Genomic DNA, 56,085 nt, shown 5'->3' on the forward strand with positions numbered 1-56,085 from the left:
GATGGCAATGACGTTGTCCAGGCTCATGACGAAGTCGGCGACGATGATGGTCTTGACCGCAGAAGCGATGGACGTGCCGCCGGAGATCTTGTCGTGGCCGTCGTCTTCGGGAATGAGCAGCTTGATGCCGATCCAGAGCAGCAGCAACGCGCCGACCACCTTGAGGAAGGGAATGGTGAGCAGGGTCAGGGCGAAGGCGATGAGGACGACGCGCAGGATGATGGCGCCTGCGGTGCCCCACAGAATGCCCTGCATGCGCTGTTTGGGCGCCAGGTTGCGGCAAGCCAGGGCGATGACCACTGCGTTATCGCCACCCAGCAGGATGTCGATCAGGATTATCTGGAACACGGCCGCCCAGCTCAGCGTCTGGAAAAATTCAAGCACTTTGACCCCCAGGGTATTTTGATAGAAAACGAACGCGCGCCGGCGGCTCACCGGTGCGGACGGAACCCAGGCCCCATCCAGTTTGCGAATCTATTATTGTAGTTCAGCTTTGCGCCCGCCCCTTTTGACGCGCAAGGAAAAATTCCTGATCGGCGGCAATTGGGGCGCCCATGAAAAAGCCCGCCGCAGGGACGGGCTTGCGCAGCAAGCGTGCGCGAATTACAGCACGGACTTCAGCAGCTTGCCCATTTCGGACGGGTTGCGAGTCGTGCGGATGCCGCAGGCTTCCATGACCTCGAGCTTGGCGTCGGCGGTGTCGGCCCCACCTGAGATGAGCGCGCCGGCGTGGCCCATGCGCTTGCCCGGAGGCGCCGTAACGCCGGCGATGAAGCCGACCACGGGTTTCTTCATGTTGTCTTTGGCCCACTGGGCGGCATTCACCTCGTCCGGGCCGCCGATTTCGCCGATCATGATGACCGCATCGGTATCGGGATCGTCGTTGAACAGCTTGAGCACGTCGACGTGCTTCAGGCCGTTGATGGGATCGCCGCCGATGCCCACGGCGCTGGACTGGCCCAGGCCGAGCTCGGTGACCTGCGCCACGGCTTCGTACGTGAGCGTGCCCGAGCGGCTGACGATGCCGATGCGGCCCTTGCGGTGGATGTGGCCGGGCATGATGCCGATCTTGATTTCGTCGGGGGTGATGAGGCCGGGGCAGTTCGGGCCCAGCAGCAGCGTCTTGCTGTTCTTGGCCTTCATGCGGTTCTTCACGTCGAGCATGTCGCGCACGGGAATGCCTTCGGTAATGCAGATGACCAGGTCGAGCTCGGCTTCGACGGCTTCCCAGATGGCGGCTGCGGCGCCCGCGGGCGGAACATAGATGACCGAAACGGTGGCGCCGGTTTCGTTCTTGGCGTCCTGGACGCTACCGTAGATGGGCACGCCTTCGAAATCTTCGCCGGCGCGCTTGGGGTTGACGCCAGCCACGAACGCGGCCTTGCCGTTGGCATATTCGCGGCACATGCGGGTATGGAACTGGCCCGTCTTGCCCGTGATGCCTTGGGTGATGACTTTGGTGTCCTTGTTGATCAGAATCGACATTTGTGAATCCTTGGCAATTTATTTGACGGCGGCTACGACGCGGGTGGCCGCTTCGGCCATGGTGTCGGCGCTGATGATGGGCAGCCCCGAGTCGGCCAGCATTTTCTTGCCCAGTTCTTCGTTGGTGCCCTTCATCCGGACCACCAGCGGCACGTTCAGGTTGACGGCCTTGCAAGCGGTGATGACGCCTTCGGCGATGACATCGCAACGCATGATGCCGCCGAAGATGTTGACCAGAATGGCCTTGACGCCCTTGTTCTTGAGCATGATCTTGAAGGCTTCGGTGACCTTCTCGGCCGTTGCACCGCCGCCCACGTCCAGGAAGTTGGCCGGCTCGCCGCCGAACAGCTTGATGGTGTCCATGGTGGCCATGGCCAGGCCGGCGCCGTTGACCAGGCAGCCGATGTTGCCGTCGAGCTGGATATAGGCCAGGTCGAACTTGCTGGCCTCGACTTCGGCCGGATCTTCTTCGTCAAGGTCGCGGTAGGCGACGACTTCGGGATGACGGAACAGAGCGTTGGAATCGAAGTTGAACTTCGCGTCCAGCGCGATGATGTTGCCCTTGCTGTCGCAGTTCAGGGGGTTGATTTCCACCAGCGACGCATCGGTGTCCATGTAGCACTTGTAGAGCTTCTGGAACACGTCGGCGGCCTGGTCGGCCGAGCCGCCCGTCAGGCCCACGGCCTGTGCGACTTGCTTGGCTTGTTCGGCCGACAGCCCGGTCAGCGGGTCGATGTATTCGGTGATGATTTTCTCGGGCGTCGAATGGGCGACTTCCTCGATATCCATGCCGCCTTCGCTGGAGGCGATGATGGCGACCTTCTGCGTGGCGCGGTCGGTGACCAGCGACACGTAGTATTCCTTGTTGATGTCGGCGCCTTCTTCGATGTACAGGCGACGCACCTTCTGCCCTTCAGGGCCGGTCTGATGAGTGACCAGCTGCATGCCCAGGATCTCGGAAGCCAGCTTGCGCACTTCGTCGATGGAGCGCGCCAGCTTCACGCCGCCGCCCTTGCCACGGCCGCCGGCGTGGATCTGCGCCTTCACGACCCATACCGGCCCGCCCAGCTTTTCAGCGGCTGCCACGGCCTCGTCGACGGAAAAAGCGGGAATCCCGCGCGGCACGGGCACGCCAAATTGCTTCAGCAGTTCCTTGCCTTGATACTCGTGGATTTTCATGTGTTACCTGTCAGGACGAATGAGAGTAAGAGGAGGAGTCGGAGATCGCGCCCGCCGCCGCTTCAGCGTTACCCCCTGTGTGCCACTTGGGATAATGCTGAAGTACCACCGGGCCGTCGGTGCGCAGGGCATGACAGCCGTCAAGCTGGAAAGGACGCTCGTCCGGATTGCTGTTCTGGCGTCGGCGGTTAGCCATGGTTTGCACTGCCGCGGTAGGTAGCACCTGCGACAGTTCGGTCATGTGGGTACAGCCGGCGGTATAACCGAAACGCTCTTTGACTTGGCGCCGGAATCCCTTGAGCAGGTTCATGCCGACGAGATCCTGGTACGAGGACTCGACGGCCGTGCACTGTTGTCCGTAGGGAGCCGCGTCGTACGCCGCCTGGGCCGCCACGATATTGAATGCGGCATCGATGGTGATGCGCAGATGCATGTGGTGGACCGGGCTGCCGGCCGGGAAGATTTCGCCATTGTGTCGTGGGAAATCGTACGCCTTGGTATCGATGAGCTCGGCCTCCAGATCCCAGAGACCGTCTTCGCGCCCGTAGGTCTGCACGCGTATCGTACGCGTGTGCAGCGGATGGCGAGAGACGGTGGGTGGTGGCAAAGGCATGAAAGTGGCCTGCGCTTCGGGGCGTTTGACGCAAAGCAGCAAATCCCGGGGAGTATAACGCAGCCCCCCGGCCCCCGTCGCGCATCAGTTTTGGCCCCGGGGCGGCGCCCGCCCTGCCATGGGTGCGCCGCCTGCCCGCAGGGTGGCCGGGCGGCCAGCCGGTCAGGCGGCGCGCAACAACCGGGCGGCTTCGACCATGCAGACCAGCGCCGCCTCGGTTTCCGGCCAGGCGCGGGTCTTGAGCCCGCAGTCGGGATTCACCCACAGCCGCTCCCTGGGCAGGCGCGCCGCTGCCTTGCGCATCAGCTCCACCATCCAGTCCACTTCGGGCACATTGGGGGTATGGATATCGTACACGCCCGGCCCGATGTCATTGGGGTACTCGAATTCCTCGAACGCCTTGAGCAATTCCATGTTGGAACGCGAGGTTTCGATCGTGATGACATCGGCGTCCATGGCCGCGATCGCCTCGATGATGTCGTTGAACTCCGAATAGCACATGTGGGTGTGGATCTGCGTATCCGGCGACGCGCTGGAGGTAGAAAGGCGAAAACAATCCACCGCCCAGTCCAGATAGGCTTGCCAGTCGTCGCGACGCAGCGGCAAGCCCTCGCGGATGGCCGGCTCGTCGATCTGGATGACCCGTATGCCTGCCTGTTCCAGATCGGCAACCTCATCGCGCAAGGCCAGTGCCAGCTGGCGGCAGGTTTGCTCGCGCGGCTGGTCGTCACGCACGAACGACCATTGCAAAATGGTGACCGGCCCCGTAAGCATGCCTTTGACCGGTTTGTCGGTCAGCGATTGGGCGTAGGAAGACCAGCCCACAGTCATTGGCGCCGGCCTCGCGACATCGCCGAAAATAACGGGGGGCTTGACGCAGCGGGACCCATAGCTCTGCACCCAGCCATTGCGAGTAAAGGCAAAACCCGCCAGCAGTTCGCCGAAATACTCGACCATATCGTTGCGTTCGGGCTCGCCATGCACCAACACGTCCAGCCCGATCTTTTCCTGGAACCGGATGACCGCCTCGATTTCCTTGCGGATCGCGGCCTCGTATGCCCCATCGCCAAGCGTGCCGGCCTTCCAGTCCCGGCGCAGCGCCCGGATCTCGGCGGTCTGGGGGAAGGAGCCAATCGTGGTGGTGGGAAATGCCGGCAACTTCAGCGTCTGTTGCTGGAGGGTGATGCGCTGGGCAAACGGCGGCCGCTCGCGCGATACCGTGGCCGCTTCTGCCATGCGACGCCCCACCACCGGATTATGGATGCGAGTCGAGTTGCGGCGCGCCTGCAGGGCGGCTCGCTGGCGCTGCAGGCCGTCCAGCACCGCCGGCGCCCCGGCGTCCGCCAGTGCGCGGCCCAGCAAGCCGAGCTCGTCGAGTTTTTGCACGGCGAAGGACAGCCAGCTCTGCAGCTCGGCGTCCAGTTCAGTCTCGCCGGCAAGATCCACAGGCACGTGCAGCAACGAGCACGACGGCGCCAGCCAGAGACGAGAACCCAACTGCGGATGGACAGTTGCCAACCGTGCCAGTATGGCGTCAAGGTCGCTGCGCCAGATATTGCGGCCGTCGATCACGCCGGCAGACAGCACCTGGCCGGGCCGCAGGCCGTCGGCCACGGCCTGCAGCTGGCCGGGGTCCCGCACCAGGTCCACATGCAGCCCCGCCACGGGCAACGCCAGCGCGGTGGGCAGATTGTCTCCAAGGCCGCCGAAGTAGGTGGCCACCAGCAACTTCAGCGGGGTATCGGCCAGCCGTTGGTACACCGTACGGAACGCCTCGCGCCACACTGGCGGCAGATCGAGCGCCAGAATGGGCTCGTCAATTTGTACCCATTGCACCCCCAGGCGAGCCAGGCGCGACAACACCTGTTCGTACACAGGCAACAGGCTTTGCAGCAACTGCAGCTTGGCCGGGTCGGACGGGCCGTCTCCAAAGGCGTCGCCCTTGCCCAGCCACAGCCAGGTCAGCGGCCCGGGGATGACCGGCTTGACCTGATAGCCCAGCGCTTGGGCCTCGCGCACCTGTTCGAAGAGCGTTTCGCGCGCTATGCGGAAATTTTGCCCGGGCGTCAGCTCGGGGACGATGTAGTGGTAGTTGGTGTCGAACCATTTTGTCATTTCGCATGCAGCCGCCGGCCGTCCCGACGGCGCCCGGCCCCTGGCCATGCGAAACAGTGTGTCCAGCGCAACCGGCTGGTCATCGGGCTGCCCGAAGCGCGGCGGCACCGCGCCCAACAGGGTGGTCCATTCCAGAATATGGTCGTACCAGGCGAAATCACCCACTGACACGAATTGCAGGCCGGCTGCCGCCTGGCGATGCCAGTGCGCGGCCCGCAGGTCCCGCCCGGCCTGTGCCAGCTCGTCCGCCGTCTGCCGGCCTGCCCAATACGCTTCCAGCGCCCGCTTCAGTTCACGTTGTGCGCCGATACGCGGGAAACCCAAGATATGAGTAATAATCATATAATCGCCCAGTACATTCTGTTTTATTCAAATAAAGACGTATTGTCCGCGTAAGTCTGCTTGCAGCAAAATCAATGTAGACATACATTTAATGAATATTTCTCATAAAACCCGCGGCTGCCATCTACCGATGTAGCGGCTGGCCTGTGTCTGTGTTCTGGTCATGCTCGAAATTCGCCACCTGGAAACCCTTTCTGCGATTCGCGACGGCGGAAGCCTGCAAGAGGCCGCCGAACGTCTGCACCTGACGCAGTCGGCCTTGTCCCATCAGTTGCGGGACCTGGAAACCCGCCTGGGCACGCCACTATTGAATCGCCGCACCCGGCCGGCCAGGTTGACGACCGCAGGGCTGCGGGTGCTGGCACTGGCTGACGAAGTGTTGCCCCGGCTGCGCAGTACCGAGCGTGAATTGCAAAAGCTGGCCGCCGGCCGCACAGGCCGGCTGCACTTGGCCATCGAATGCCATTCGTGTTTTCAGTGGCTGATGCCGGCGCTGGATGCGTTTCGAACGCAGTGGCCCGATGTGGCGCTGGATCTGTCGGCCGCCTTCTCGTTCGCGCCCTTGCCCGCGCTGGTGCGGGGCGACCTGGACTTGGTGATTACGTCCGATCCGCAACGGCTGGAAGCCGTGGAGTACTTGCCGCTATTCAAATATGAGCTGGTACTGGCCGTGGCCGAGTCGCACCCGCTGTCGATGTCGCGTCATATCGAACCCGAACAGCTCGCAGACCAGACGCTGATCACATACCCTGTGGACAGGCAGCGCCTGGACGTCTTCACGGCCTTTCTGGATCCCGCCGGCGTCGAGCCGGCGGCGATTCGCAAGGCCGAGCTGACCCCGATCATCTTGCAACTGGTGGCCAGCCGGCGGGGCGTGGCCGCGCTGCCCAATTGGGCACTGACCGAATATCTACCCCACGGTTGGCTGCGCCTGGTGCGCCTGGGCGCCGGTGGCGTTTGGCGCACCTTGTATGCGGCCGTGCGTGCGGAAGACACCGAAGCACCTTTCATCAGCGATTTTCTGGCGATTGCGCGCGAGGTGTGCTTCAGGAATCTGGATGGAATACGGTCGGCCAAGGCTTGACGACCGCCAGGGCCATCGCCGTCAAATCAAGGGTGATACGGCGCACGCCGCATCAATCATCGACATCGCCGCCAAGCAGGCGGCGTATCACATCGTGTGCGAACCCTCGCCCCGCCAGAAAGCGGGCTTGCCTGGCGTACTCGGCACGATCGACCGGGCGGGTGCCGAATCGCTTGCGCCATACTTCCTGGGCGCGCGTGAACTCGCTGGCGCGCAGGTTTTCGCGTAGCTGGGCAACCTGCTCTTCGGCCACCCCGTGCTGGCGCAACTCTTGCACGATACGTGCGGTGCCCTGGCGGGCAGCGCGCCGGTGCACCAGGCTTTGGGCAAAGCGTTCCGTGGACAGCCAGCCTTCTTTTTCGAGCGCGTCCAGCACCGCGCCGATATCGGCGCCGTCGTCGGCATAGGGTTGCAGCTTGCGGGCCAGTTCGTTGCGCGCGTATTCACGGCGAGACAAGTAGCCCACCGCGCGGGCCTTCAAGGAAGGCCCGCGCGGCTGCTTGGAGGGATCAGGTTTGGTGCTGACGGTTTCGAAACCACCGTCGTCGGGTTCATGCGTGCCCGGCCCGCGGCGCGCGCCCTGGGGCGAGCCGGTAGAACCGGGCTTGCGCATCATGGCTCTTCGCTGTCTTCAGCTTCGGCCTGGCTGGGCGGGAACGCGGCGGCACGACTGACAATGCCCTGGTTTTCGCGCACCTTGTTTTCGATCTCGAACGCCATTTGAGGGTGTTCTTTCAGGTATTCGCGAACATTGTCTTTGCCCTGCCCGATGCGCGTGCCGTTGTAGCTGTACCAGGCGCCTGACTTGTCTACCACGCCGGCCTGCACGCCCAGGTCGATGATTTCACCTTCGCGTGAAATGCCCGCGCCATACATGATGTCGAATTCGGCCTGCTTGAAGGGCGGCGAGACCTTGTTCTTGACAACCTTGACGCGCGTTTCGTTGCCGATGACTTCTTCGCCCTTCTTGATGGACCCGATACGGCGGATGTCCAGGCGCACCGACGAATAGAACTTCAGGGCATTGCCGCCCGTGGTGGTTTCGGGGTTGCCGAACATGACGCCGATCTTCATGCGGATCTGGTTGATGAAGATCACCATGCAGTTGGTGCGCTTGATGGTGGCCGTAAGCTTGCGCAGCGCCTGGCTCATCAGGCGGGCCTGCAGGCCCGGCAGGGAATCACCCATTTCGCCTTCGATTTCGGCCTTGGGCACCAGGGCGGCCACCGAGTCGATGACGATGAGGTCGACCGACCCCGACCGCACCAGGGCGTCGGTGATTTCGAGCGCCTGCTCGCCCGTGTCGGGCTGGGAAATGAGCAGGTCGGTAAGGTTGACGCCCAGCTTGGCTGCGTATTGGACGTCGAGCGCGTGTTCGGCATCGACGAATGCGCAGGTGCCGCCGATTTTCTGCATTTCGGCAATGACCTGCAGCGTGAGCGTGGTCTTGCCGGACGACTCGGGCCCGTAAATTTCGATCACGCGGCCGCGTGGCAGGCCGCCGACCCCCAGCGCGATGTCGAGCCCCAGCGAGCCGGTCGACACGACCTGGATGTCATGTTCGACCTCGTTGTCGCCATAGCGCATGATCGAACCCTTGCCGAACTGCTTTTCGATTTGCGACAGGGCTGCGGCCAGCGCCTTGGCCTTTTCCGATGCGGCTGCTTTGCTGGTTTTGTCGTTCATGTGGTGTCCCGTGGGTGAAATGTGTGCATCACGACGGCGCAAGGCGCCGGCAGCGGCGATTATGGCATCGGATTATACTGTACATATGCACAGTATGCCAGAATAATCCGGGAGACCCCCTGTGTGCAAGCTGCCGTTGCTATGCCAGAATGCTGGCACCCGGCCGCCCGGCGGCCCCAGCTCCGCTACTTGCCTCGCATGCGCATTCTCATCGCCGAAGACGACAGCATCCTGGCCGACGGCCTGTCCCGTTCGTTGCGTCACAACGGGTATGCGGTCGACGCGGTCAGCGACGGCATCGCGGCCGACTCGGCCCTGGCGGCGCAGGCGTTCGACCTGCTCATCCTGGACCTCGGGCTGCCGCACCTGGCCGGCCTGGAAGTCCTGCGGCGCCTGCGGGCGCGCAAGTCGCTGTTGCCGGTGCTCATTCTCACGGCGGCCGACAGCGTAGAGCAGCGGGTCCAGGGCCTGGACCTTGGCGCCGACGACTACATGGCCAAGCCTTTCGCGCTGTCCGAACTCGAAGCCCGCGTCCGGGCCCTGACCCGGCGCGGCGCAGGCGGCGGCGCCACGCTGCTGCGCCACGGACGCCTGGTGTTCGACCAGACCGGGCGCGTGGCCATGGTCGACGACCAGACGCTCGACCTGTCCGCCCGCGAAGTCAGCCTGCTCGAAATCCTTCTGACCCGCAGCGGCCGCATGGTCAGCAAGACCCAGTTGGTCGACCATTTATGCGAATGGGGCGAAGAAGTCAGCACCAACGCCATCGAGGTCTACGTGCATCGCCTGCGCAAGAAACTCGAACCGAGCGGCGTCAAGATCATTACCGTGCGCGGGCTGGGCTACTGCCTTGAACGGGACCAGGGTGCCGGCTTCCTCTCCCATTGAGCCGGCCGCACACGAAAAGCTGAACCAGGAGGCCCTGGATGCCATGCAAGGCGGGGCCAAAGGCCCCAGCTTCGCGCCGCCGCAGCGCTCGCTGCTGGGCGAAATCCTCGATTGGATGCTGGCGCCGCTCTTCCTGCTGTGGCCCATGAGCGTGGCCATCACTTACGTGGTGGCGCAGAACATCGCCAACGTTCCCTACGACAGGGCGCTTGCCAACAACCTGCATGTACTGGCCCGCCACGTGCAGGCGCAGGATGGCCGCGCCGTGCTGCAGATGAGCGAGCCGGTGCGCGACGTGCTGCGGCCGGACGAAACCGACAGCGTGTTCTGGCTGGCGCTGGGCAGCCGGGGCGAATACCTGGGCGGAGACCGCGCCCTGCCCCTGCCGCCCGATCTCGGCCAGCCGCAGCCAGGCGCCATTCTTTACATCGACGACACCCTGCGCGGTTTCGGCGTCAGGCTCGCCTACACATGGGTGGATCTGCACATCCCGGACGGCCAGCCCGTCCTGCTGGTAGTGGCCGAAACGATGGAACGACGCACCGAACTGGCCAACGACATCATCAAAGGCGTGATCATTCCTCAGTTCATCGTGCTGCCTGTGGCCGTGCTGCTGGTCTGGTTCGGGCTGTCGCGCGGCGTGGCGCCTCTGAATGCGCTGCAGCAGCGCCTGCGGGCGCGGCGCCCGGATGATCTGTCGCCTATCGACGAGCGGGCGGCGCCCTCAGAAATCGCGCCGCTCGTGGGCGCCATGAACGACCTTCTCGACCGCCTGTCGGCCAACGTCGAGGCACAGCGCCGATTTGTGGCCGACGCCGCGCATCAGCTCAAGACGCCGCTGGCAGGCCTGCGCACGCAGGCCGAACTGGCGCTGCGCGATGCAAGCCCGGACGAAATGCAATACAGCCTGCGCCAGCTGGTCATGGGCTCCGAACGGGCCACCCGCCTGGTCAACCAGTTGCTGTTGCTCGCGCGCGCCGAAAACCCCCATTCGGCCGACCTGGCCCGTATCGACCTGAACGCGGTGGGCTATGAGCAGACCATGCTGTGGGTGCCGCAGGCCCTGGCGTTGAACACCGACCTGGGTTTCGAGGCGGCAGACCAGCCCGCATATATCTCGGGCAATGCGATCCTGCTGGCCGAACTGCTGAACAACCTGGTGGACAACGCGCTGCGCTACACGCCGCCGGGCGGCCACATCACCGTACGGGTGCGCACCGCCGCGGAAGCGGCCGTCCTGGAAGTAGAAGATTCGGGCCCCGGCATCCCCCCCCAGGAACGCGAGCGGGTATTCGACCGCTTCTATCGGGTGCTGGGCACCCAGGCCGAAGGCAGCGGGCTGGGCCTGGCCATCGTGCGCGAAATCGCCCAGAAGCACGGCGCCAGGGTGCACATCCACGAAGGAACCGCGCACTCACAGCTACCCGGAACCTGCATTCAAGTGCAGTTTCCGTTGTACTCGCGCACCGTCAACGCCTCGGATGGCACCTAGGGCATACCCTGCCCGGCATTATTCTTCCCCGGAGAAGATACATATTGTTTCACAAATAAGGTTGGGGTAAGCATCGCGTCAGAACCTCGTCAGCCAGCTTTTTTACCTTGCTGGTAGCCCTGCCGGGTATGCCGGCAAGAGCCTGCACGGTGGATCACCACCGGCCCCAGAAACGAGGAGACACTATGAGCACAGCATCGCTGGCCGACGGCGGCCCATCGGCAGGCCCCCGCGCCATGACCAAAGAAGAACGGCGTGTCATATTCGCGTCGTCACTCGGGACGGTCTTCGAGTGGTACGACTTTTACTTGTATGGCTCGCTGGCAGGCGTCATCGCCATCCACTTTTTCTCTGGCGTCAATCCCACCGCAGCTTTCATTTTCGCGCTTCTGGCATTTGCCGCCGGCTTTGCCGTCCGGCCCTTCGGCGCATTGGTGTTCGGCCGCCTGGGTGACCTGGTCGGGCGCAAATACACATTCCTGGTCACCATTGTGATCATGGGCCTGTCCACCTTCCTGGTGGGCGTGCTTCCCAGTTACGCCAGTATCGGCATCGCGGCCCCCGCCATCCTGATCGGGCTGCGGCTGCTGCAGGGCCTGGCGCTCGGCGGCGAATACGGCGGCGCAGCCACCTACGTGGCAGAGCACGCGCCGCAAGGTCGGCGCGGCGCGTACACGGCCTGGATCCAGACCACGGCCACGTTGGGGCTGTTCCTGTCGCTGCTGGTCATCATGGGTGTGCGCGGCGTAATGTCCGAAGAAGCCTTCCGCGACTGGGGCTGGCGCATTCCGTTCCTGATCTCTGTGGTGTTGCTGGGCATCTCGGTCTGGATCCGCCTGCAGCTCAACGAATCGCCCACCTTCAAGCGCATGAAGGAAGAAGGCCGCGGTTCGAAGGCTCCGCTGACCGAATCGTTCGCCCAATGGAAGAACCTCAAGGTCGTCATCATCGCCCTGCTGGGGCTGACCGCCGGCCAGGCAGTGGTGTGGTACACGGGCCAGTTCTATGCGCTGTTCTTCCTGACCAAGACGCTGCAGGTCGACGCGAACACCGCGAACATCATGATCGCCATCGCGCTGCTCATCGGCACGCCGTTCTTCCTGATATTTGGCGCGCTGTCGGACCGCATCGGCCGCAAGCCCATCATCATGGGCGGCTGCCTCATCGCCGCGCTGACGTATTTCCCGCTGTTCCAGGGGCTGACTCACTTTGCCAACCCGGCGCTCGAAAGGGCACAGGCCACGGCGCCCGTTACCGTCGTCGCCGATCCCGCCACTTGCTCGTTCCAGTTCAACCCGGTGGGCACGGCCTCGTTCACCAGCTCGTGCGATGTGGTCAAGTCGTTCCTGGCCGCCAACTCGGTGAACTACTCCAACGAAGCAGCTCCGGCCGGATCGGTGGCCAAGGTACGCATCGGCAATGATGAGTTCACGTCGTTCGAAGGCACGGGCATGTCGGCCGACGAGTTCAAAGCCAAGTCGGCAGAGCTCAAGACCTCACTGACCACGGCGATCCGCGACCACGGCTATCCCGCGAAGGCGGACCCCGCGCAGATGAACAAGGTCATGGTGGTCGTGCTGCTGACAATCTTGGTGATCTTTGTCACGATGGTGTACGGCCCCATTGCCGCAATGCTGGTTGAAATGTTCCCCACGCGCATCCGCTACACCTCGATGAGCCTGCCCTATCACATCGGCAATGGCTGGTTCGGCGGGTTCCTGCCGCCGGTGGCCTTCGCGATCGTTGCGGCAACCGGAAACATCTACGACGGCCTGTGGTACCCGATTATCATCGCCGTCATGACCCTGGTAATCGGCACCCTGTTCGTACGAGAAACCAAGGACGTCGATATCAACGCCGAATAACGGTTCCCCCGCCAGGCAGGACTGCTGCAACTGTCTGGCTCTTCAAAGCTCCTTCGGGAGCTTTTTTTTTGCGTACTGGACGGCGCCGCGTCGGTGGGCAGCGACAAGCAGGCGCCAGCGTGGGGAAGCGGGGAAAAAGCCGCTGCGGAATTCAGGCCCCTGTCAGACCTTCGGGATTAGACTGCGGGCTCAGAATAAGGTCTTGCACCGCATTTGCGCACTGTGATCCCTGTCCGCAAATAGCAGGGCCTGTTTTCTGACGCCGATGCCGCGCACCCCGCGAGCCTTTTTTGGCGCGGCATCGGTTGACCTTCCCGGGCCCGGCTTTCTCAAGCCGGGCCTTTTTTTTTGCCGCCGCGTTGCGCGGCGGAATACGGATAGCGATGCCCCGGGGCGCGCGCCCCGGGCGTCAACGGCGGCGTCCCAGGCCGACCACCAGCACGCCCACGACAATGGCCGCAATGCCCGCCCAGGTCGGCACGGATACCGACTTCTCGGTTTCCGCCGTTGCCTTGACCGAGCCGATCTGCAGCACCGTTTCTTCGCTGGTGTAGTTGAACCCCTTGTACACCAGTGCCGCAGCGCCCAACGCGATGAGCACGATTCCTACGATAGTCGCCGGTTTCATTGTGGTGTCCTTCTTATGGTTGACGTCGGCCGGAAGATACCGGAACCCCCGGCCACTGTCAGTGACAGAACGTGTCGTGTCAACCCGGAACCACACCAAGGCGACGACGCCGTCACTCGTATAGAATCAACCCTTTTGCCCGACGCCATGTGGTTCAAGAATCTCAAGATCTACCGCCTCTCTTCGCCTTGGACACTAACCGGCGAACGGCTTGAAGAAAGCCTCGCCCGGCATGCATACCAGGCCGGCAACAACCTCGAAATGCAAAGCCTGGGCTGGATTTCGCCACGCGAAAATGCGGCACTGTCGCATACGGTGAACCAGCAAATCCTTTTGAGCATGCGGGCCGAAAAGAAGCTGCTGCCCAGCACGGTCATCAACCAGGTGGCGCGCGCCCGGGCCCAGGAAATCGAAGAACAACAAGGCTACAAGCCGGGTCGCAAGCAAATGAAGGAAATCAAGGAACGCGTCACAGACGAGCTCCTGCCCAAGGCCTTCAGCATCTACCGCGACACCCGCGTCTGGATCGACCCCGTCAATCATTGGCTGGTGATCGATGCGGCAGCGTCGGCCAAGGCCGATGAGATCATCGGCTTGCTGGCCAAGACCATCGATCCCCTGCCTCTCGAAAACCTGTACGTGGCGCAATCGCCGGCCGCGGCCATGACCGGCTGGCTGGCCGCCGACGAGGCGCCCGTGAACTTCAGCATCGACCAGGACACCGAACTGCGGGCGTCCGGAGAAAGCCGCGCAGCCATCCGCTACGTGAAGCACACCATCGATACCGACGACGTACGGCGCCATATCCAGGCTGGCAAGCAGTGCACCCGGCTGGCCATGACGTGGGCCGACCGCGTGTCGTTCGTGCTGACCGAATCGCTGGATATCAAGCGCGTGGCGCCGCTTGACGTACTCAAGGAAGGATCCGACACCGTCATGCAAAATGACGATGAGAAATTCGATTCCGACATGGCGCTCATGACAGGCGAGCTGGCCAAGCTGCTGGCCGACCTGACGCAAGCGCTGGGCGGCGAAAAACGCATCTGACACGCACTGGCGGCAGGCCGCAGCCTGCCGCTAGTGTGATGGGTTCATTCCAGGCCGTGAAAGGCCGAATCGTCGGGGCCGACGTGCGACGGATGCTTCCAGGTGACGTCGCGCATTGAATGCTGCACCAGCCCCTCTACCCCCAGCAGCACCGCAAAAATCGCCATACGGACGGGAATGCCATTGTCTGTCTGGCGGAAAATGGCCAGCCGCGAGTCCACATTCAGGTCCACACTCAAATCGTTGGCGCCGGGGCGGCTGTCGCGCGGCAACGGATGCATGACGATCGTATCGGGCCCGCAATACGTATCGATGGTGGCGCGGCTGATCTGGAAGTCCGGCGTATAGCCTTCGCTTTCTTCGTTGGCAAAGCGCTCTTTCTGCACCCGCGTGGCATAAATGACGTCGGCGCCGGGCAGGCCTTCAGCAAGGGAGCTCTTCTGCTCGATCACATTGCCATTGCGTGTGGCCTTCTCGATGATATAGGCGGGCATCTCCAGGCCCGGCGGGGAAATCAGCGTGATCTTCAGGCCTTTGTACAGTGACAGCAGCTTGATCAGCGAATGCACGGTGCGGCCGTATTTCAGGTCGCCGACCACCGCGATGTGTGCGCCATCCAGCAGCTTTCCGAGCCGTGAAAATTCGGTAAGGATCGTGTACAGGTCGAGCAGCGCCTGGCTGGGATGCTCGCCGGGGCCGTCGCCGCCATTGACCACTGGTATGTTCGTCGCGCGCGCGAACTCGGCAACCGACCCCTGGTCGGGGTGGCGCACCACCATGACGTCTACGTAGCCGCTCATCACGCGGCTCGTGTCGTAGATCGATTCGCCCTTGGCCATGGACGAGAAGGTAAAACCCGTCGTGTCGCACACGGAGCCACCCAGGCGGCAAAAGGCCGAGCCGAAGCTGACACGGGTACGGGTACTCGCTTCGAAGAACAGGTTGCCCAGCACTGCCCCTTCGAGCACCCGCGACACCTTCTGTCGGCGGGCAATAGGTTGCATCATGTCGGCCACACGGAACAGATCTTCGACTGATTCCCGCGAGAACTGGTCCACGGACAACAGCTGATGCTTGCCGTCTACGGCAATGCGCTCCCGCAGCGGCCCCCCTTGTACGCTTTGCGTATATTTTTGCAGCAGGGCATCATTTTGTACGATTTCGCTGACGAAGCGTTCCACCACGTCGGGCATCGCACGGTATTCCTGCGACCCTTCAGGCAGCAACCAGGTATCGAGCGCGCGGCGCTTGACGCCGATGCGCGTCGCGAACACGTCGCGCGTAAGGTTCAACCTGCGCATGGCGTCGCGCAGAAAAGCTTGCTGGGAGATGGACATTGCTGGCCCCGGGGCTGGTTAATATACGCAATGCGCATATTAATCCTGCTGTTTTACCGCCGGCAAGCAATTTTCATAGAACTGTGGCGCTTGCAGCAAAAACGGCGCCCATGGAGTCGCCGCCCATATCCAGGCCCAGCGCCGCAGACCACCAGCACCCTGCTGCGAAGGCCAAGAGCCCCATGACATAGAACAGGCCGCCGACGCCTGCGGCCATGCGTATGCCCCGCCGCGTGCGCCCGCCACAGCAGGCCAGCTGGGCGCCCGCCCAGCACAGCAAAGCCAGGCCGCAAGCCAGGACACCCGAAAGAAACATGGCGAGCGGCATGCTCAGGTCCGGAGGCGCCACGTCGGCCCCCAACACCCCCAGGCTGAATCCCACTTCGGCCAGTGCGCCGATGGCGTTCAGGCCGCCAAGCCAACGCGTCGCAGAGCTTAGCAGCGCATAAGCTGTACCGCAGGGCCTGACCGACGCCGACGCTAGTTCTCCAGCGGCCGGCATACAGGGGTGGCACTTTGAATTGACGCTTTGGCGGCCTCGACCTCTGCCGCGTCCCAGGGCGCGCCGCCCAACACCAGCACAGTCACCTGCGAAGTAGCCGGCCCGTCGGCCTGCGCACGGATGATTTCGAGAATTTTCGCGGGCTCAGTCTTTTTGTAGACCCGGATTTCGTTTGGCGCACCCTTCTGGCCCAGGCTGTGGTGCGATTGGTAGACCACGCCGTAGGGATGACGCCGCTGTTCGTGGCACACACGGACGAATTCGCCGGCACGGCGATATGCCGCCTCAAAGTCGGCGCGCACCGGGAACGTTGCGGTGGCCCCTGGCGGGTCGCCTGACAATAGCCCCTTGCTGGCGCAGCCGCTCAACACAACTGCGATAGTCAGTCCTGCCAGGGTCAAGATGCGCATGGGTGTTCCTGCCGTATTGGTGCAATGTCGGCATTATGCATCACACACGAAGCGCTGGCCGGAACCGGCATGCCCGCCGCTCCGCCGGGGCGACGGACATGCGCGGCACCCTACTCGGCGGCTTTCTGGATGTTCTCCCCGCCACGTTCGATGTCTTTGCCGGCGCCCGCAATCGTATTGCACCCCGCCGAAACGGCTGTAATGGCGAGCAGGACAGCAAGCAGAATTCTGTTCCTCATGGTTTTCTCCTTGGCAAAGTGGGCGATGTGACCAGGCACGCCGCGGCCGGACTGCAGTATGCCGGCCGCAGTAATCATGCACCGTTTCCGGGCAAACTGCCAATTGGGCTGGCAGCCGGCGCGCCGGGCGCGGGCCGGCCGCCCCACACCTGGACGCCGCGATGGTATAGGATGGGGCATGCACAAGAAATCACCGCCTGGGCCCGCCTCTGGCGCCAACCCGACCTGGGGCTGGCAGCAGCCTGACTGCCGCGGCCAGGCCGCACTGGCTTTGTTTATTGATGATCTGCACCGGGTGTTGCAGGCCCACGCAGCCCAGCAAATGGTGGCGACCACGCCGCTGGCGGCGGCACAGGAACAAGTGGACGCTTTGCTGGCCAACTATATCGCCTCGGGTAAAGCGCCCGACATTTTCAACGGCCAGACTGTCACGCTGAAAGAAGGTGTCGACCGCGACGGCGTATCGCATATTGTGCCGATTTTCTCTGCACACCTGAAAAAGGCGCTGCTGGCAATGCTGCATCGCCCCGGCAGCAGCGCGTCGTAGCTGCCTAGGGCATTTCAGATGTTTGCGCCATGCTGGGCCGCCGGCTGCATCGGGCCGTTCCAGGGCGCGGCTTCGAGCGACAGACGCGTTTCCTGGAAGCCGTCCAGGCCTTGCCGCAGCAAGCCGCTTTGCAACGCCTGCCCTACCGCACGCCGGCACAGGGTTTCGAAATCGTCGGCCAATGACTGAAACGCGCCGTCGGGTATGCGTAGCCGCAAATTGGCCACTGGCTGCGGCTCGCCGGCGTGACCGATATGCACGTGCGCCGGATAACCGTGCGGGCACCACACCGCCACGTAATACCTGCCTTGCGGTCCGATATCGGCGATATAGCCTGGGTGATCATATTTGGCAGTGCCCATGGCGCGTCTCCTGGAGATCCATCGATCGGCTCAGGCATGGTATCCGATGCGATCGGTCTGCGGAAGATGGGCGGCGAGCCGTCGGGATCCTGGACACAACGGTTGCGCACCAATGCGGGCGCACCATACAAAAACCCCGCTGCATGGCGGGGTTTTTGTATGAAAAACTGGTTGCGGGGGCAGGATTTGAACCTACGACCTTCGGGTTATGAGCCCGACGAGCTGCCAGACTGCTCCACCCCGCGTCTGATGAATGGAATCATACCATATTTCGCCAGGCGCCGCTTTACGCCGGCCCACCAGGCACGCATGCGCGATGCCGGAGACAGGCATAGCAACATGGCATCGGCGTCAGCGCTCAGCCGCAACAATCCGGCACGGTCAAACAGATAGATTTCTCCGGGGTGCATCGTGACGTCGACGATGCGCTGTGGAACCTGCTCGAGACCGGGCAGTTCCACCCTGCGGCGTACCCGGCCGCCGGCACAGACGATAATGGCGCCATCCTGCCCCCACACGGTCTGCGTGGCGCCGCGCGGCAGGTAAATCTGGCGACCGTTCTGAAAACACGGTGGGGCCATGAGGCGCTCCACATGAGTTGATGACATGCATTCAGCTTACGTATGGAATGCACGCCCAACCAGACACACGCCACGCCTTTCTGTATCGCAACAGACAGCGGAAACCCCATCTGTTATGGTGCCTTTTTGTGGAAACTGTGCCTTATACGGCCCCCAGCCCGGGCGCAAGATACGCGCATGGACGCCCAACCTTTATATCAGCGCCTGGCCGACCATTACCGGCGCGCCATCCAGAGCGGTGTGCTCGCCCCCGCCGAACGCATTCCTTCCGTGCGCAGTCTCGTGCGCACCCATCGGGTCAGCCTTTCCACGGCGTTGCAGGCGTGCCGGCAACTTGAAAGTGACGGCCTGATCGAGGCGCGTCCCCGGTCGGGATATTTCGTGCGGCCACGGCATCGCGCGGCCACCCTGCCCGCCAAAGAACCCGACCCCAATCGCCCGCTGGATCCCGCCAGTTTTGTGGGCATTCACGATCGTGTTTCCGACTTCATCGCCAAATGCGAGCGCCACGCCACGCCATTCGACTTCGCGCTGGCCGCCGCATCGCCCGCGCACTACCCCGCTGACGCACTGAAGCAGGCAATGATGCGGGCGCTGCGCCAACACCCCGAGATGCTGGTCAAGCGGGTGCCGCCGCTGGGGCATCCCGACTTGCGCGCCGTACTGGCCCGTCGCGCCCTGGAAGTCGGCATGAACCTGGACCCGGACGAAATCGTCATCACGCACGGCTGCATCGAAGCCCTGAACCTTGCTCTGCGGGCAGTAGCCCGGCCCGGCGACACCATCGCGGTGGAATCCCCGGTGTATTTTGGCTTGCTGCAAGTGCTCGAAAGCCTGGGCCTGCGGGCGCTTGAGATTCCTACCAGCCCGCAGCACGGCATCTCGGTCGACGCGCTTGAGCTGGCCTTGCAGACGCACCCCCGGTTGCGCGCCGTGGTGGTCGTTCCCAACTTCCAGAATCCGTTGGGCTGCGTCATGCCCGACAATGAGAAAGCGCGCCTGGCGGCGCTTTGCGAGCGGCAGCAGGTGGCCGTCATAGAAGACGACACGTACGGATCGCTGTGCGACGACGGCCAACTGCGGCCGGCCGTCAAGGCGTGGGACCGAACCGGCAACGTCATCTACTGCGCGTCCATGCACAAGACGCTCGCCCCCGGCATGCGCCTGGGGTGGATGAGCGGCGGCCGCTGGAGCTCCCGGGTCGCCATGCTGAAGTTCGCCCAAAGCCGCCCCAACGAACCGCTGGCGCAGGCGGCCGTGGCCGAATATATGGGCTCGAAGGCGTACGACCGCCACATGAACCGGCTACGCCTGCAGCTGAAGCGGCAACGCACCAGGGTTGCCGAAGCCATCGGAGATTATTTCCCGCCCGGCACGCGCATGAGCCTGCCGGTAGGCGGCATGCTGCTCTGGGTGGAACTGCCCGGCAGGCGCAGCAGCGACCAAATATTCGAGCTGGCGTTGGCACAGGGGATACGCACCGCGCCCGGGACGATGTTTTCGAACTCCGGCCGCTATGGGCATTTCCTGCGGCTGAGCTGCGGCTCGGACTATACGTCGCGCATGGACGCGGCCATGCGTACCCTGGGCGCCATCGTGGCGGCGGCGCGCTGATGGACGCGCCAGTCACGATTTGACCGGTTTAACCAAGGGCTTGTCACAAAAGGATAATTCTTGGCTTTGCCCAAGCTATCCCAAGACTTGTCCACAGAAGTTGTGAGTAAAGTATGCGGGTCGCCCTGGTAGCGGCTGCGCTACTTCAGGGCGCCCAGCACGGCTTCGCGCACGCTCTCGAAACCGGCCACATATTGCGGGTTCTCGGACCTGGCCAGCAAGCTGGAATATTGCTGCTCGAGCTGCCCCTCGATGGCTTCGCGCAGGCCGGGCGACGCCTTGGCCACTTGCAGCACCGAAGCCAACACGCCATTGAGCGCGTCGATCCGCCCGCCCTGGTGGGAAATCGTATGCACGATGACGGCAATTTGTTCCTGAATGTCCATATAGCACCTCGCAAATTTCACTATTGCGGCGCATGCTAGCATGCGCGAAAGCGCGACACTGCCCTGCCCTGATGATCGATAAACTGGACGCCACCGACCGAAAGTTGCTCAGCCTGCTGCAGGCCAACGCCCGCGAACCGGCAGCCATACTGGCGCGCAAGCTGAAACTTGCCCGCAGCACCGTCGTGGGCCGGCTGGCACGCCTGGAACGGGATGGCGTCATTGCCGGCTACGGCGTGCGGCTGGGCCGCCGGCTCGAAGACGCCGCCGTGCGAGCGTATTGCTTTATCAGCGTGCTGCCCAAAACGCCGGCGGCGGTCATCCGCGAGCTGGCTCGTATCCCGGAGGTCGAGGAAGTCTCATCGGTGAGCGGGCCGTTTGATTATCTGGTGTTCTTGCGCTGCGAGACACACGAGCAGCTTGACGATCTATTGGATCACATCGGCCTGATCGAGGGCGTCAAGCAGACGCAGACGTCTATCGTGCTCAGCCGCAAACTCGACCGCCGCAACGCCATCGCGCCGGATTGAAACCACAAAGGGCGCCAGGCTTGCGCAACGGACCCTGGCTGCTTTGTAATAGCGCTGAACACACATCCGGAATTCGCATGCTGCTACGTTATTTACCTGGTGCATTCGCGCTGAGCCTGCTTGGCGCCTGCGCCAGCATGAGCCAGACGGTTGCCACGGGCAACGATACTTACCGCGTCACCTATAACGCCGGCGCCAAGTGGCAAACGTGGGTTGAAGTCAAGAATATCGCGCGGCAGCAGGCCGAAGCGCATTGCGAGTCGATGGGCAGGCGTCTGTCGCAGCCTCGTGTCACGTCCAACCACGCTACTGGCCTGTTGCCCAAAGAAGCCACGATAGACTTCACCTGTATAGACAAGGCGGCTCCCCAGGGCAATACGAGCGGGTCTTAGGGCGATTGCGCCGCCGCCGGCGCGGCGCATTCCCGCATCCGGCAGGCTGGCCGGATGCGGACTGAACAACAGCACGCGATTGCGTGCCGGCGGGCGTCAGAGATCCAGCTTGGCGATCTTCGTGCCATCAATGGACACGCCGGCCATGAGGCCCGCGTTGTTCATGACGAAGCCGACAATAGGCTGGCGCACCGTATTGCTGTCGATATTGCCGTTGGCGCCGATGTTGGCGACGGCCACCGTGGCGTCCGCCCCTACCGTCCAGCCATTGCTGTTGCGGAATTTCTGCAGCGCGTCGTCGGTCATGAACAACAGGACGATCGCCTTGGATTGCGCGCCGGCCTGAAAGCCGATGGATCCACCGGTGGTGCTGAAGTAGCCGGCATTCGAACCGCCCACCCGCAACACACCCTTGCCGTGTTCTGCCCCCACGACGAAGCTGGCGCTCAACACCGACGGGAAAATCAGCACACCCTTGGCACGCGCAACCAGATCCTTGGCCTGCGGCGAGGTTTCATACAAACGGGTCAGCGTCGCGTCGGCGCCGCTGTTGATTTCGTCGCGCTGCTCTGCCGCACTGGCGGCAGTGTGGGGCGAGGTCACCGTGCAGCCAGTAAAAGCCACCCCCGCAAAGGCGAGGGTCATTGCCGCCAGGGCGGTGCGGCGCAGTTTGCGTTGTGTAGAAACCATGGGACGCTCCTATTGTTATTCACGGTGAGTCCACTGTACCTGCCCCCTTCGCTACAAACCGTGCACACAAGCAATACAAATCTGCCAATTGCAACCAGGCAATGCGCGGGCGCCTGGTAGCGCCACCCACGTTGCCTGTCGTTACGTTGAGGCGTCCGGGTGGACGAGCGACGGCGTATGGGTGCGGCCGTTCCCATATCAATGCCGTGTGATCGAACATCGATAAAATTCATTGAATTACGATTATCATGTATCGCAACTGCATAGTGATCGAACGGCGAACGCCTCTTTCGTAGTGCTAACATCGCGCCACGTTTCGGGCACCTTCCGCCTTGCCCGCGCATACTGGACCCACGCTTATGGCCGAATCCTCCCTCTTCATCCAATCCCTGGAAAAGGGCCTGGACGTTTTGCAGGCTTTCCGCAGCAGCGAGACGCTGAACCTGCGCGAGATCGCCCAGGCGTGCGGCATTACCAGCGGGTCGGCGCAGCGGGTGGCATATACCCTGGAACAATGCGGCTATTTGAAGAAAGACCCGCACAGCAAGCGCTACCGCGTCACAGTGAAGGCGGTGGACCTGAGCTACAGCTATCTGGCGCGTGAACCGTTGTTCCAGAATGCCCACGCCGTGCTCCACCAACTGAACCAGGAATGTGGCGAAATCGTCAACCTTTCGGTGCCTGGCGATGACGGCCATATGGTGTTCGTCATGCGCGTGCCCACCTCGAAACACATCCCGGTGTATATGCCGGTAGGCAGCCGCATTCCCATGCACGCATCCGCCTCGGGGCGCGCGATACTGGCGCACTTGCCACCGGATGAGCTCGATCGCACCTTGGCCGGCGCGACCATGCAAAAACACACACCACACACGACCACCGACCTGACCGCCGTGCGGCAACTTATCGACGAAGCGCGCGAGAACCGGTACGCATACGCAGACGAGGAATTTTTCCAGGGCGACGTCAATGTGGCGGCCGCGGTGCTGGACCAGGACGGCAGGCCCATGGCCGCCATCAACATTTCGGTGCCCAAGCCACGATGGACGGTCGAACGCGCACGTCAGGACCTGGGACCGCTGGTGGCGCGCGCGGCGCGGGCGATCAGCAAAAACGCTAATTGATCTGCCGCAATGAAAGCCGACGAATCTGGCGGCCCAACGAACACAGCGCCAACGGTTCGTTTATCTTAGCTCCTGTGTGAAGCACCTTCTCTCTCCAGGTACTACGCACACATCTTGGTAATGCTTTTCGCCCCGCCCGGCTTGCCGCGCGGGGCGTTTTTTACGCCAGGACAACCACATGTCTAGCGCTTGGACGACACGCTGCGCGCCGCACGATCGATGGTGTCAGCCACCGCCAGCGGTTGCGTCAGGAATGGCACATGGCTGGCGTCGACCTCGGTGATTTCCGCACCAATGCGCAGGGCGGTCTGTCGCAGAAGTTTTGGATCGATGGCCTTGTCCTGCGTGGCCACCACGGCCCAGCTGGGCTTGTGCCTCCAGGCGGCCTGGGTTACAGGCGTGTCAAAGATTTCCATATTGATGGGCACCTGCGAATCGCGCAGAAATGCCGCATCGGCATCGGTGGTGTCGTTGGCGAACCCCAGCTTGAACTTCTCGAGATTGACAAAGCCATACCCGTCTTTCCCCGTCTCGATGACGAACTCGGGGGGCGCGGGAATATCCTTGAACTGCGCGCCAGTGGATTCGCCCACATCGGGGGCCAGGGCCGACACGTATACCAGGCCGGCCACCTTGGGGCTGTTGCCCGCTTCGGTGATCACGGTGCCGCCATAAGAATGACCCACCAGGATGGCAGGGCCTGACTGGCGATCCAGTATGCGCGTCGTGGCGGCTACGTCATCGGCCAGCGAAGTCAGGGGGTTTTGCACAATGCTTACGCGGTAGCCACGCGCCGTCAGAATGGCGTGCACGCTGCGCCAGCCGGAGCCATCGGCAAAGGCTCCGTGCACCAGCACAACATGGCGGACGGCCTGGGTGTCGGGAATAACTTCGCCGGCTTGCGTCGCGCCCACGGCCGAGAGGCTGGCGACTGCCGCGCTGGCGGCGATAACAGATTTGATCTTCATGGGATAGGTTCCTTGTGAATTCGCGATAACTGTTATCGCGATATGCAAATACTACCGCTGGCGCTCACACATGTAAAGCATAAATTTTGCCGCGATAAATATTCTGCCGTCGTGCTATGCTGATTTGATCTCGGAGTTACGCAATGACACACGCTAAAGTACAGGCGCCGCCACCGCTGGACGACCAGCTTTGCTACGCCGTCTATTCCGCCGGCATTGCCATCCAGCGCATCTATAAGCCCCTGCTCGACCAGATGGGGCTGACCTATCCGCAATATCTGGTGCTGAATGTGCTGTGGCGACAAGACGAGCAGACGGTGGGCGACATCGCCCAGGGTCTGGCGTTGGAATCCAGCACAATCACGCCCCTGCTCAAGCGCCTGGAAGCCGCCGGCCTGCTCAGGCGCCAGCGCAATCCGGCCAACGAACGCCAGGTAGTCGTGGCGCTGACAGAGCAAGGCAGGCAATTGCGCAACACGGCCGGCTGCCTGGGCGAATCGCTGTTGAGCGCCTCGGGGCAGTCGCCGGCGCAGCTGGCCGACCTGAATCAGCAGATCCGTCAACTGCGGGATGCGCTCTACGGCCATCTGGAAGCCTGGAAGCCGCCCGCCTGACGGGGCCGGTTGCACGGCATCGGCTGCGGCCTTAGTAAAACGTCGTCATCCGCACTAGTATCCTGGCGCCTTCCCAATGCGGCGGCGCAGAGGCATGCTCACGCCTGCGCAACTCGAGCCTGGTTAACCAGGCGTTATTCATGAATACCGAAATCTGGCAACTGGGTGCACAAGCGGCCCGCGCCGGCCTGGACTTGCTGGATTGCCCCTATTACCGGGCCGCCAACCTGCCCGGGCATACCGGTGAATCCATACGTGTGTGGCAAGCCAAGGTACAGGCCTGGGAAGCGGGCTGGCACGCCGTGGCCGATGGCAGGAACAATCCCGAACTCCCCGAACCTGCAGCGCCAGAAGATTTGCCGGACCGCTCGCGCTAGGACGACGCGCGGGGTGTTCCGCGGCCCTCGGTTGACGCTTGCGTCGGCACCGACGCGCCGGCCGCCCCCGGCTCGCGCAGCGCCGGCACACCCCGCAACCGCAGGTTGGCCAGCCCGGTCAATCCCTGGTAGTACCGCAGAAACTCTGCCCGCTCCGATTCCGGCACGCCCATGTCGATCAATGAGCGCCACAGACGCCCCAGGTCAGACTGCGCCGCCCATCGCACCGACCCTGCATAACGGGAAACCTCCCAGTCCAGCAGGACCACATCCACCGATGGCGCGGTGCGCACGAAGATCTCTTTAGGATACAGATGCCCGTGCTTGCGTCCCGCCATGTGCAGGGGAGCAAGCATTGCGGCCAGCGCCAGCAACACGGTGCGACGCTGTGCGGCGGTCCACCCCGCATGACGCAGCTGATGCTCGAGACTGGCGTAGTTCTCGAGCGCGCGCGTTACCAGCACTGCTTCCCAACCTTCCTGGCCCCGGCGCATGTCAAAGAACACCGGGGCGGCCACGGGGATGCCCAGTGCAGCACAGCGCCTCAGATTCAACCATTCGCGCAACAAAGTCGGCCGCCCCGTCGGGTAGCGCAAGCTGCGATAAAGGTGATTTGTCTGGCGTTTGACGTAATAGGCCGTGCCGGTGCGCGCATCGGTTACGCGATGAACGCCGCTGAAGCCGTTGCGCCGTACGTTGGGCGGCTCGACCCATTCGCCTTCGGCGTCCCACCAAGTACACCCGGCAGGCGCGACTGCCATCGTTTCCCAGGTCAACACGCGCGTCCCCTCCCGCTCTGCGTTCGCCGATCCGCAGGACATCTCGAATCATGGCGAATATAAATGTTTCATTTCAATGACAATTATTAAACGGAGGGGCGTAGATGGCAACGCATTGCGCTTGGGGGATGAAGCGATGAGCGCAACGGCGCGCTGGCGTTGCATGGCTGCCACGCCAACGCTATAGAACGCACGGGCCCGCCGCGCCATTCGAATAGTTACAACCTTATCGACTCAGGCGCGTTCCGCCGGCCTACACTGGCGCCGGTTTTACTGTTGAAGGGTCGTAGATGAAGAAAATCTGTACGTTATTGGTATTGTTGGGCGCGCTGGCCGGGTGCGCGGTGTACACGCCCGATGGCGCGGTCATTGTGGATCCGCATGGCGGCGGCGGCGGAGGCTTCTGTCCGCCCGGGCAGGCCAAGAAAGGCAACTGCTAGTAAAGAACCGCCGTCTGCGAGCAGGCTTGCGCCAACGCGGACGGCGGGCGCGCTATAGACGGTGAGTTACCGAATGGCTTTTTCCACCGGAAAGCCCAGCGACCCGGCATGGTCTAGCAGCTGTTGCACTTTTGCTGGGTCGGCCTGCTTGTCGCGTGACAGCACCCACAGGTAATTGCGATCCGGCGTGCCTACCAACGAATACTGGTAGTTATCGTCGAGCTTGATGATCCAGTAGTCCCCCCACACCCAGGGTATCCAGGACGTCCATTCCGGTGCGAAACGCACCTCGAGCCGGGCCGGATCCCGTGGCTCTATCGACGGGTTCAACCGCCCTTCGGCATGCGCCACCTTAGTGCCGTTGCTGGCCGTTTTGCACTGATTGGTGACGCTAAGCGTGCCGTCCGGCTGCACGGCGTAGTCGGCCTGCACGTCCGACACACAGTCGTCCTGGAAACGATTCGGCAGGCGGGATTGCTCGTACCAAGTGCCGGCGTACTTGTTGAGATCGACGCCGGATTGTGTGGGCAGGCTATCGGGCGTGGTGCTGCACCCTGCCAATACCGAGACCAGCGAAAGCGCGAAGATCCTTCTCATGGCGATATTCCAAGTGGAGTCAGTTTCAGAATACCGGGGAATCTTCGCGCATAGTATGCGCTGGGCCACCGAATATTACCGGGAATTACCACACCGAGGCTTCGGGCAGGTGCCATGTCGCTCTGCTGACCCACCCCCTTGCTGATACCGGCTCGCCACCATGTTGGCTACCGTATCTGCCACTGCCCGGCGAAACAATTCCCGTTGCAACTTGCGGGTACGGCACCATAGCGCTACACACAACACCGGAAACACCAGGGCCGTCGACAACAACAGTTCGTCGAGCTCCACGTGTTCGAACGGCTCCATTAACTGGCCGAGCAGCTCACAGGCATCCCATGTAGAGAACAGTCGATAGACCAGCCAATACACGCCCAGGCCGACGAATCCACGCTCACCCCACCCGCGCCAGGCATTACGCAGCTTGGCGACTATGACCATGACAAACCTCCAACTTGATCAATTTCGCAAACGTGTGCGCAAAAAATTTCAAATAGTACCAGAAGATACACAATGTATACGGTTGGACGTCCGCCGATCGCACTCTGGACGCGCTTGGATACCAAGCGCCGGATCCAGCCAAGAACATACGGGCAATAAAAAACGGGTTGCGGAAAATTCCGCAACCCGCACCATGGTGGTAGGCCCCCTCGGAGTCGAACCGAGCACCAACGGATTATGAGTCCGCTGCTCTAACCAAGCATGAGCTAGAGGCCCTGAAAACTACTGCCCTTCCAGGAAACTCTTAAGCTTATCTGCTCGGCTCGGGTGACGCAACTTGCGCAGTGCCTTGGCTTCTATCTGGCGAATGCGCTCGCGAGTGACATCGAACTGCTTGCCGACTTCTTCGAGCGTCTGGTCGGTGCTCATTTCGATACCGAAACGCATGCGCAGCACCTTGGCTTCGCGCGGCGTGAGGGAGTCGAGCACTTCCTTGACGACGTCGCGCATGGAGCCGTGCAGCGCCGCATCCGAAGGCGCCAGCGTGGACGTGTCTTCGATGAAATCGCCCAGGTGCGAATCGTCGTCGTCACCAATGGGCGTTTCCATTGAGATCGGCTCTTTGGCGATCTTCAGGATCTTGCGGATCTTGTCTTCCGGCATGTCCATCTTCTGCGCCAGCGTCGCGGGATCGGGCTCGGCGCCGGTTTCCTGCAGGATCTGACGGCTGATCCGGTTCATCTTGTTGATCGTTTCGATCATGTGGACCGGGATGCGGATGGTACGCGCCTGGTCGGCGATGGAACGCGTAATGGCCTGGCGAATCCACCACGTGGCGTACGTAGAGAACTTATAGCCGCGGCGGTATTCGAACTTGTCGACGGCCTTCATCAGGCCGATGTTGCCTTCCTGGATCAGATCGAGGAACTGCAGGCCCCGGTTCGTGTACTTCTTGGCAATGGAGATCACCAGACGCAGGTTGGCCTCGGTCATTTCACGCTTGGCCTTGCGGGCCTTGGCCTCGCCGGTGGCCATGCGCTTGTTGACATCTTTGAGGTCTTTCAACGGAAGCACAACGCGCGTCTGCAGGTCGATGAGCTTCTGCTGCAGCTCTTGTACGGCAGGCACGTGGCGCTCGAGCGTCTCGGAATACGGGTGGCCGCCGGCGACTTCCTGCAGCACCCAGTCGAGATTCGTCTCGTTGCCCGGAAACGCCTTGATGAAATGGCTGCGCGGCATGCCGGCGCGATCGACGCAGGTATGCAGCACGGCGCGCTCGAGCTGACGCACCTCTTCGACCTGCGCACGCAGTGTATCGGCCAGCTTCTCGACCATCTTGGCCGTGAAGCGGATGCCCATCAGTTCGTTCAGGATGGTTTCCTGCGCCTGGATGTAAGCGTCGGACTTGTATCCGTCGCGCTCATACGACTGGCGCATTTTTTCGAACTGCTTGGTGACGATGTCGAACTTCGCAAGCGCCTTGACGCGCAGGTCTTCCAGCTGCTTGCTGGACATGCCGCCGGCCGGGCCGTCGTCGTTTTCGTCATCGTCGGCAGCCACGCCCGCGCCGGCGTACTCTTCGCCGTCTTCCGGATCGACCAGGCCATCGACGACTTCGTCGATCTGGGCCTGACCTTCGCGTACCCGGGTAATGTGCGCCAGGATCTCGTTGATGGTGGTCGGGCATGCCGAAATCGCCATCACCATGTGCTTCAGGCCATCTTCGATGCGCTTGGCAATTTCGATTTCACCTTCGCGCGTAAGCAGCTCAACCGAGCCCATCTCGCGCATGTACATGCGGACGGGGTCGGTGGTGCGGCCGAAGTCGGAATCGACGGTGGTGAGCGCGGCTTCGGCTTCGTCCTCGACGTCGTCGTCGTTGGAGGCCACCGGCGCGTTTTCGCTCATCAGGAGCGTTTCGGCATCAGGCGCCTGGTCGTAGACCGAGATGCCCATGTCGCTGAACGTGCTGATGATGCCGTCGATAGCTTCGGCATCGACCAGGTCGTCGGGCAGATGGTCGTTGATTTCGCCGTAGGTCAGGTAGCCGCGGTCTTTGCCGAGCTTGATGAGCTGCTTGAGGCGGTTGCGGCGGGCTTCGTACTCTTCGGGCGTAACGGGGCCGCGCGCGATCAGGTCCTTGGGATCGGCCTTGCCCCGCTTGCCGCCGCGCTTGGGCGGCTTGAGATCGGGCAGCACTTCGCCTTCGCCGTCCATCGAATCGTCGAAGGCGTCGTTGTCGTTGTTGGCGTTCTTGGCCGGGCGGCCCGGACGGCGCCCGCTGGACGGACGCGCACCACCGCCGACCAGGTCGGCCAGCTTGTCCTCGGCCTTCTTGGCGCGTGCGGCCTTGACCTTTTCAGGCTTGTCGGCGGCCGCGGCCGACTTCGCTGCCTTCTTGGCGGCCGTTTTCGTGGCCGTTTTTGCCGCCGTCTTCGAGACCTTCACTGCCGCCTTGGCAGGCGCCTTTTCCGCCGCCTTGCTGACAACACGCTTGGCCGCCTTGATCGGCGTGTCTACCGTATCGTCCGCAGGGGAGGTTTTGCCTGAGTTTCTGGTCATAGTCGCTTCCGTGGTCGTCGCAACCCGTAATGGGGCACTTGCACCGCAATCGCGTTTGCGTACGCCTTGGCGCCGCAACTTGGCAATGCGGGTAAAACCGGCAAGCAGGCTGAAGCCGCGTGCGCCGCGTTGGTCGCGGCGCGGACCCGGTCGGGCCCCACCGGTGCTTCTTCTGGCTGCGTCGCCCAAAAGCACCGGGTATCGCGGGTTCGTTGCGACGGGTTTCCCGGGCGTTGCGGAAGCTGCCTTGCCTGCGACAGGCTCTGCCAGCTTGAAGGGCCCCTGCCCCAAGCTGCTGCGATAGTCGCAGCTCCACATACAAACGCCACCGGCTGAACAACCGCCGAACTGCGCAACTTGCCACCTAATTGTAACAAACGGCCGGCCGCCGCATACCGCGTCGGCATGTTGCATGCCTGACACGCCGCGCCTGCGGGCCGACCAGCCGTAAAAATGTATTGTCGGTATTTGTCCGAATGTGTAAGGGAAAAACTACCGGAAAACCCTTGATTCTACCGCATTTAGCGTAGCCCACCACTTTTTAAGACCGCCATGCGCGCAGACAGTTCCTGGTAGCGCTGCCGGGCGTCGTCGGAATCGAGGCCGCTCGCGGCAAGCTGCGCCATTTCGGCTCGCGCCGACTCAAACTCGATACGGCGCAGGGCGTCGTCCCATTCGGCCTGGGGCTCGGGCAGGTCTTCCTGGGCGAGCAGATCGGCCCGCAACCCTTTCAGCACCGCCGCCAGGTCCGAATCCGGATCTGCCGCCTGCAACAGCGCGCCCACATGACGCGCGCCCGAAGCCTGCGCCAGCAGAACCAGATCCCTGACCAAACCTAGATGGGGCCCCTTGTCCAGAACTTCAAGCTGCTGGTCGCCCATCCCGTCGACGAGTTCCGGATGCGCCAGCAGCAACGCGAGCAGCCGCTTGGCCAGCGATGGCATGGATCGGCGGCCTTGATAACCACCCACCTCATCGTCACGACGCCCGCGCCATTCGCCCTTGCCTTGCTTGCCGCCCTTCCAGCCGGACTGCCGCCCCTGCCAGTCGCCCTGGCCCCGGCGGGCGCCGGGGCGCCCCGCGGGCGGCGAGTGCCCCGAACCGGCGGGCTCGCCGTCATAGTCGAGCCCAACCGGCTCGTAATCGAAGTCCGGCGGCGGCACATCGTGGAAATCGGGGCCACCCTCAGTGCCTGCGTCTGCCCCCCGGCCGGCCGGCGTCGAAACCGGCTGGACAGCGGGGGCAGCCCCAGCGGGGGCCGCCCCAACGGGGGCCGCCCCATACGGCCGCGCTGGCGCCTGCGCCATCAGCTGCGCCATTTCTTCGGGCGTCAGCAGCACCTGGCGCGCCATTTCGCGCTCTATCTGAAGGCGCAGCGCACATTCGGGCATTGCAGCCAGCAGCGGGCGGGCCTCGTGCAGGCAACTGGCGCGCCCTTCGGCTTCGGCCAGATTGTGGCGCGCGCCCAGCTCGTCGAGCAAGAACCGCGACAATGCCATGGCCTCGCCCAACTTTGCGCGGAAAGCCTCGGCGCCGAGTTCGCGTACGTACGAGTCCGGATCGTGTTCGGCGGGCAGGAACAGAAAGCGAATGGAAATGTCGTCGCGCAGTACCGGCAGGCAGGCCTGCAAGGCCCGCCAGGCGGCGCGGCGCCCTGCCGCGTCGCCATCAAAGCTGAAGACGATGCGGTCGCTGGCGCGCAGCAGCTTCTTGACGTGGTCGGGCGTGGTGGCCGTGCCCAGCGTGGCCACGGCATTGCCGATGCCCTGCTGCGCCAGCCCCACCACGTCCATGTACCCTTCCACCACGACAACCTGGCCTTCCTGGCGGATGGCCTGGCGGGCTTCCCAGAGGCCATAGAGTTCCTGCCCCTTGGAGAACAAGGGGGTCTCCGGCGAGTTCAGGTATTTGGGTTCGCCCTTGCCGATAATGCGGCCGCCGAAACCAATCAGGCTGCCCCGCGCATTGCGAATGGGGAACATCACCCGTTCGCGGAAGCGATCGTAGCGGCGGCCGTCTTCGGATTCGATGACCAGCCCCGCCTCGACCAGCACGGGGTCATCGTATTTGTCGAAGACTTTGGCAAGGCCATGGCGGTCGGTGCCGGACCAGCCCAGCCCGAAGTGTGCGGCGATCTCGCCGGTAAGACCGCGCTGCTTCAGATACTGGATGGCTGCCGGCGACGCACGCAGCTGGCGCAGATAGTGCGCCTGGGCAGCGTCAAGCACCTGGGTATGCCGCGACTCTTCGGCCTTGCGGCGAGCCGATTCGGCCTGCTGGCGCGGGCTGCGCGGTTCTTCGGGGACGGCCATTCCGACCGAGCCGGCAAGCGTGCGCACGGCCTCGGGGAAACTGGCGCCCGTGTGCTCCATCAGGAAAGTGATGGCACTGCCATGAGCTCCGCAACCGAAGCAGTGATAAAACTGCTTGGTGGGGCTGACAGTGAACGACGGGCTTTTTTCGTTATGGAAAGGACAAAGGCCAAGCAGGTTGGCGCCGCCCTTTCTCAGCTGTACATATCGCCCGACCACGTCGACGACGTCGACCCGGGCGAGAAGATCCTGGATGAATGATTCTGGAATCAATAGATTCTGGAATCAGACGGATCAGTACAGGCGGGGAGGCAGCTGCTGGCTACGAATCCGCTTGTAGTGGCGCTTGACGGCGGCGGCGTGCTTGCGCTTGCGCTCGGCCGTGGGCTTCTCGTAGAACTCGCGCGAACGCAGCTCGGTGAGCAAACCGGTCTTTTCGATGGTGCGCTTGAAGCGGCGCAGAGCAGCTTCGAACGGTTCGTTTTCCTTCAGTCGGACAATAGGCATAAAGTGGCAGGCCTGCTTTGGGGTAAACAAAATGGTTGATCACACAGGGCGCTTCGACTGCAAGCCCGGCATGGCTTATTGGGTGATTTTTGTTCTAAACGGCGAAAACGGCAACCGCCAGACCGAAAACCCTTCAACAAGCCACGCCTGTGCGCCCCGGAAACCCCTGCCGGCATTCGCACGCAGTCAAGGGTTTACTGGTAACCCAAGATTCTAACATGCGAACAAGAATTTAGCCATAGAAGTGGGTCAGGAGGGCTGGCGGGGCGATTGCGAACCCTTGCGGATCCAGGCCTCGAGCTGGTGCGGACGCAGGCTGTCGTACTCCTCGAATGGTTGATGTATCCAGGGATTGGTGGGGAGTTTGTCAACGTAGTAATCGGGAGTGGCCTGCGAATGGCCTTTCCACCACAACACGGCGCTGCGCAGTTCGGTGATTTCGGGGAACTGGCGACGCAGGTGCTCCTGAACCCGGTTGAACGTCAGGCCGGTGTCGACCATGTCGTCGACCAGCAACACCCGCCCGGCCGGCGCGCCGCGGGTAATGGTGATGAACTGCGCAATATCGAGTTCGCCCTGCTTGGTGCCGGCCGCTTCGCGGTAGCTGCTGGTCGCCAGGATGCCCAGCGGCACATCGAAGATGCGCGACATGACATCGCCGACACGCATGCCGCCTCGCGCCAGGCAGAGAATCAGGTCGAACGTCCACCCTGACTGGTACACCTGCAGCGTCAAGCGCTCGATAAGGCGGTTGTATCCGTCCCAGGTGATCCACAGGTGGCTATCGTCGTTGGTGGGCGCGCTCATGGTGGCGGGGTCTCCGGAAAATACGAAAAGGCCGCCCACCGGTGTGGCCGGCGGCGGCCTTTCAATGATAACCCGCGCGGCGCCAGGCCTGCAGCGGGCGTCGTCGATGGCGTCAGCCCTTGAGCGGGTGGCGCAGCACAATGGTTTCGTTGCGGTCGGGGCCCGTGGAAACCAGGTCGATGGGAACGCCGCACAGCTCGGCGACCCGCTCGAGGTAGCGGCGGGCAGCGGCGGGCAACTTGGCGTATTCGGTGATGCCGACAGTGGACTCGCTCCAGCCCGGCAGTTCTTCGAGCACCGCCTCGGCCTGCGCGACGGCATGGGCGCCGTACGGCAGCACGTCGCGGAATTCGCCGTTGACGCGGTACCCCACGCCAAGCTGGATGGTTTCCAGGCCGTCGAGCACGTCGAGCTTGGTGATGCACAGGCCGGTAATGCCGTTCAGGCGCACCGAGCGCTTGAGCGCTGCGCCGTCGAACCAGCCGCAGCGACGGGGACGCCCCGTGACCGAGCCGAATTCCTTGCCGATGGTGGCCAGACGCGTGCCGATTTCGTCCACCAGTTCGGTGGGGAAAGGACCGGAACCCACCCGGGTGGTGTAGGCCTTGGTGATGCCCAGGACATAGTCGAGCGACTGGGGACCCACGCCCGCGCCCGCCGAGGCCGCGCCGGCGAGGCAGTTGCTGCTGGTGACAAAGGGGTACGTGCCGTGGTCGACGTCGAGCAGCGCGCCTTGCGCGCCTTCGAACAGCAGGCGCTGCCCGGCCTGCTGCATGGCGTAAAGGTTGCTGGACACATCGCTCACCATGGGAGCGATGGCCGGCGCAAGCGCCATGGCCTGGTCGCGCACCTGTTCGGCCGACACGGCCGGCGCGCCCAGATATTGGGTCAGCACGAAGTTATGGTAGTCGAGCAGTTCGGCGAGCTTTTCGTCAAACAGCTGCGGATTGAACAGGTCTTGCACGCGCAGGGCGCGGCGCGCGATCTTGTCTTCGTAGGCCGGACCGATGCCGCGGCCCGTGGTGCCGATCTTGGCGTCGCCCTTGCGAGCCTCCCGGGCCTGGTCGACGGCAATGTGGTACGGCAGGATCAGCGGGCAGACCTCGGAGATCTGCAAGCGCGAACGCACGTCCAGCCCGGCGGCTTCGAGTTCGTCGATTTCTTTGAGCAGGGCCTCGGGCGACAGCACCACGCCGTTGCCGATGAAGCACGTTACGCCGGGATGCATGATGCCCGACGGAATCAGGCGCAGGATGGTCTTTTTGCCGTTGATCCACAGAGTATGCCCGGCGTTGTGGCCGCCCTGGAAGCGAACCACGCCCTGGACGGACTCGGCCAGCCAGTCAACGATCTTGCCCTTGCCTTCGTCACCCCATTGGGTGCCGATAACCACTACGTTCTTGCTCATGGTACGAATCAATATCGAGTTCTCGGGAAATCTGGAAATTGCCCGCGGCCCCCTGGATACAAGGGGGAGTCAGTTTTACAGCTTTCGGACCGTCCAGGCGCCGTCTTGCAGCGCGAGTTCACGATCACAGACGAATTCGTCCTGGCTTTGCTCGTGACCAGGAAGCACCTGGACCACGATTTCGCCTGCCTTGCGCAATTTGCGCACAGCGTCCACCAGCCCGGCATCCTGCCCCCAGGGCGCGCGGATGGCGCAGGCGGGGCCGGCCGGCGGCAGCCCCCTGGCCAGCTTGCGCAGGTCCAGGCTGAAACCGGTTGCCGGCCGCGCCCGGCCGAATGCACGGCTGACATCGTCGTAGCGCCCGCCACTGACCAGCGCGTCGTGCCAGCCCTCGGCGTACAGCGCAAACGTGACGCCAGAATGGTAGCCATAGCCGCCGATGTCGGCGAGGTCGACGCTCAGCGCCACGCCAGGCATGGCATCGACGATGGCCTGCAGCGCATCCAGGGCTTGTGCCACCCCGGACAGGCCCGGCAATTCGCGACGAGCCTGATCGATGATGTCCGGGCCGCCGTACAGGCCTGCCAGCTTCTGCAGCGCCTGCAGCGTATCCGGACGGATGGCGCAATCAGTGCGCGCGAGCTCGGCCAGCCCGGGAACGTCTTTTTCGCGCAGCCGCAGGACGATCTGCCCTGCGCATGCCGCAGCGGCGGGATCGGCATCCAGGATGGCGCGCACCACGCCGGGGTGGCAGAGATCCAGGCGCGGATGCCGGACACCTGCCGTCGCCACGGTATCAAGCACCAGCGCAAGAATTTCGAGATCGGCCTCGAAGCCGGCATGGCCGTAGATTTCGGCGCCGATCTGCAGCAGCTCGCGACTGGACAGCAGGTCGGCCGGCTGGGCATGCAGCACGTTGCCGCAGTAGCACAGCCGCGTCACGCCCGCCCGGTTGAGCAGGTGCGCGTCGATGCGCGTAACCTGGGGGGTCATGTCGGCGCGTACGCCAAGGGTGCGGCCGGACAGTTGGTCGATGAGCTTACAGGTGAGCAGGTCGAGGTCGCTGCCGGTGCCCGACAGCAACGAATCTATATGTTCGACCAGGGGCGGCGCCACCAACTCGAAGCCATATGTGCGGTACAGATCGAGAAGCTCGCGCCGCAGTTCCTCGATACGCCGGGCCTCGGCGGGAAGCACGTCGGCGAGGCTCTCGGGCAGCAACCAGTTACCCATGGGTTTTACCTGACTTACACCTGAAATGCGTGGGCAACGCCCAAAACAAAAGCGGCTGAAGGGGCGTAAGCCCGCTCAGCCGCTGCGGAATGTTTTCTAGCTTACGCGGTATTGTACATGGTTTATGGACCGTTGCAGGGGCGCCCGCGCCGGCGCCCGCCTGCCGATGGGCCTTACTGGGCCGGCGCTGCCTTTGGTCCGGTGGAGTTCTTCATGAACTGGAAGTATTCGGAACTGGGGTCGACAACCAGCACGTCGCCGGAATTCGAGAACGTGGACCGATAGGCTTCGAGGCTCTTGTAGAACGAGTAGAAGTCGGGGTCTTTTCCAAAGGCCTCGGCATACAGGGCGCTGGCCTCGGCATCGCCCTGCCCCATGATGGCCTGGGCCTTTGCGTAGGCCTCGGCAAGGATGACCTCGCGCTGGCGGTCGGCCTCGGCACGGATTTTCTCGCTTTCGGCCGCACCGATCGAACGCAGTTCGTTGGCCACGCGGGTGCGCTCGGCCTCCATGCGCCGGTAGACGGATTCGGAGATCTCGGGCGCGAACTCGATACGGCGCAGGCGCACGTCGACCACCTCGACACCCAGCGGTTCGGCTCGCTTGGCCACCGTGGTGAGGATCTCGCTCATGATCTTGTCGCGCTCGGCCGACACGACTTCCTTGACGGTGCGCACGTTGACCGAGGCATTGAGCGCGTCGCGGATCTGGGCCTGCAGCCGCTCTTGGGCGGCGCGCTCGTTGCCGCCGAAAGTGACATAGTACAGGCGCGGGTCGGCGATGCGCCATTTGACGTACGAGTCGATGAGCAGGTTTTTCTTTTCGGACGTCTGGATGCGCTCGGCGTCGCTGGACTCGATGGTGAGGATGCGCTTGTCGAGCGTGACGACGTTCTGGAAAGGCGGCGGCGCCTTGAAATACAGGCCGGGCTCGCCGATGACCTTGCGGACCTCGCCCAGCGAGAACACCAGTGCGTAATCGCGCTCGCGCACGATGAACACCATGGACGACAAAGCGGCGACCACCAGCAGGAGGCCGACCAGGATAGGCATGAAACGTTGCATGATCTGGGCTTCTCCGGTTAGCGCGACAGGCGGTCGCGAGACAGCACGTTGCTGCCGCTGCCATTGTTGCCGGACGAGCTGGAGCCGGTATTGCGTGCGGGCGGTTGCGGAACGGCGGGCTGGCTTGCGCCAGGCAGCGCGGTGGGCTTGACCTGCACGTCACGGGCGGTTTGCTGCATGATCTTGTCGAGCGGCAGGTACAGCAGGTTGTTGCTGTCCTTGGTGTCGACCATGACCTTGCTGGCTCGCGAGAAGATCTGCTGCATGGTCTCGAGATACATGCGTTCGCGCATGATATCGGGAGCCTTCTGGTATTCGGCCAGGATGCTGGTGAAGCGCGCGGCGTCACCGCGGGCGTCGCCCAGGACCTTGGCCTTGTAGCCTTCGGCTTGTTCGGTCATGCGGGAAGCCTGGCCGCCCGCCATGGGGATGACCTGGTTGGCATAGGCCTGCCCTTCGTTGATCTGGCGTTCGCGATCCTGGCCTGCCTTGACGGCGTCGTCGAACGCGGCCTGCACCTGTTCGGGCGGCTGCACGTTCTGGATGGCCACGGTGCTGACCTGGATGCCGGACTTATAGCGGTCGAGAATCTGCTGCATCAGGTTCTGGACCTCGATGGCGACCTCGGTACGGCCTTCGTACAGGACGAAGTCCATGGGCTTCTTGCCAACGATTTCGCGCATGGCCGTTTCGGCGGCCTGGCGCACGGATTCGTCGGGATCGCGCATATTGAACAGGTAGTCCGGGGCGCCTTCGGCGCGCAGGCGATACTGCACGACGAATTGCATGTCGACGATGTTTTCGTCGGTGGTCAGCATGAGCGCTTCGGGCAACACCTTGTTGCGCGAGCCGCCACGGAAACCCACTTCGAAGGTACGCAGCTGCGAAATGTTGACCGTCTCGGCGTTCTGGATGGGGTACGGCAGGCGCCACTGGAAGCCTGGGGGCTTGGTGCTTTGGTACTTGCCGAATTGCGTGACGACGGCAACCTGGCCTTCCTGGACGATGTAGAAGCCGCTGGCCAGCCACAGCAGCACCAGCACCAGCGCCACCACGCCCATCCCGATGCGGGTGCCGCGTGGCGACGGCGGAGTCATTCCGCCGCGATTGCCGGGCCGGCCGTTGCCGCCCCCGCCCTTGCGTCCGAAAAGGGACCCGATGCGGTTGTTGAAGTCGCGCCAGACCTCGTCGAGATCGGGAGGGCCGTCGTTGTTGCCCCGGGGGCGTCTGGGCGGCTCGGAACCATTATTGTTGCCGCGACCCCAGCCCGGGTCATTCAGATTGAAGAGTTTGGTGATTCGAGGCATTGTTTCCCACAATCTGGCCGATCTCTGCAATTGCCCCGCGCAACGCATCCAGACCGGCGCGCTCGGTAGCGCTTACGAATACTCGCGCAATCGTACCATGCGCGTTACGTTCTACCCGGGGGGCCAGGCCCGCCCGGTCGATCTTGTTGTGCACCAGAATCGTGGGGATGGAGCCTGCCCCGATCTCGGCCAGCACTTTATTGACTTCGGCGATCTGTTCGTCGCGCTGCGGGCTGGCTGCGTCGACCACGTGCAGCAGCAGATCTGCATGGATGGTTTCTTCGAGCGTGGCCCGGAATGCGGCGATCAGGTTGGGAGGCAGGTCGCGGATGAACCCCACCGTGTCGGACAACACCACGGAGCCGGTGCCCTCGATCCAGATGCGCCGGGTGGTGGTGTCCAGCGTGGCGAACAACTGGTCGGCCGCATACGCGCCCGAGCGCGTCAGGGCGTTGAACAACGTGGATTTGCCGGCGTTGGTGTACCCGACCAGGGACACCGACAGCGCACCGCCGCGCGCACGGGCGCGCCGCTGGGTGACCCGCTGCCGTTCGACGCGGTCCAGCCGCTCGCGCAGCACCCTGACCTTGGCGCCGATCATGCGGCGGTCCATTTCGAGCTGCGACTCGCCCGGCCCGCGCATGCCGATGCCGCCACGCTGACGTTCAAGGTGGGTCCAGAGGCGGGTCAGTCGCGTAACCAGATGCTGCAACTGGGCCAGCTCGACCTGCAGCTTGCCCTCGTGGCTCTTGGCCCGCAGGGCGAAAATATCGAGGATGAGCGCCACGCGGTCAACGACACGCAAGTTGAACTCGCGTTCGAGGTTGCGCTGCTGGGCGGGTGACAAAGGCTGGTCGAACAGGATGATGTCGGCCAGCAGAGCGCCGGCCATGGCCACGGCTTCCTGGACCTTGCCCGAACCGATGAAGAACTTGGCGTCGGGACGGTCACGGCGGGCGGTGACGGTGCCCACGATCTCGGCGCCGGCGCCCCGCGCCAGCATGGCGAATTCTTCGGCGTGCGCCGTGAAATCGGGATTGCCCAGGTCGACACTGATGATCAGCGCACGCATGCGAGCACCCCTTTACAGCGAAAATGCCCGCCGACACGTGCCGTGCGGCGGGCAGAAAATGGTACAGCCGGAGCCTGGAAGTTATTCAGCGGGAACATCCACCTGGAAATTGACGGCGCGCGCCGGAACGACGGTAGAAATGGCATGCTTGTAGACCATCTGCGTGACGGTGTTGCGCAGCAGCACTACGTATTGATCGAAAGATTCGATTTGCCCTTGCAGCTTGATGCCGTTTACCAGATAGATGGACACAGGCACGTGTTCTTTACGCAGCGTGTTCAAAAACGGATCTTGCAGAGTTTGCCCTTTATTGCTCATTGGCCAGGCTCCAATTGTTTGTTTTGAGTGGTGGCAGACGCCGAGATATGTACTCTACAGGGTTTTCCCGCCCTGTGCCACTTGCCCTGCCGGGCAAATTCTTTCATAAGGTGTCTGGCAAGACATGGAGCAATGCCGCGCCCGCCGTGGCTGCTGTATGGCCGGCCGCTGACGGGATGCACGCGGGATTGCCGGCATGCTCAGGCAAGGATGGCCCGCAAGGCCTCGACCAGGCGCGAGCATTGCGTTTCGGTGCCGACCGTAATGCGCAGGAACTGGTCGATGCGCGGGTGCGAGAAATGGCGCACGATGATATTGCGGTCGCGCAGCGCGGCGGCCAACCCGGCCCCGTCATGGCCGGGATGGCGCGCGAATACGAAGTTGGCGGCAGACGGCAGCACCTGGAAGCCCAGTTCCTGCAGTTGCCCCGCCAGCTTTTCGCGTATGGCAATGACGGCCTGGCGCGTGCGCTCGAAATAGGCCGTATCTTCGATGGCCGCCACCGCGCCTGCCTCGGCGAGGCGGTCGATGGGATAGGAATTGAAGCTGTTCTTGACCCGCTCGAGGGCCTCGATGAGAACCCGGCTGCCGATCGCGAAACCGACGCGCAGGCCCGCCAGCGCACGCGATTTGGACAATGTCTGGATAACCAGCAGGTTGTCGTAGCGAGAAACCAGCCCCACCGCCGACTCGGCGCCGAAATCGACGTAGGCTTCGTCCACGACCACGACGATGTCGGGGTTGCCGGCCACGACGCGTTCGACATCGGCCAGCGGCAACGCCCGTCCGGTAGGCGCGTTGGGATTCGGGAAGATGATGCCGCCGGCCTGGCGCCCGGATTCCGGCAGGTAGTCTTGCACGTTGATGTCGAAATCTTCGGTCAGGGGCACGGCTTGCCCCGTGATCTGGTACAGCCCGCAATACACCGGATAGAAACTATAGGTGATGTCGGGATAGAGCAGCGGGCCGTCGTGCTTGAGCAGCGCCTGAAAGGCATGCGCCAGCACTTCGTCGGAGCCGTTGCCAACGAACACCTGTTCGGGCTGGACCTTGAAGTTGGCGGCGATGGCCTGGCGCAGGCGGTCGGAGGATGGATCCGGATACAGCTTGAGCGAATCGTCGCAGGCTGCCCGCAGCGCCTGCAGCACTTTGGGCGAGGGACCGAACGGATGCTCGTTGGTGTTCAGCTTGACCAGGTCTTGCAGCTTGGGCTGTTCGCCCGGCACATAGGGACTGAGTGTCCCGACGATGGGACTCCAGTAGCGGCTCATGGATCAGTTTTCCTGCGCGTAAGGATTGCGCGATGATTTGAATTCGATGCGCAGCGGCGTGCCGGCCAGCTTGAAAGCCGCGCGGAAACGCGTTTCGAGATAGCGGCGGTATGAATCGGGAATGGCGTCGAGCGCATTGCCGTGAATGACCACCAGCGGCGGGTTCTGGCCGCCCTGGTGCGCGTAGCGCATCTTGGGCCTGAAGATACCCTTGCGGGGAGGCGGTTGCTGCTCGACGGCGGCCTGCAGTTCGCGGGTCAGGCGCGGAGTGGACAGCTTGGCAAAGGCTGCGGCATGCGCCGCGACCACCGACTTGAGCAACGGCTTGACCCCCTGCCCCTTGAGCGCCGAGATCGTGTGCACCGGGGCGAACGACAGGAACCTCAGCTTGCGCTGGAACTCGCGTTCGATGCGCTCGCGCTGGTCGGCGTCGAGCCCGTCCCACTTGTTGATGGCGACGACGACCGCGCGCCCGGTTTCGAGCACGAAACCGGCAATATGCGCATCCTGCTCGGACACTTCTGCCTGGGCATCAAGCATCAGCAGCACGACGTTGCTGGCCTCGATGGCCTGCAGGGTCTTGATGACCGAAAATTTCTCGACCGCCTCGAAGACCTTGCCGCGGCGGCGCAGCCCGGCCGTGTCGATGAGCGTGTACTTGCGGCCGTCGCGCTCGAAATCGATTTCGATGGCGTCGCGCGTCGTGCCGGGCAGGTCGAACGCAATGACGCGCTCTTCGCCCATCAAGGTATTGATGAGCGTGGACTTGCCCACGTTGGGGCGCCCCACGATGGCGAGCTTGATGCGGTGGTCCACCGGCTGATCGGGGTCGGCGTCCTGGTCGGGCGCCTGGGCCGGCTCGCCCAGGCCTTGCAGCGCGGTTTCGATGAGACTGACAATGCCGTCGCCGTGCGCGGCCGAAATGGGATGCGGGGTGCCCAGCCCGAGTTCGTGGAATTCGCCGGTGGCGCTGCCCACGCCCATGCCTTCGGCCTTGTTGACCGCGAGCACCACGCGCTGCTGGCCGGTTTTGCGCAACAGCTGGGCAATTTCGTGGTCGTGCGCGTTGACGCCGGCCCGGGCATCCACCAGGAACACCACAACGTCGGCCTCGGCAATGGCCTGGCGGGTCTGCCTTGCCATTTCGCGCAGGATGCCCGTCTTGGCCACCGGCTCGAAACCGCCCGTATCGATGACGATGAACGGCGTTTCGCCCACGCGGCCCTCGCCGTAGTGGCGGTCGCGCGTCAGGCCGGAGTAGTCGGCAACCAGCGCTGCGCGCGAACGCGTCAGGCGGTTGAAGAGCGTCGACTTGCCCACATTGGGGCGACCGACCAGAGCAACGACAGGCTTGAAAGACACGGTGTGGACGGGCAGTAGAAAAGTTGTTAATTAGTGCCGATCAGCACGATATTGCCATTGCCGGTCTGCACCAGCACGCCCTGCGGCGTGCTTTGCAAAGGCGAGACAATGGCGTCGCCGCCCACCGACAGGCGAGCCAGCAGGCTGCCGTCGCTGCGCGACAGGAAATGCACATAGCCGTCGAAATCACCGACCGCGATGGCATCGCCCAACGGCGCGGGCGACGTCAACCGACGATTCTTCAGGGCGGCCTGCTTCCAGACGTTTACACCGCTGTCCAGCGCAAAGGCGCTGACGACCCCGTGCTGGTCGGGGGCATACGCGAATTGATTGTCGAGCGCCATGCCGCTGGCGCTGGAGAAATCCTTGGCCCACAGCGGGCGTCCGCCCTGCGTGACATCGAAGCAGACGATGCGGCCCTGGTACGCGACCGCGCACAGCAGATTGCCGGCCACGCGAGGCGCGCCCACGACATCGGTCAGGCGTTCGAGGTCGCTGGCGCCGCGCGGCGTGGCCACGGTGCCTTCCCATTGCACGTTGCCGCTGCCGACGTTGATGGCGAGCAGCTTGCCTCCCGGCAGGCCCGTAATGACCAGGCCCTCGGCCATGATCATCTGCGCATTGCCGTGCAGCGCCAGCGCCGGGCCCGGGCGCTGCAGGCTCCAGAGACGCTCGCCGGTTTCGACATTGAAGGCCTGGATACGATAGTCGCCGCTGCGTACCACCACCGCGCCATAACCCACTACCGGGGGAATGGATACGTCGCTGGATGCCTGCGCCTTCCATTTGACTTTGCCCGTGTCGTCGAAGGCGATGACTTCGCCCAGGGGCGAGGCAACCACGCTGGTGGTGCCGTCGCTGCCGACGCCGGCCGACAGCCGGGTGTCGGCTGATGCTTTCCAGAGGGCGCGGCCGCTGGCCAGATCGAGCTTGGCGACCGAGCCGTTGGGCGTTGCCGCATATACCGCGTCGCCGACCACGGCCGGCACAAATCCGTACCCCGAGCCGCTGCCCACCGACGTGGACCAGATGGTGCGCACCGACATGCCTGGGGCGTAGTCGGTAAGCGGCGCCGGATCGTAGCGGTCGTCGTCGCTGGAGAACATCGAGCAGCCGGCCAGCGCGAAAACGCTGGCTGCCAGGGCTATGCCGCGCAACACGCGGCCGGGGCGGAATTTACGCATACGTTCAGGCTCCGCTGAGGGCGTCCAGTTTCAATTGCACGACTTGCCGCAGAGGATCGGCGGCGGAGAACCCATCGAGCGCGGCCGTCCATGCCTTGCGGGCCTCTTCGTGCTTGCCCTGGGCGGCCAGGACATCGCCGCGGCGATCGGCAAACAGCGCCGCAAACGCCGCCGGCGGATTATCGAGCTGCGCCAGGGCGGCGTCGTACTGCTTCTGGTCGAGCAACAGGCCGGCCAGGCGCACGCGCGCGACGGGCTGCAAGGCGGCATGACCGGACTGCGCGGCAAGCCATTCGAGTTGCTCGCGCGCGGCCGCGACGTCGCCCTGTTGCTCGAGCGCGCGGGCGGCCACCAGCGCGCCGCGGGCAGCGTAGCCCGTGGCGGCGTAATCGCTGCGCAGCGTGGCGGCAGCCGCCTTGATGCGCACCACGGAATCTGCGCCCCCCAGGCGAGCGGCATCTTCAAGGGCTTCGAAGTAGCCCATTGCCTGATTGGCCCGGTGCGCCTGATAGGCCTTCCAGCCCGTCCAGCCGCCCCAGGCAACCAGGACGACGGTTGCCAGCGTAAGCACCAGCGTCCCGTAGCGCGCCCACCAGGCCTTGATTGCGTCGAGTTTTTCCTGTTCTTCGAGATCGTATGCCATGCTAACCCTTGGATTTCAAAACGTCGGCCAGTTGGTCCAGCGGGACCTGTTGCTGGGCGCCCTCGCCCGCTGCATCGGCGCGCAGGAACTTCACGCTCGCGGCGCCGGCGGCCAATTCATCGGTGCCAAGAATAACCGCAACCCGGGCCCCGCTGGCGTCGGCGCGCTTGAATTGCGACTTGAAGCCCGACGAGCCGGCATGCACGATGACCGACAAGCCGGCGTCGCGCAGTTGCTCGCCCACGCGCGCGGCGGCCCGTTGCGCCTGGTCGCCCTGGTGCACCACATAGACATCGCACTCGGGCGCAGACGCCGACGCGGACGGGCAGACCTGCTGCCAGAGGTCGAGCAGCCGTTCCATGCCGATGGCGAAGCCCACGGCAGGCGCGGGCTTGCCGCCCAGCAGTTCGACCAGTCCGTCGTAGCGGCCGCCGCCGCACACCGTGCCCTGCGCGCCCAGGCGGTCGGTGACCCATTCGAAAACCGTAAGGTTGTAGTAATCGAGACCGCGCACCAGCCGGGGGTTGAGACGGTATTCGATGCCGGCGTCGGCCAGCAACTGGCACAGGCCATCGAAATGCGCCCGCGATTCGTCTCCAAGGAAGTCGAACAGGCGCGGCGCACTATCGGCCATTTCCTGCATGGCGGGGTTCTTGGTGTCGAGAACGCGCAACGGATTGGAGTACATGCGCCGCTGCCCGTCGTCGTCGAGAATGTCGCGGTGGCGCTCCAGGTGTTCGATCAGCGCCGCGCGATGGGCGGCGCGTTCGCTGGCCTGCCCCAGTGAATTCAGTTCCAGACGAATATCGGTCAGGCCCAGCAGCTTCCAGAGGCGGGCCAGCATGACGATAAGCTCGGCGTCGACGTCGGGCCCGGCAAAACCCAGCGCCTCGACGTCGATCTGATGAAACTGGCGATAGCGGCCGCGCTGGGGGCGCTCGTGGCGAAACACCGGGCCGATGCTGTAGACGCGTTGCGGCCGGTCGTACAGCAAATTGTGTTCGATGGCGGCGCGGACCACGCCAGCGGTCATTTCGGGCCGCATGGTCAGCGAGTCGCCATTGAGCGCGTCGGTGAAGGTGTACATCTCTTTTTCGACGATGTCGGTGACTTCGCCGATGCCGCGCGCGAACAGGCGGGTATGCTCGAGCACGGGGGTGCGCAGGTTGCGATAACCGTAGCCATGCAGCCACCGGCGCACGAGTTCTTCGAATTTTTCCCAGCGTGCGCCGTCGCCGGGCAGTATGTCGTTCATGCCGCGTATCGCGGCGACCTTCTGGAAAGCTTGCGTCATTTTCTTCATGCCGCAATGGCTCGCGCCATGGCGCGCGCCTTGCGGTTCAGCCTTTGTTTTCAGTGGGTGGCCTGCGCACCGTAACGGCGCGCGACGTAGTCTTCGACAATGTTCTGGAACTCTTCGGCGATGCGGTCGCCCTTGAGGGTAACCGTGCGTTCGCCATCGATGAACACCGGCGCTGCGGGAACCTCGCCGGTACCCGGCAGGCTGATGCCGATATCGGCATGCCGGCTCTCGCCGGGACCGTTGACCACGCAGCCCATGACCGCGACGTTCATGGATTCGACGCCGGGGTAGCGGGCGCGCCACACCGGCATCTGGCGCCGCAGGTACGACTGGATGCTGTCGGCGAGCTCCTGGAAGAAGGTGCTGCTGGTGCGGCCGCACCCCGGGCAGGCGACCACCATGGGCGTGAACGCGCGCAGGTTCATGGTCTGCAGGATTTCCTGGGCCACGATGACCTCGCGGGCGCGGTCGCCGCCGGGCTCGGGGGTGAGGGAAATCCGGATGGTGTCGCCTATGCCCTGCTGCAGCAGCACCGCAAGCGCGGCCGTGGATGCGACGATGCCCTTGCTGCCCATGCCGGCTTCGGTGAGCCCGAGATGCAAGGGGTAGTCGCAGCGCGCAGACAAGTCGCGATACACGGCGATAAGGTCTTGCACGTGGCTGACCTTGCACGACAGGATGATGGCGTCGCCGCGCAGCCCGAGTTCTTCGGCGCGCCGTGCATTGCTGATGGCCGACACCACCAGGGCATCGCGCATCACCGCCTGCGCTTCCCAGGGCTGCGCGCGCCGGCTGTTCTCGTCCATTTTGCGCGCCATGAGCTCGTGGTCGAGGCTGCCCCAGTTGACCCCGATGCGCACCGGTTTGTCGTACCGGCAGGCCACTTCGATCATTTGCGCGAAGTTATCGTCGCGCCGTTTACCGCCGCCCATATTGCCGGGGTTGATGCGGTACTTGGAAAGCGCCCGGGCGCAATCGGGAAACTGGGTGAGCAGCTTGTGCCCGTTGTAGTGAAAGTCGCCGACCAGCGGCACGGACACTCCCATGCGGTCGAGCTGTTCGCGGATTGCGATGACTTCGCGCGCGGCCTCGGGCGTGTTGACCGTGATGCGCACCAGCTCGGACCCGGCCTGCGCGAGCTCTTTGACCTGGATGGCGGTGGCGATGGCATCGGCGGTGTCGGTGTTGGTCATGGATTGCACCACGACCGGCGCCGCGCCGCCGATGACCACCTGATGCTCGCCCCACTTGACCGTTACCGGGCGCGTAGGCCGGCGCGGCGCGGCGCCCACTGCGGGCAGCGGGGCATCTTGGCAGGGCGGAGACAACTCTTGCATGCGAGTACGGGTTACGTGTTTGCCGGCGAGGACCAGGAGCCGGGCAACCAATCGGCGGGCAACCAGCCCTGCCAGAATGCGTAGGCCAGCAACGCCGCCAGCAGCGCCAGGATGATCAGCAGCCAGCCCCACGACATGCCCGCGCGGTCGTCATCGTGCGGATGGACCGGCACGGCCATGGGGCGTGTACGAGGACTGGGCGCGGGCGGCGGCCCTATCTGGGCTTCGAGCGAGGCCACGATGGCGGTCGCGTCGGCGCCCAGCAGCCGGGCGTAGCTGCGGATGAGCCCGCGCAGCGACACACCGCCGGGCAGCTTGTCCCATTGCTCGTTTTCCAGCGCCTGGATCTGGCGCGAGGAGAACTTGATGCGGCTGGACACTTCGTCGAGCGACCAACCCTTGGCCAGGCGAAGCGCCTGCAGGGCCTGGCCCACCGTGGGAGCCTGGGCCTGCGCCTGGACGGGGGACTCGCTTGCGAGAACAGCCGAATCAGCCTGCTGCGTCATGCCTGCACCTGTGCAATGGGAATGGTACGGCCGGCGTTACGCAGAGCCACACGCGTGCGGTCGCGGACTTCGCCGGCCAACTGGCCGCAGGCGGCGTCGATGTCGTCGCCGCGCGTCTTGCGTACCGTAGTGACGATGCCCGCGTCCATCAGCCGCTGCGCGAACACGCGCACGCGCGCCGCCGGAGACCGCTTCAGGCCCGAAGCCGGAAACGGATTGAAGGGAATCAGGTTGAGCTTGCAATGCACCTGCCGCGCCACCTGGATCAACGCCTTGGCGTGCTCGTCGGTATCGTTGATGCCGTCGAGCATGCAGTATTCGAAGGTGATGAAATCGCGCGGCGCGCTGGCCAGGTAGCGTTCGCACGCGGCCAGCAGTTCGGCAAGCGGGTATTTCTTGTTGAGCGGCACCAGCTCGTCGCGCAGCGCATCGGTGGGCGCGTGCAGCGACACCGCCAGCGCAACCGGGCAGTCGCGCGACAGGCGGTCCATCATGGGAACCACCCCCGATGTGGACACCGTGACACGACGGCGCGACAGGCCATAGGCATTGTCGTCGAGCATCAGGCGCAGTGCGGGCAGCAACTGGTCGTAGTTGAGCAGCGGTTCGCCCATGCCCATCATCACGACATTGCTGATCACGCGCGTGTCGCTCGAGGCGGCGCCGCCCAGCCGCGCGGTGCCGGCATCGGCCTGCAGCACCCGTTTGGCCCACCACAGCTGCCCGATGATTTCGCTGGACGTAAGGTTGCGGTTGAACCCCTGGTGGCCGGTGGAGCAGAAACGGCAATTGACGGCGCAGCCCGCCTGGCTGGACACGCACAGGGTGCCGCGGTCGTCTTCGGGGATGAACACCGTTTCGATGGCATTGCCCTGTCCGACGTCGAACAGCCATTTGCGCGTGCCGTCGGACGAGCGCTGCTCGGTATTGACCGGCAGCGCCTGGATACTGCAACGTTGCGCCAGTTGCCCGCGGAATTCGCGGGCAAGGTCGGTCATGACATCGAACGAATCGGCGCCGCGCTGGTGTATCCAGCGCTGCAACTGGCGGGCGCGAAACGGCTTGCCGCCCCACTGCCCGACCAGCTCGGACAGCGCGGCGCCATCAAGGCCCAACAGGTTCACGCGTTCGGTTTCCATGACAAGCATCCGGCGCAACGGCCCGGATCAACGGCTGTGGATGTTGATTTCGGGGAAGAAGAACGCCACTTCGACGGCAGCCGTTTCGGGCGCATCGGAGCCGTGCACGGCGTTGGCGTCGATGCTGTCGGCGAAGTCGGCGCGGATCGTGCCGGGAGCAGCCTTCTTGGGATCGGTGGCGCCCATCAGGTCGCGGTTTTTCTGGATGGCGCCTTCGCCTTCGAGCACTTGCACGAACACGGGGCCCGAAACCATGAAGTCGACCAGATCCTTGAAGAAGGGGCGTTCTTTGTGCACGGCATAGAAGCGTTCGGCGTCGGTGCGCGACAGTTGCTGCAGGCGCGCGGCGATGACCTTCAGGCCGGCGTTTTCAAAGCGTGCGACGATCTGGCCGATGACGTTCTTGGCGACGGCGTCGGGCTTGATGATCGAGAGAGTGCGTTCGACGGACATGGATGCTCCAAACTTTGGATATGACTGTATTGCAGTAGGTGGATGCACGCCGCCGCGGCGCGCCGCATCGTGACGAACTGCACGCGGGCCGCCCCCGGCGCTGCGTTCCGGGACTGGATTCGAGACTGGACCTTGCCGGATGGTTCCGGCGACCGCCGTTTTCTTAATAAAAACAGGGACTTCTGAAAGGTTTACAGTAACCCGGCATTCTAACACGCCGTCAAGTCAGCAATACATCTTAAAATTGCTGGTTTGCCTGGCCGCATATTGGCCTGCCCCCGTTTTCGCCGGAACCCGTAATGACCGAAGCAGCAGCCCAACCCTCGCCCGATACCGACTCCACCGAACTGTCGAAAAGCTTCGAGCCCGCCGCGCTCGAGGCGCAGTGGTATGCCGAATGGGAGCGGCGCGGCTATTTCGCCGCAGGCCAGCACGTAAAAACAGGGACCGACCCCCAGCCTTACGTGATCCAGTTTCCTCCGCCCAACGTCACGGGCACCCTGCACATGGGCCATGCGTTCAACCAGACCATCATGGACGGGCTGATCCGCTACCATCGCATGCGCGGCGACGACACCGTGTTCGTGCCGGGCACCGACCATGCCGGCATCGCCACCCAGATCGTCGTGGAACGCCGGCTGGACGCCGAGAACCTGTCGCGCCACGACCTGGGCCGCGAGAAGTTCATCGAGAAGGTCTGGGAATGGAAAGAGCAATCGGGCAGCACCATTACCAGCCAGGTGCGGCGGCTGGGCGCCTCGGCCGACTGGCCCCGCGAATATTTCACCATGGACGAGCGCATGTCGCGCGGCGTGGTCGAGACTTTCGTGCGCCTGTACCAGCAGGGCCTGATCTATCGCGGCAAGCGCCTGGTCAACTGGGACCCGAAGCTGCTGACCGCCGTTTCCGACCTGGAGGTGCAATCCGAAGAGGTCGACGGCCATATGTGGCATATCCTGTACCCGTTTGTGGACGGGCCGCAGACTATCGTCGACAAGGACGGCCAGGCGGTCACGCTGCGCGGCATGACCATTGCCACCACCCGGCCCGAGACGATGCTGGCCGACGGCGCGCTGTGCGTGCACCCTGACGACCCGCGCTACGCCCACCTGGTGGGCAAGATGGTCGAACTGCCGCTGTGCGACCGCAATATCCCCATCATCGCGGACGATTTCGTCGACCCCGAGTTCGGCACCGGCTGCGTGAAGATCACCGGCGCCCACGATTTCAACGACTACGCCTGCGCCCTGCGCCACGATCTGCCCATGATCGTGATCTTTACGCCGGACGCCCACATCAACGAGAACGGCCCCGCGCAGTTCCGGGGGCTGGAACGCTACGAGGCGCGCAAGGCGGTGGTGGCCGAACTCGAGGCACAGAATTACCTGGTGAAGGTCGAGCCCCACAAGATGATGCAGCCCAAGGGCGATCGAACCGGCGTGGTGCTAGAACCCATGCTGACCGACCAATGGTTCGTGGCCATGAGCAAGCCGGCGCCCGAGGGCACCCTGCATCCCGGCAAAAGCATTACCCAGGTGGCGCTGGACGTCGTGGCCGACGGCCGCATTACGTTCTACCCGGAGAACTGGACCACCATCTACAACCAGTGGCTCAATAACATCCAGGACTGGTGTATTTCGCGGCAACTGTGGTGGGGCCACCAGATCCCCGCCTGGTACTCGGAAAACGGCCAGGTGTTCGTGGCGCATTCCGAAGCCGAAGCGCAGGAGCAGGCCCGTGCCGCGGGCGTGACGGGGCCGCTGACGCGGGACCCCGACGTGCTGGATACCTGGTTCTCGTCGGCGCTGGTGCCGTTCACGACCCTGGGCTGGCCCGAACAGACCGCCGAGCTGCAGCGCTACCTGCCGTCCAGCGTGCTGGTCACCGGTTTCGACATCATCTTTTTCTGGGTGGCGCGCATGGTCATGATGACCACGCACCTGACCGGCCAGATTCCGTTCAAGCACGTGTATGTGCACGGCCTGATCCGCGATGCGGACGGCCAGAAGATGAGCAAGTCCAAGGGCAACACGCTGGACCCGGTAGACCTGATCGACGGCATCGACCTGGAAGGCCTGGTGGCCAAGCGCACCTATGGCCTGATGAATCCCAAGCAGGCCGGGTCCATTGAAAAGGCAACGCGCCGCCAGTACCCCGATGGCATTCCCGCCTTCGGCACCGACGCGCTGCGCTTCACGATGGCAGCCTACGCCACGCTGGGACGCAACATCAACTTCGACCTGAAGCGCTGCGAGGGATACCGCAACTTCTGCAACAAGCTGTGGAACGCCACCCGCTATGTGCTGATGAACACCGAAGGCCACGAACTGGGCGGCGATCAACCCGTCGAGCTGTCGTTCGCGGACCGCTGGATCGTCAGCCAGTTGCAGCGCCTGGAGGCCGACGTGGCTCGCGGCTTTGCCGACTACCGGTTCGACAACGTGGCCAACGCCCTGTACCGCTATGTGTGGGACGAATACTGCGATTGGTACGTCGAGCTGGCCAAGGTACAGATCCAGCAGGGAACGCCGGCGCAGCAGCTGGGCACCCGCCGCACGCTGATTCGCGTGCTGGAAGCCGTGCTGCGGCTGGCGCATCCGATCATTCCGTTCATTACCGAAGCGCTGTGGCAGAAGGTGTCGGTGGTGGCTGGCAAACGCCAGCCCGGCGCGGCCGACAGCGTCAGCGTCCAGCCGTACCCCCAGAGCAACCCGGACGCCATCGACCCGGCCGCCGAGGCCGACGTGGCCGAACTGAAGGCGCAGGTCGAAGCCGTGCGCGCCTTGCGCGGCGAAATGGGCCTTTCTCCGGCCCAGCGGGTGCCGCTGGTGGCGCAAGGCAACGCGGCCGTGCTGAGCCGCAACGGCCCGTACCTGGCCGCGCTGGCCAAGCTGAGCCAGGTCGACGTGGTGTCCGCCTTGCCCGACGCCGGGGCGCCGGTTCAGGTAGTGGGCGACGCACGCCTGATGCTGCACGTGGAAATCGACGTGGCTGCCGAGCAGGCCCGGCTCGACAAGGAAATCGCGCGCCTGCAGGCCGAGGTTGCAAAGGCCAGCGGCAAACTGGGCAATGCCAGTTTCGTCGAGCGCGCCCCGGCGGCCGTGGTCGAACAGGAAAAGGCCCGGCTCGCGCAGTTCAATGAAACCCTGGCCCGGGTGCGCGAGCAGCGCGCCAAGCTCGGCTGAGACGGCCGGCCGCGCCGCCGTTGCATGCGGCGGCGCGCAAATAGCCGCGCGCCCCGGCGCGCGCCGGCTGGCGCCCTATACCCCGCCGTCGTTCATGCGATACCAAGCCACCACGGCGTTCACATAGACGCGCCGCAACGGGTACAGCGGAAAACCCTTGATCGGCGTGATCGGCACCGGCAAGGCGTCGGCGCCCTCGCCCGCCGTGTAGGCGGCGAGGGCCTTGCCCATGGCCGTCTGCAGGCCTACGCCGCGCCCCTGGCACCCAATATCGATAAGCAGGCCCGGCTGGGGCTCGTGCAGGTGGGGCAGATAATCGCGCGTGACGGCGACCCGCCCGCACCAGCGATATTCAAACGGCACACCGGCCGCCTGGGGGAAAAGCTTGCCAACCACCCGCTCGAGATGGGCCCAGTCCTGCTGGCCCTTCGGCTCACGGAACGGGCCGCGCCCGCCCATGAGCAGGCGGCCCTGGTGGTCGAGCCGGAAATAGAGCAGCAGGTTGCGCGTGTCGGAACATACCTGCCCTTGCGGCAGTATGGCGGCCCGCGCTGCCTCGGGCAACGGCCGCGTGGCCACCTGGAAGGTGTTGGCGTCGATGATCGACTGCTGCAGCCCCGGCCACAGGCTCGCGCCATACGCATTCGTGCACATGACCACCCGCTGCGCCTGCACGCTGCCGCCGCCGGCCGTGGTGGCCGTCCATTGGCCGCCGTCGCGCTGCAGGCCCGTCACGGGCGTATCGGTATGCAGGCGCGCGCCGGCCGCCTGCGCGGCCCGCGCCAGGCCGCGCACATAGCTCAGCGGCTGGATAGAGCCGGCGCGCGGGTCGAGCCACCCGCCCAGGTAGCGGTCGGTGCCCAGCAGTTGCGCCACTTGCTGACGGTCCAGCATCTGCGCCTGGACGCCGTGGCGCGCCCACTGTTCGGCGCGCCGCTGCGCGAGCTGCAGCGCCTCGCCGGTATGCGCGCCCTGTATCCATCCGGCCCGCCGCCGCGGCACGTCCATGCCATGGCGCTCGATCAGCCCGAACACCATGTCGGCAGTGCCGCCGGCAAAGCGGATCAGGCGCTCGCCGTGTTCGGGCCCGTACATCTTGAGGAGATCATCGGGATCGTGCTTGAGTCCGGGAATCACCTGCCCGCCATTGCGCCCCGACCCGCCAAAGCCGATTTCCCGGGCTTCGAGCAGCACGGTGTCGACGCCGCGTTCGGCCAGGTGCAGCGCCGTGCTGAGCCCGGCATACCCGCCTCCGATGACCAGTACGTCGGCGCGCGCAGAGCCTTGCAGTGGCGCGGTTTCGGGCGGCTCGGCGGCGGTGGCGGCCCATAGCGAATGTGACAGCGGATATGGCGCTTGCGCCATGATGCGAGGCTCCTTACATGGGATGCAGGACGCGATGCAGGAAATCCTGCGTGCGCGGATGCTGCGGTTGGTTCAATACATCGCGCGCGGCGCCCTGCTCTACCACCACGCCGCCATCAATGAACAGCACGCGATCGGCGACTTCACGCGCAAAACTCATTTCGTGAGTCACCACGACCATGGTCATGCCCTCTTCGGCAAGCTTGCGCATCACGCCCAACACATCTCCCACCAGTTCGGGATCGAGGGCGGAGGTAGGCTCGTCGAACAGGATCGCCTTGGGCTGCATGGCCAGGGCGCGCGCGATCGCGACGCGCTGCTGCTGGCCACCCGACAGCTGCGGCGGATGCGTATGCTCCTTGTCCGCCAGCCCCACGCTGGCCAACAGTTCGCGACCACGCTCGACAGCCTGCGAACGCGGCTCTTTCTTGACATATACGGGGCCTTCAATCACGTTTTCCAGCGCGGTACGGTGGGGAAACAGATTGAACCGCTGGAACACCATGGAAACCTGCGTGCGGATGGAGACGATGGACGGCGCGTCGCAGTCGACCTTCTCGCCGTCGATGGTGATGCTGCCGCCGTCGTAGCGCTCCAGCCCGTTGATGCAACGCAGTATCGTCGACTTGCCGGAACCCGAAGGCCCGATGATGCAGACGACTTCACCCTTGCTGACTTCGGCATCGATACCTTTGAGCACTTCGAGCTTGCCAAAGCTCTTGCGTACGTCTTTGAGCAGAATCATTTGGCAGTGCTCCTTTTTTCGAGGTGCCGGACCAACAGAATAAGCGGCACGCACATCACCAGGTACATCAGCGCCACCAGCGAAAATACGGTGGCATTCTTGAAGGTAGACACCGCGATCAGCTTGCCCTGCAGAGCCAGCTCGGCCACCGTGATGGTGGACGCCTGAGACGAGTCCTTCAGCATCATGATCATGATGTTGCCGTACGGCGGCAGCACGATCTTCACCGCCTGTGGGAGCACGACGCGGCGCATAGTCATGCTCCAGCTCATGCCCATGGCCATGGCCGCCTCGATCTGGCCGCGGTCGATGGCTTCGATGCCGGCCCGGAAGTTCTCGGCCTGGTAAGCCGAATATGCGATGCCCAGGCCGATGATGGCTGCCTGCACGGCGGTCATGGCGATGCCCATGTCGGGCATCACAAAGTAAATATAGAAAAGCAGCACGATGATGGGGATGCCGCGCAGCACGTTGATCATGCCCGCACTGAACTTGGCCAGCGGCTTGATTCCGGACACCCGCATCAGCGCCCACACCAAGCCCAGCACGGTAGACAGTAAAAGCGAGCCCAGGGTAACCAGTATGGTCAGCTTGGCCCCTTGCAGCAGGATCGGCAGGAACTCGCGCGCATCGTTAAAAAATTCCATCATCGTTGGGTCCATCCAATTCGGTAGCCTGAATCAAGCCGGCGGCCGGTTACGGCCGCCGGCGGGCGCTGGCGTAGAGGGTTCAATCCGCCAGGTTCCACTTTTTCAAGATGCCGTCGATGGTGCCGTCGGACTTCAGTTTCTCGAGCGCCTTGTTGATCTTCGCCAGCAGCTCAGTGTCGTCCTGGCGCGTGGCAATGCCCAGGCTGCCCACGACCGTGGGCTCATAGCTCTTGGCCATCTTCAGGTTGGGATACGCGCCCTTGGCGATGATGCTGGCCGCGATGGGATAGTCCATGAAACCGCCCTGTATGCGGCCCGCGTTGGCATCGCGCATCATGTCGGGCGGATTGTCGTAGAGCTTGACCTCTTTGAAGACACCGCTTTTCTGGATGGGCTCGACAAACGCAGTGCCCACCTGCACGCCTACGGTCATGCCTTTCATGTCGGCGAACGACTTGTATTCCTTGTCGTCGTCCTTGGGCACCATGAACCCTTCGCCATAGCGGTATACAGGCTCGGAGAAACTGACAACCTTCTTGCGGGGCTCGGTAATGAACATGGCCGCCGAGATCAGGTCGATGCGCTTGGATGTCAGCGAGCCGATCAGCGCCGAGAACGCCATGGGCTCGATCTGCACCTCGAACCCGGCCTCTTTGCCCACGGCACGGATGATGTCCACCATGACACCTTCAATGGTGTTGGTTTTGGTGTCCAGGAAGGTGAATGGGCTGCCGGTAGGCGTAGAGCCGACCTTGAGCACGGTTTGCGCCTGGGCTGCGCTGCCCAGAGCCAGGGTGGCGGCCAGAGCGGCCAGCAGGATTTTCAGTTTCATGTGTGTTCCCCTACGGTGCTGTTGTGAAAGTCAAAGCGCGCCGCGCGTGCGCCGGGCCTGGCGCACGCGCGCGGATTATGAAGTGTCCTCCTTGAGGTCGATGCGGCTGATCGCCCAGATGACGTCCGTCACCTCCGGGCCGGGATTGCGCCACCGCCGCGGCGTG

At 63.8% G+C, this 56,085-nt stretch carries 57 protein-coding genes and 2 tRNA genes (2 of these 59 only partly in view); 14 read left to right on the top strand and 45 right to left on the bottom strand.

Annotated elements, in window-relative coordinates:
• The 5 genes from CAL18_RS10255 to metE all read right to left on the bottom strand — a co-directional run.
• A protein-coding gene (locus CAL18_RS10255; RefSeq protein WP_026638279.1) for a TerC family protein crosses the window boundary here: on the bottom strand, positions 1-384 show its 5' portion. It extends 336 nt beyond the left edge of the window; only the first 384 of its 720 coding nucleotides appear in the window; it begins with the start codon at positions 382-384; its stop codon lies beyond the left edge, outside the window.
• Positions 385-603: 219 nt separating this feature from the next.
• Positions 604-1,485: a succinate--CoA ligase subunit alpha gene (gene sucD / locus CAL18_RS10260; RefSeq protein WP_026638280.1), complete on the bottom strand. Its 882-nt coding sequence runs from the start codon at positions 1,483-1,485 to the stop codon at positions 604-606.
• 18 nt (positions 1,486-1,503) lie between these two features.
• On the bottom strand, positions 1,504-2,664 hold the full coding sequence (gene sucC, locus CAL18_RS10265; RefSeq protein WP_026638281.1) for an ADP-forming succinate--CoA ligase subunit beta: 1,161 nt from the start codon (positions 2,662-2,664) through the stop codon (positions 1,504-1,506).
• A gap of 10 nt (positions 2,665-2,674) precedes the next feature.
• Positions 2,675-3,277 carry a DUF2889 domain-containing protein gene (locus CAL18_RS10270; RefSeq protein ID WP_094817836.1) on the bottom strand — a complete coding sequence of 201 codons (603 nt, stop codon included), beginning with the start codon at positions 3,275-3,277 and terminating at the stop codon, positions 2,675-2,677.
• Positions 3,278-3,439: 162 nt separating this feature from the next.
• Positions 3,440-5,734: a 5-methyltetrahydropteroyltriglutamate--homocysteine S-methyltransferase gene (gene metE / locus CAL18_RS10275; protein ID WP_094817803.1), complete on the bottom strand. Its 2,295-nt coding sequence runs from the start codon at positions 5,732-5,734 to the stop codon at positions 3,440-3,442.
• Positions 5,735-5,897: 163 nt separating this feature from the next.
• Between metE and CAL18_RS10280 the strand changes: the two genes are divergently transcribed.
• The gene (locus tag CAL18_RS10280) at positions 5,898-6,818 is read left to right on the top strand and encodes a LysR family transcriptional regulator (protein WP_026638284.1); all 921 of its coding nucleotides are present in this window, start codon (positions 5,898-5,900) and stop codon (positions 6,816-6,818) included.
• A gap of 52 nt (positions 6,819-6,870) precedes the next feature.
• Here the strand turns inward: CAL18_RS10280 and recX are convergent, their stop codons facing one another.
• Positions 6,871-7,434, bottom strand: a complete 564-nt coding sequence (gene recX, locus CAL18_RS10285; RefSeq protein WP_094817804.1) for a recombination regulator RecX — start codon at positions 7,432-7,434, stop codon at positions 6,871-6,873.
• Positions 7,431-8,504 (bottom strand): recombinase RecA, encoded by a 1,074-nt coding sequence (gene recA, locus CAL18_RS10290; protein WP_026638286.1) that lies wholly within the window; start codon positions 8,502-8,504, stop codon positions 7,431-7,433. Before recA ends, recX begins: the two co-directional genes overlap by 4 nt.
• A gap of 198 nt (positions 8,505-8,702) precedes the next feature.
• On the opposite strand from recA, the gene CAL18_RS10295 reads away from it, so the two are divergent.
• The 3 genes from CAL18_RS10295 to CAL18_RS10305 all read left to right on the top strand — a co-directional run bounded on the left by CAL18_RS10295 (position 8,703) and on the right by CAL18_RS10305 (position 12,749).
• Positions 8,703-9,392 (top strand): response regulator transcription factor, encoded by a 690-nt coding sequence (locus CAL18_RS10295; RefSeq protein ID WP_026638287.1) that lies wholly within the window; start codon positions 8,703-8,705, stop codon positions 9,390-9,392.
• On the top strand, positions 9,370-10,884 hold the full coding sequence (locus tag CAL18_RS10300; RefSeq protein ID WP_170940323.1) for a sensor histidine kinase: 1,515 nt from the start codon (positions 9,370-9,372) through the stop codon (positions 10,882-10,884). Before CAL18_RS10295 ends, CAL18_RS10300 begins: the two co-directional genes overlap by 23 nt.
• 185 nt (positions 10,885-11,069) lie before the next feature.
• The gene (locus tag CAL18_RS10305; protein ID WP_026638289.1) at positions 11,070-12,749 is read left to right on the top strand and encodes an MFS transporter; all 1,680 of its coding nucleotides are present in this window, start codon (positions 11,070-11,072) and stop codon (positions 12,747-12,749) included.
• Positions 12,750-13,158: 409 nt separating this feature from the next.
• Here the strand turns inward: CAL18_RS10305 and CAL18_RS10310 are convergent, their stop codons facing one another.
• On the bottom strand, positions 13,159-13,377 hold the full coding sequence (locus CAL18_RS10310; protein ID WP_026638290.1) for a hypothetical protein: 219 nt from the start codon (positions 13,375-13,377) through the stop codon (positions 13,159-13,161).
• A 147-nt stretch (positions 13,378-13,524) separates the two neighbouring features.
• Here CAL18_RS10310 and CAL18_RS10315 point away from each other — a divergent pair, with 147 nt between their 5' ends.
• Positions 13,525-14,424 (top strand): recombination-associated protein RdgC, encoded by a 900-nt coding sequence (locus tag CAL18_RS10315; RefSeq protein WP_026638291.1) that lies wholly within the window; start codon positions 13,525-13,527, stop codon positions 14,422-14,424.
• 44 nt (positions 14,425-14,468) lie between these two features.
• On the opposite strand, the gene CAL18_RS10320 is transcribed toward CAL18_RS10315, so the two are convergent.
• The 4 genes from CAL18_RS10320 to CAL18_RS10335 all read right to left on the bottom strand — a co-directional run bounded on the left by CAL18_RS10320 (position 14,469) and on the right by CAL18_RS10335 (position 16,912).
• Positions 14,469-15,761: an aspartate carbamoyltransferase gene (locus CAL18_RS10320; protein WP_026638292.1), complete on the bottom strand. Its 1,293-nt coding sequence runs from the start codon at positions 15,759-15,761 to the stop codon at positions 14,469-14,471.
• Between the two features lie 73 nt (positions 15,762-15,834).
• Positions 15,835-16,263 carry a hypothetical protein gene (locus tag CAL18_RS10325; protein WP_094796295.1) on the bottom strand — a complete coding sequence of 143 codons (429 nt, stop codon included), beginning with the start codon at positions 16,261-16,263 and terminating at the stop codon, positions 15,835-15,837.
• Entirely contained in the window at positions 16,242-16,673 is a 432-nt protein-coding gene (locus CAL18_RS10330; protein ID WP_026638293.1) for a BPTD_2524 family lipoprotein, read from the bottom strand. The genes CAL18_RS10325 and CAL18_RS10330 overlap by 22 nt, the downstream gene beginning before the upstream one ends.
• Positions 16,674-16,783: 110 nt before the next feature.
• Positions 16,784-16,912: an entericidin A/B family lipoprotein gene (locus CAL18_RS10335; RefSeq protein WP_094796420.1), complete on the bottom strand. Its 129-nt coding sequence runs from the start codon at positions 16,910-16,912 to the stop codon at positions 16,784-16,786.
• Between the two features lie 178 nt (positions 16,913-17,090).
• On the opposite strand from CAL18_RS10335, the gene CAL18_RS10340 reads away from it, so the two are divergent.
• Complete coding sequence (locus tag CAL18_RS10340) at positions 17,091-17,459, top strand: hypothetical protein (RefSeq protein ID WP_026638295.1); 369 nt, start codon at positions 17,091-17,093, stop codon at positions 17,457-17,459.
• 14 nt (positions 17,460-17,473) lie between these two features.
• Here the strand turns inward: CAL18_RS10340 and CAL18_RS10345 are convergent, their stop codons facing one another.
• A complete protein-coding gene (locus CAL18_RS10345; RefSeq protein WP_026638296.1) occupies positions 17,474-17,821 on the bottom strand; it encodes a hypothetical protein in 348 nt (115 codons plus the stop codon).
• Positions 17,822-17,989: 168 nt separating this feature from the next.
• A tRNA-Met gene (locus tag CAL18_RS10350) sits at positions 17,990-18,066 on the bottom strand.
• 513 nt (positions 18,067-18,579) lie between these two features.
• Between CAL18_RS10350 and CAL18_RS10355 the strand changes: the two genes are divergently transcribed.
• Entirely contained in the window at positions 18,580-20,016 is a 1,437-nt protein-coding gene (locus CAL18_RS10355; protein ID WP_094796293.1) for a PLP-dependent aminotransferase family protein, read from the top strand.
• 140 nt (positions 20,017-20,156) lie between these two features.
• Here CAL18_RS10355 and CAL18_RS10360 read toward each other — a convergent pair whose 3' ends face one another.
• Entirely contained in the window at positions 20,157-20,402 is a 246-nt protein-coding gene (locus tag CAL18_RS10360; protein WP_038851907.1) for a hypothetical protein, read from the bottom strand.
• 71 nt (positions 20,403-20,473) lie between these two features.
• Between CAL18_RS10360 and CAL18_RS10365 the strand changes: the two genes are divergently transcribed.
• Entirely contained in the window at positions 20,474-20,932 is a 459-nt protein-coding gene (locus CAL18_RS10365; RefSeq protein ID WP_170940318.1) for an Lrp/AsnC family transcriptional regulator, read from the top strand.
• A 77-nt stretch (positions 20,933-21,009) separates the two neighbouring features.
• The gene (locus CAL18_RS10370; RefSeq protein WP_094796291.1) at positions 21,010-21,324 is read left to right on the top strand and encodes a hypothetical protein; all 315 of its coding nucleotides are present in this window, start codon (positions 21,010-21,012) and stop codon (positions 21,322-21,324) included.
• A 96-nt stretch (positions 21,325-21,420) separates the two neighbouring features.
• Here CAL18_RS10370 and CAL18_RS10375 read toward each other — a convergent pair whose 3' ends face one another.
• Positions 21,421-22,014, bottom strand: coding sequence for a BPSL1445 family SYLF domain-containing lipoprotein (locus tag CAL18_RS10375; protein WP_026638301.1), 594 nt, complete (start codon positions 22,012-22,014; stop codon positions 21,421-21,423).
• Positions 22,015-22,373: 359 nt separating this feature from the next.
• On the opposite strand from CAL18_RS10375, the gene CAL18_RS10380 reads away from it, so the two are divergent.
• A complete protein-coding gene (locus CAL18_RS10380) occupies positions 22,374-23,138 on the top strand; it encodes an IclR family transcriptional regulator (protein WP_094796290.1) in 765 nt (254 codons plus the stop codon).
• 182 nt (positions 23,139-23,320) lie between these two features.
• Here CAL18_RS10380 and CAL18_RS10385 read toward each other — a convergent pair whose 3' ends face one another.
• Positions 23,321-24,106, bottom strand: coding sequence for an alpha/beta fold hydrolase (locus CAL18_RS10385; RefSeq protein ID WP_094796289.1), 786 nt, complete (start codon positions 24,104-24,106; stop codon positions 23,321-23,323).
• A 143-nt stretch (positions 24,107-24,249) separates the two neighbouring features.
• On the opposite strand from CAL18_RS10385, the gene CAL18_RS10390 reads away from it, so the two are divergent.
• Together CAL18_RS10390 and CAL18_RS10395 are read left to right on the top strand one after the other, a co-directional pair.
• Complete coding sequence (locus CAL18_RS10390; protein WP_094817805.1) at positions 24,250-24,720, top strand: MarR family winged helix-turn-helix transcriptional regulator; 471 nt, start codon at positions 24,250-24,252, stop codon at positions 24,718-24,720.
• A gap of 140 nt (positions 24,721-24,860) precedes the next feature.
• Entirely contained in the window at positions 24,861-25,097 is a 237-nt protein-coding gene (locus CAL18_RS10395; protein WP_038851908.1) for a CrpP-related protein, read from the top strand.
• On the opposite strand, the gene CAL18_RS10400 is transcribed toward CAL18_RS10395, so the two are convergent.
• Entirely contained in the window at positions 25,094-25,876 is a 783-nt protein-coding gene (locus CAL18_RS10400; RefSeq protein ID WP_170940319.1) for a lipopolysaccharide kinase InaA family protein, read from the bottom strand. The two genes, CAL18_RS10395 and CAL18_RS10400, sit on opposite strands and share 4 nt — an antisense overlap.
• Before the next feature lie 290 nt (positions 25,877-26,166).
• Between CAL18_RS10400 and CAL18_RS19700 the strand changes: the two genes are divergently transcribed.
• Positions 26,167-26,316 (top strand): hypothetical protein, encoded by a 150-nt coding sequence (locus tag CAL18_RS19700; protein WP_094796286.1) that lies wholly within the window; start codon positions 26,167-26,169, stop codon positions 26,314-26,316.
• 66 nt (positions 26,317-26,382) lie between these two features.
• Here the strand turns inward: CAL18_RS19700 and CAL18_RS10410 are convergent, their stop codons facing one another.
• From CAL18_RS10410 to ndk, 22 genes are all read right to left on the bottom strand, one after another.
• The gene (locus CAL18_RS10410) at positions 26,383-26,913 is read right to left on the bottom strand and encodes a lipocalin family protein (RefSeq protein ID WP_094817807.1); all 531 of its coding nucleotides are present in this window, start codon (positions 26,911-26,913) and stop codon (positions 26,383-26,385) included.
• A 75-nt stretch (positions 26,914-26,988) separates the two neighbouring features.
• Complete coding sequence (locus CAL18_RS10415) at positions 26,989-27,354, bottom strand: hypothetical protein (RefSeq protein WP_094817808.1); 366 nt, start codon at positions 27,352-27,354, stop codon at positions 26,989-26,991.
• Between the two features lie 197 nt (positions 27,355-27,551).
• Positions 27,552-27,630: transfer RNA gene (locus CAL18_RS10420), tRNA-Ile, on the bottom strand.
• A gap of 6 nt (positions 27,631-27,636) precedes the next feature.
• On the bottom strand, positions 27,637-29,916 hold the full coding sequence (gene rpoD / locus CAL18_RS10425) for an RNA polymerase sigma factor RpoD (RefSeq protein WP_026638307.1): 2,280 nt from the start codon (positions 29,914-29,916) through the stop codon (positions 27,637-27,639).
• 521 nt (positions 29,917-30,437) lie between these two features.
• Positions 30,438-32,501 carry a DNA primase gene (dnaG, locus tag CAL18_RS10430; protein WP_094817809.1) on the bottom strand — a complete coding sequence of 688 codons (2,064 nt, stop codon included), beginning with the start codon at positions 32,499-32,501 and terminating at the stop codon, positions 30,438-30,440.
• A 21-nt stretch (positions 32,502-32,522) separates the two neighbouring features.
• A complete protein-coding gene (rpsU, locus tag CAL18_RS10435) occupies positions 32,523-32,735 on the bottom strand; it encodes a 30S ribosomal protein S21 (RefSeq protein WP_006218592.1) in 213 nt (70 codons plus the stop codon).
• Between the two features lie 249 nt (positions 32,736-32,984).
• On the bottom strand, positions 32,985-33,542 hold the full coding sequence (locus CAL18_RS10440; protein WP_026638309.1) for a phosphoribosyltransferase: 558 nt from the start codon (positions 33,540-33,542) through the stop codon (positions 32,985-32,987).
• Positions 33,543-33,654: 112 nt separating this feature from the next.
• Positions 33,655-34,950, bottom strand: coding sequence for an adenylosuccinate synthase (locus tag CAL18_RS10445; RefSeq protein WP_038851909.1), 1,296 nt, complete (start codon positions 34,948-34,950; stop codon positions 33,655-33,657).
• Between the two features lie 75 nt (positions 34,951-35,025).
• Positions 35,026-36,183, bottom strand: coding sequence for an ATP phosphoribosyltransferase regulatory subunit (locus CAL18_RS10450; RefSeq protein ID WP_026638311.1), 1,158 nt, complete (start codon positions 36,181-36,183; stop codon positions 35,026-35,028).
• Positions 36,184-36,356: 173 nt separating this feature from the next.
• Positions 36,357-37,247, bottom strand: coding sequence for a protease modulator HflC (gene hflC, locus CAL18_RS10455; protein WP_026638312.1), 891 nt, complete (start codon positions 37,245-37,247; stop codon positions 36,357-36,359).
• 17 nt (positions 37,248-37,264) lie between these two features.
• Entirely contained in the window at positions 37,265-38,554 is a 1,290-nt protein-coding gene (gene hflK / locus CAL18_RS10460) for an FtsH protease activity modulator HflK (protein ID WP_026638313.1), read from the bottom strand.
• On the bottom strand, positions 38,520-39,626 hold the full coding sequence (gene hflX, locus CAL18_RS10465; RefSeq protein ID WP_094817810.1) for a GTPase HflX: 1,107 nt from the start codon (positions 39,624-39,626) through the stop codon (positions 38,520-38,522). The genes hflK and hflX overlap by 35 nt, the downstream gene beginning before the upstream one ends.
• Before the next feature lie 81 nt (positions 39,627-39,707).
• Positions 39,708-39,944 carry an RNA chaperone Hfq gene (hfq, locus tag CAL18_RS10470; RefSeq protein ID WP_012248943.1) on the bottom strand — a complete coding sequence of 79 codons (237 nt, stop codon included), beginning with the start codon at positions 39,942-39,944 and terminating at the stop codon, positions 39,708-39,710.
• A gap of 200 nt (positions 39,945-40,144) precedes the next feature.
• Positions 40,145-41,215: a histidinol-phosphate transaminase gene (gene hisC / locus CAL18_RS10475; protein WP_026638315.1), complete on the bottom strand. Its 1,071-nt coding sequence runs from the start codon at positions 41,213-41,215 to the stop codon at positions 40,145-40,147.
• A 3-nt stretch (positions 41,216-41,218) separates the two neighbouring features.
• Complete coding sequence (gene der / locus CAL18_RS10480; RefSeq protein ID WP_026638316.1) at positions 41,219-42,577, bottom strand: ribosome biogenesis GTPase Der; 1,359 nt, start codon at positions 42,575-42,577, stop codon at positions 41,219-41,221.
• A 26-nt stretch (positions 42,578-42,603) separates the two neighbouring features.
• Positions 42,604-43,761, bottom strand: coding sequence for an outer membrane protein assembly factor BamB (gene bamB / locus CAL18_RS10485; RefSeq protein ID WP_094817811.1), 1,158 nt, complete (start codon positions 43,759-43,761; stop codon positions 42,604-42,606).
• A gap of 4 nt (positions 43,762-43,765) precedes the next feature.
• Positions 43,766-44,404 carry a YfgM family protein gene (locus CAL18_RS10490; RefSeq protein WP_026638318.1) on the bottom strand — a complete coding sequence of 213 codons (639 nt, stop codon included), beginning with the start codon at positions 44,402-44,404 and terminating at the stop codon, positions 43,766-43,768.
• Position 44,405: 1 nt separating this feature from the next.
• Complete coding sequence (gene hisS, locus CAL18_RS10495; RefSeq protein ID WP_026638319.1) at positions 44,406-45,698, bottom strand: histidine--tRNA ligase; 1,293 nt, start codon at positions 45,696-45,698, stop codon at positions 44,406-44,408.
• A gap of 59 nt (positions 45,699-45,757) precedes the next feature.
• Positions 45,758-47,044, bottom strand: coding sequence for a flavodoxin-dependent (E)-4-hydroxy-3-methylbut-2-enyl-diphosphate synthase (ispG, locus tag CAL18_RS10500; RefSeq protein ID WP_094817812.1), 1,287 nt, complete (start codon positions 47,042-47,044; stop codon positions 45,758-45,760).
• Between the two features lie 11 nt (positions 47,045-47,055).
• Positions 47,056-47,550, bottom strand: coding sequence for a helix-turn-helix domain-containing protein (locus tag CAL18_RS10505; protein ID WP_026638321.1), 495 nt, complete (start codon positions 47,548-47,550; stop codon positions 47,056-47,058).
• Positions 47,547-48,689 (bottom strand): 23S rRNA (adenine(2503)-C(2))-methyltransferase RlmN, encoded by a 1,143-nt coding sequence (gene rlmN / locus CAL18_RS10510; RefSeq protein ID WP_026638322.1) that lies wholly within the window; start codon positions 48,687-48,689, stop codon positions 47,547-47,549. The genes CAL18_RS10505 and rlmN overlap by 4 nt, the downstream gene beginning before the upstream one ends.
• Before the next feature lie 27 nt (positions 48,690-48,716).
• Positions 48,717-49,142 (bottom strand): nucleoside-diphosphate kinase, encoded by a 426-nt coding sequence (gene ndk / locus CAL18_RS10515; protein WP_026638323.1) that lies wholly within the window; start codon positions 49,140-49,142, stop codon positions 48,717-48,719.
• 299 nt (positions 49,143-49,441) lie between these two features.
• On the opposite strand from ndk, the gene CAL18_RS10520 reads away from it, so the two are divergent.
• Entirely contained in the window at positions 49,442-52,327 is a 2,886-nt protein-coding gene (locus CAL18_RS10520; RefSeq protein WP_094817813.1) for a valine--tRNA ligase, read from the top strand.
• A gap of 75 nt (positions 52,328-52,402) precedes the next feature.
• On the opposite strand, the gene CAL18_RS10525 is transcribed toward CAL18_RS10520, so the two are convergent.
• The 5 genes from CAL18_RS10525 to CAL18_RS10545 form a co-directional block, all read right to left on the bottom strand.
• Positions 52,403-53,692, bottom strand: coding sequence for an NAD(P)/FAD-dependent oxidoreductase (locus CAL18_RS10525; protein WP_026638325.1), 1,290 nt, complete (start codon positions 53,690-53,692; stop codon positions 52,403-52,405).
• A gap of 13 nt (positions 53,693-53,705) precedes the next feature.
• Positions 53,706-54,437: an amino acid ABC transporter ATP-binding protein gene (locus tag CAL18_RS10530; protein ID WP_026638326.1), complete on the bottom strand. Its 732-nt coding sequence runs from the start codon at positions 54,435-54,437 to the stop codon at positions 53,706-53,708.
• On the bottom strand, positions 54,434-55,087 hold the full coding sequence (locus CAL18_RS10535; protein ID WP_026638327.1) for an amino acid ABC transporter permease: 654 nt from the start codon (positions 55,085-55,087) through the stop codon (positions 54,434-54,436). The genes CAL18_RS10530 and CAL18_RS10535 overlap by 4 nt, the downstream gene beginning before the upstream one ends.
• Before the next feature lie 79 nt (positions 55,088-55,166).
• Entirely contained in the window at positions 55,167-55,919 is a 753-nt protein-coding gene (locus tag CAL18_RS10540) for an ABC transporter substrate-binding protein (protein ID WP_026638328.1), read from the bottom strand.
• Positions 55,920-55,994: 75 nt separating this feature from the next.
• Positions 55,995-56,085, bottom strand: the 3' portion of a protein-coding gene (locus CAL18_RS10545) for a helix-turn-helix domain-containing protein (RefSeq protein WP_094796277.1). 560 nt of this gene lie beyond the right edge of the window; 91 of the gene's 651 nt are visible here — the last part of the coding sequence; the start codon falls outside the window, past its right edge; the stop codon is at positions 55,995-55,997.

Origin of the sequence: Bordetella genomosp. 7 (assembly GCF_002261415.1) — a bacterium.
In the GTDB taxonomy this organism is placed as follows: Bacteria; Pseudomonadota; Gammaproteobacteria; order Burkholderiales; family Burkholderiaceae_B; genus Bordetella_A.

Coding starts and splice junctions, on each gene's coding strand:
- sucD (WP_026638280.1), bottom strand. CDS start 1,485: ATGTCGATTCTGATCAACAAGGACACCAAAGTCATCACCCAAGGCATC.
- sucC (WP_026638281.1), bottom strand. CDS start 2,664: ATGAAAATCCACGAGTATCAAGGCAAGGAACTGCTGAAGCAATTTGGC.
- CAL18_RS10270 (WP_094817836.1), bottom strand. CDS start 3,277: ATGCCTTTGCCACCACCCACCGTCTCTCGCCATCCGCTGCACACGCGT.
- metE (WP_094817803.1), bottom strand. CDS start 5,734: ATGATTATTACTCATATCTTGGGTTTCCCGCGTATCGGCGCACAACGT.
- CAL18_RS10280 (WP_026638284.1), top strand. CDS start 5,898: ATGCTCGAAATTCGCCACCTGGAAACCCTTTCTGCGATTCGCGACGGC.
- recX (WP_094817804.1), bottom strand. CDS start 7,434: ATGATGCGCAAGCCCGGTTCTACCGGCTCGCCCCAGGGCGCGCGCCGC.
- recA (WP_026638286.1), bottom strand. CDS start 8,504: ATGAACGACAAAACCAGCAAAGCAGCCGCATCGGAAAAGGCCAAGGCG.
- CAL18_RS10295 (WP_026638287.1), top strand. CDS start 8,703: ATGCGCATTCTCATCGCCGAAGACGACAGCATCCTGGCCGACGGCCTG.
- CAL18_RS10305 (WP_026638289.1), top strand. CDS start 11,070: ATGAGCACAGCATCGCTGGCCGACGGCGGCCCATCGGCAGGCCCCCGC.
- CAL18_RS10310 (WP_026638290.1), bottom strand. CDS start 13,377: ATGAAACCGGCGACTATCGTAGGAATCGTGCTCATCGCGTTGGGCGCT.
- CAL18_RS10315 (WP_026638291.1), top strand. CDS start 13,525: ATGTGGTTCAAGAATCTCAAGATCTACCGCCTCTCTTCGCCTTGGACA.
- CAL18_RS10320 (WP_026638292.1), bottom strand. CDS start 15,761: ATGTCCATCTCCCAGCAAGCTTTTCTGCGCGACGCCATGCGCAGGTTG.
- CAL18_RS10325 (WP_094796295.1), bottom strand. CDS start 16,263: ATGCCGGCCGCTGGAGAACTAGCGTCGGCGTCGGTCAGGCCCTGCGGT.
- CAL18_RS10330 (WP_026638293.1), bottom strand. CDS start 16,673: ATGCGCATCTTGACCCTGGCAGGACTGACTATCGCAGTTGTGTTGAGC.
- CAL18_RS10335 (WP_094796420.1), bottom strand. CDS start 16,912: ATGAGGAACAGAATTCTGCTTGCTGTCCTGCTCGCCATTACAGCCGTT.
- CAL18_RS10340 (WP_026638295.1), top strand. CDS start 17,091: ATGCACAAGAAATCACCGCCTGGGCCCGCCTCTGGCGCCAACCCGACC.
- CAL18_RS10345 (WP_026638296.1), bottom strand. CDS start 17,821: ATGGGCACTGCCAAATATGATCACCCAGGCTATATCGCCGATATCGGA.
- CAL18_RS10355 (WP_094796293.1), top strand. CDS start 18,580: ATGGACGCCCAACCTTTATATCAGCGCCTGGCCGACCATTACCGGCGC.
- CAL18_RS10360 (WP_038851907.1), bottom strand. CDS start 20,402: ATGGACATTCAGGAACAAATTGCCGTCATCGTGCATACGATTTCCCAC.
- CAL18_RS10365 (WP_170940318.1), top strand. CDS start 20,474: ATGATCGATAAACTGGACGCCACCGACCGAAAGTTGCTCAGCCTGCTG.
- CAL18_RS10370 (WP_094796291.1), top strand. CDS start 21,010: ATGCTGCTACGTTATTTACCTGGTGCATTCGCGCTGAGCCTGCTTGGC.
- CAL18_RS10375 (WP_026638301.1), bottom strand. CDS start 22,014: ATGGTTTCTACACAACGCAAACTGCGCCGCACCGCCCTGGCGGCAATG.
- CAL18_RS10380 (WP_094796290.1), top strand. CDS start 22,374: ATGGCCGAATCCTCCCTCTTCATCCAATCCCTGGAAAAGGGCCTGGAC.
- CAL18_RS10385 (WP_094796289.1), bottom strand. CDS start 24,106: ATGAAGATCAAATCTGTTATCGCCGCCAGCGCGGCAGTCGCCAGCCTC.
- CAL18_RS10390 (WP_094817805.1), top strand. CDS start 24,250: ATGACACACGCTAAAGTACAGGCGCCGCCACCGCTGGACGACCAGCTT.
- CAL18_RS10395 (WP_038851908.1), top strand. CDS start 24,861: ATGAATACCGAAATCTGGCAACTGGGTGCACAAGCGGCCCGCGCCGGC.
- CAL18_RS19700 (WP_094796286.1), top strand. CDS start 26,167: ATGAAGAAAATCTGTACGTTATTGGTATTGTTGGGCGCGCTGGCCGGG.
- CAL18_RS10410 (WP_094817807.1), bottom strand. CDS start 26,913: ATGAGAAGGATCTTCGCGCTTTCGCTGGTCTCGGTATTGGCAGGGTGC.
- CAL18_RS10415 (WP_094817808.1), bottom strand. CDS start 27,354: ATGGTCATAGTCGCCAAGCTGCGTAATGCCTGGCGCGGGTGGGGTGAG.
- rpoD (WP_026638307.1), bottom strand. CDS start 29,916: ATGACCAGAAACTCAGGCAAAACCTCCCCTGCGGACGATACGGTAGAC.
- rpsU (WP_006218592.1), bottom strand. CDS start 32,735: ATGCCTATTGTCCGACTGAAGGAAAACGAACCGTTCGAAGCTGCTCTG.
- CAL18_RS10440 (WP_026638309.1), bottom strand. CDS start 33,542: ATGAGCGCGCCCACCAACGACGATAGCCACCTGTGGATCACCTGGGAC.
- CAL18_RS10445 (WP_038851909.1), bottom strand. CDS start 34,950: ATGAGCAAGAACGTAGTGGTTATCGGCACCCAATGGGGTGACGAAGGC.
- CAL18_RS10450 (WP_026638311.1), bottom strand. CDS start 36,183: ATGGGTAACTGGTTGCTGCCCGAGAGCCTCGCCGACGTGCTTCCCGCC.
- hflC (WP_026638312.1), bottom strand. CDS start 37,247: ATGCAACGTTTCATGCCTATCCTGGTCGGCCTCCTGCTGGTGGTCGCC.
- hflK (WP_026638313.1), bottom strand. CDS start 38,554: ATGCCTCGAATCACCAAACTCTTCAATCTGAATGACCCGGGCTGGGGT.
- hflX (WP_094817810.1), bottom strand. CDS start 39,626: ATGCGTGCGCTGATCATCAGTGTCGACCTGGGCAATCCCGATTTCACG.
- hfq (WP_012248943.1), bottom strand. CDS start 39,944: ATGAGCAATAAAGGGCAAACTCTGCAAGATCCGTTTTTGAACACGCTG.
- hisC (WP_026638315.1), bottom strand. CDS start 41,215: ATGAGCCGCTACTGGAGTCCCATCGTCGGGACACTCAGTCCCTATGTG.
- bamB (WP_094817811.1), bottom strand. CDS start 43,761: ATGCGTAAATTCCGCCCCGGCCGCGTGTTGCGCGGCATAGCCCTGGCA.
- CAL18_RS10490 (WP_026638318.1), bottom strand. CDS start 44,404: ATGGCATACGATCTCGAAGAACAGGAAAAACTCGACGCAATCAAGGCC.
- hisS (WP_026638319.1), bottom strand. CDS start 45,698: ATGACGCAAGCTTTCCAGAAGGTCGCCGCGATACGCGGCATGAACGAC.
- ispG (WP_094817812.1), bottom strand. CDS start 47,044: ATGCAAGAGTTGTCTCCGCCCTGCCAAGATGCCCCGCTGCCCGCAGTG.
- CAL18_RS10505 (WP_026638321.1), bottom strand. CDS start 47,550: ATGACGCAGCAGGCTGATTCGGCTGTTCTCGCAAGCGAGTCCCCCGTC.
- rlmN (WP_026638322.1), bottom strand. CDS start 48,689: ATGGAAACCGAACGCGTGAACCTGTTGGGCCTTGATGGCGCCGCGCTG.
- ndk (WP_026638323.1), bottom strand. CDS start 49,142: ATGTCCGTCGAACGCACTCTCTCGATCATCAAGCCCGACGCCGTCGCC.
- CAL18_RS10520 (WP_094817813.1), top strand. CDS start 49,442: ATGACCGAAGCAGCAGCCCAACCCTCGCCCGATACCGACTCCACCGAA.
- CAL18_RS10525 (WP_026638325.1), bottom strand. CDS start 53,692: ATGGCGCAAGCGCCATATCCGCTGTCACATTCGCTATGGGCCGCCACC.
- CAL18_RS10530 (WP_026638326.1), bottom strand. CDS start 54,437: ATGATTCTGCTCAAAGACGTACGCAAGAGCTTTGGCAAGCTCGAAGTG.
- CAL18_RS10535 (WP_026638327.1), bottom strand. CDS start 55,087: ATGATGGAATTTTTTAACGATGCGCGCGAGTTCCTGCCGATCCTGCTG.
- CAL18_RS10540 (WP_026638328.1), bottom strand. CDS start 55,919: ATGAAACTGAAAATCCTGCTGGCCGCTCTGGCCGCCACCCTGGCTCTG.